General features: G+C 70.2%; 45 protein-coding genes and 1 pseudogene. 14 read left to right on the top strand and 32 right to left on the bottom strand.

From position 1 onward, the window contains the following. The 5 genes and pseudogenes from HV826_RS27805 to HV826_RS27785 all read right to left on the bottom strand — a co-directional run. Positions 1–400 (bottom strand): annotated as a pseudogene (locus tag HV826_RS27805) (potassium transporter TrkA); the annotation flags it as partial. Positions 401–413: 13 nt separating this feature from the next. Continuing rightward, positions 414–1,619 carry a twin-arginine translocase subunit TatC gene (locus HV826_RS27800; RefSeq protein ID WP_176419989.1) on the bottom strand — a complete coding sequence of 402 codons (1,206 nt, stop codon included), beginning with the start codon at positions 1,617–1,619 and terminating at the stop codon, positions 414–416. 48 nt (positions 1,620–1,667) lie between these two features. Beyond that, positions 1,668–2,204: a twin-arginine translocase TatA/TatE family subunit gene (locus tag HV826_RS27795; RefSeq protein ID WP_176419988.1), complete on the bottom strand. Its 537-nt coding sequence runs from the start codon at positions 2,202–2,204 to the stop codon at positions 1,668–1,670. A 132-nt stretch (positions 2,205–2,336) separates the two neighbouring features. Then, a complete protein-coding gene (locus HV826_RS27790) occupies positions 2,337–3,614 on the bottom strand; it encodes an MFS transporter (protein ID WP_176419987.1) in 1,278 nt (425 codons plus the stop codon). Between the two features lie 10 nt (positions 3,615–3,624). Continuing rightward, positions 3,625–5,673, bottom strand: coding sequence for a HAMP domain-containing methyl-accepting chemotaxis protein (locus HV826_RS27785; RefSeq protein ID WP_176419986.1), 2,049 nt, complete (start codon positions 5,671–5,673; stop codon positions 3,625–3,627). 111 nt (positions 5,674–5,784) lie between these two features. Between HV826_RS27785 and HV826_RS27780 the strand changes: the two genes are divergently transcribed. From HV826_RS27780 to pyrF, 3 genes are all read left to right on the top strand, one after another. Then, entirely contained in the window at positions 5,785–6,810 is a 1,026-nt protein-coding gene (locus HV826_RS27780) for a histone deacetylase (RefSeq protein WP_255208104.1), read from the top strand. Positions 6,811–6,899: 89 nt separating this feature from the next. Next, positions 6,900–7,661 (top strand): SDR family oxidoreductase, encoded by a 762-nt coding sequence (locus HV826_RS27775; RefSeq protein WP_176419984.1) that lies wholly within the window; start codon positions 6,900–6,902, stop codon positions 7,659–7,661. A gap of 26 nt (positions 7,662–7,687) precedes the next feature. Further along, on the top strand, positions 7,688–8,554 hold the full coding sequence (gene pyrF, locus HV826_RS27770; protein WP_176419983.1) for an orotidine-5'-phosphate decarboxylase: 867 nt from the start codon (positions 7,688–7,690) through the stop codon (positions 8,552–8,554). On the opposite strand, the gene HV826_RS27765 is transcribed toward pyrF, so the two are convergent. Further along, complete coding sequence (locus tag HV826_RS27765; RefSeq protein ID WP_176419982.1) at positions 8,535–11,108, bottom strand: penicillin-binding protein 1A; 2,574 nt, start codon at positions 11,106–11,108, stop codon at positions 8,535–8,537. The genes pyrF and HV826_RS27765 overlap by 20 nt on opposite strands. Positions 11,109–11,135: 27 nt before the next feature. Beyond that, positions 11,136–12,092: an RluA family pseudouridine synthase gene (locus tag HV826_RS27760; RefSeq protein ID WP_163785589.1), complete on the bottom strand. Its 957-nt coding sequence runs from the start codon at positions 12,090–12,092 to the stop codon at positions 11,136–11,138. Positions 12,093–12,136: 44 nt separating this feature from the next. On the opposite strand from HV826_RS27760, the gene HV826_RS27755 reads away from it, so the two are divergent. After that, entirely contained in the window at positions 12,137–13,603 is a 1,467-nt protein-coding gene (locus HV826_RS27755) for a pentapeptide repeat-containing protein (RefSeq protein ID WP_176419981.1), read from the top strand. Between the two features lie 98 nt (positions 13,604–13,701). On the opposite strand, the gene HV826_RS27750 is transcribed toward HV826_RS27755, so the two are convergent. From HV826_RS27750 to HV826_RS27735, 4 genes are all read right to left on the bottom strand, one after another. Beyond that, positions 13,702–14,295, bottom strand: a complete 594-nt coding sequence (locus tag HV826_RS27750) for an MOSC domain-containing protein (protein WP_176419980.1) — start codon at positions 14,293–14,295, stop codon at positions 13,702–13,704. 37 nt (positions 14,296–14,332) lie between these two features. After that, a complete protein-coding gene (locus HV826_RS27745; RefSeq protein ID WP_176419979.1) occupies positions 14,333–15,310 on the bottom strand; it encodes an MBL fold metallo-hydrolase in 978 nt (325 codons plus the stop codon). A gap of 119 nt (positions 15,311–15,429) precedes the next feature. Continuing rightward, the gene (locus HV826_RS27740) at positions 15,430–16,371 is read right to left on the bottom strand and encodes a DMT family transporter (protein ID WP_176419978.1); all 942 of its coding nucleotides are present in this window, start codon (positions 16,369–16,371) and stop codon (positions 15,430–15,432) included. Positions 16,372–16,487: 116 nt separating this feature from the next. Next, positions 16,488–17,462 (bottom strand): GNAT family N-acetyltransferase, encoded by a 975-nt coding sequence (locus tag HV826_RS27735; RefSeq protein ID WP_176419977.1) that lies wholly within the window; start codon positions 17,460–17,462, stop codon positions 16,488–16,490. A 127-nt stretch (positions 17,463–17,589) separates the two neighbouring features. On the opposite strand from HV826_RS27735, the gene HV826_RS27730 reads away from it, so the two are divergent. Next, positions 17,590–18,132 (top strand): cytochrome c oxidase assembly factor Coa1 family protein, encoded by a 543-nt coding sequence (locus HV826_RS27730; RefSeq protein ID WP_255217443.1) that lies wholly within the window; start codon positions 17,590–17,592, stop codon positions 18,130–18,132. Positions 18,133–18,216: 84 nt separating this feature from the next. Here HV826_RS27730 and HV826_RS27725 read toward each other — a convergent pair whose 3' ends face one another. The 4 genes from HV826_RS27725 to fsa form a co-directional block, all read right to left on the bottom strand. Further along, on the bottom strand, positions 18,217–19,182 hold the full coding sequence (locus HV826_RS27725; RefSeq protein ID WP_176419975.1) for an electron transfer flavoprotein subunit alpha/FixB family protein: 966 nt from the start codon (positions 19,180–19,182) through the stop codon (positions 18,217–18,219). 36 nt (positions 19,183–19,218) lie between these two features. After that, positions 19,219–20,016 (bottom strand): electron transfer flavoprotein subunit beta/FixA family protein, encoded by a 798-nt coding sequence (locus tag HV826_RS27720; RefSeq protein ID WP_176419974.1) that lies wholly within the window; start codon positions 20,014–20,016, stop codon positions 19,219–19,221. Positions 20,017–20,133: 117 nt separating this feature from the next. Next, positions 20,134–21,270, bottom strand: coding sequence for an acyl-CoA dehydrogenase family protein (locus tag HV826_RS27715; protein ID WP_176419973.1), 1,137 nt, complete (start codon positions 21,268–21,270; stop codon positions 20,134–20,136). A gap of 188 nt (positions 21,271–21,458) precedes the next feature. After that, complete coding sequence (fsa, locus tag HV826_RS27710; protein WP_176419972.1) at positions 21,459–22,130, bottom strand: fructose-6-phosphate aldolase; 672 nt, start codon at positions 22,128–22,130, stop codon at positions 21,459–21,461. Positions 22,131–22,262: 132 nt separating this feature from the next. Here fsa and HV826_RS27705 point away from each other — a divergent pair, with 132 nt between their 5' ends. After that, positions 22,263–23,321, top strand: a complete 1,059-nt coding sequence (locus HV826_RS27705; RefSeq protein WP_176419971.1) for an SIS domain-containing protein — start codon at positions 22,263–22,265, stop codon at positions 23,319–23,321. Positions 23,322–23,391: 70 nt separating this feature from the next. On the opposite strand, the gene HV826_RS27700 is transcribed toward HV826_RS27705, so the two are convergent. From HV826_RS27700 to mutM, 9 genes are all read right to left on the bottom strand, one after another. Then, complete coding sequence (locus HV826_RS27700) at positions 23,392–24,732, bottom strand: hypothetical protein (protein WP_176419970.1); 1,341 nt, start codon at positions 24,730–24,732, stop codon at positions 23,392–23,394. Then, positions 24,729–25,253, bottom strand: a complete 525-nt coding sequence (gene folK, locus HV826_RS27695) for a 2-amino-4-hydroxy-6-hydroxymethyldihydropteridine diphosphokinase (RefSeq protein WP_176419969.1) — start codon at positions 25,251–25,253, stop codon at positions 24,729–24,731. The genes HV826_RS27700 and folK overlap by 4 nt, the downstream gene beginning before the upstream one ends. Further along, positions 25,250–26,020, bottom strand: coding sequence for a fumarylacetoacetate hydrolase family protein (locus HV826_RS27690; RefSeq protein ID WP_176419968.1), 771 nt, complete (start codon positions 26,018–26,020; stop codon positions 25,250–25,252). Before HV826_RS27690 ends, folK begins: the two co-directional genes overlap by 4 nt. Then, on the bottom strand, positions 26,017–26,832 hold the full coding sequence (gene dapB, locus HV826_RS27685; protein WP_176419967.1) for a 4-hydroxy-tetrahydrodipicolinate reductase: 816 nt from the start codon (positions 26,830–26,832) through the stop codon (positions 26,017–26,019). Before dapB ends, HV826_RS27690 begins: the two co-directional genes overlap by 4 nt. A gap of 39 nt (positions 26,833–26,871) precedes the next feature. After that, positions 26,872–27,759 (bottom strand): 4-hydroxy-tetrahydrodipicolinate synthase, encoded by an 888-nt coding sequence (dapA, locus tag HV826_RS27680; RefSeq protein WP_176419966.1) that lies wholly within the window; start codon positions 27,757–27,759, stop codon positions 26,872–26,874. A gap of 16 nt (positions 27,760–27,775) precedes the next feature. Then, positions 27,776–29,017: a diaminopimelate decarboxylase gene (lysA, locus tag HV826_RS27675; RefSeq protein WP_176419965.1), complete on the bottom strand. Its 1,242-nt coding sequence runs from the start codon at positions 29,015–29,017 to the stop codon at positions 27,776–27,778. Next, complete coding sequence (gene lptM / locus HV826_RS27670; protein ID WP_176419964.1) at positions 29,014–29,262, bottom strand: LPS translocon maturation chaperone LptM; 249 nt, start codon at positions 29,260–29,262, stop codon at positions 29,014–29,016. The genes lysA and lptM overlap by 4 nt, the downstream gene beginning before the upstream one ends. 2 nt (positions 29,263–29,264) lie before the next feature. Next, positions 29,265–31,076, bottom strand: a complete 1,812-nt coding sequence (locus HV826_RS27665) for a TIGR04551 family protein (protein ID WP_176419963.1) — start codon at positions 31,074–31,076, stop codon at positions 29,265–29,267. 76 nt (positions 31,077–31,152) lie between these two features. Continuing rightward, positions 31,153–32,025: a bifunctional DNA-formamidopyrimidine glycosylase/DNA-(apurinic or apyrimidinic site) lyase gene (gene mutM / locus HV826_RS27660; RefSeq protein ID WP_176419962.1), complete on the bottom strand. Its 873-nt coding sequence runs from the start codon at positions 32,023–32,025 to the stop codon at positions 31,153–31,155. Positions 32,026–32,230: 205 nt separating this feature from the next. Here mutM and HV826_RS27655 point away from each other — a divergent pair, with 205 nt between their 5' ends. Beyond that, positions 32,231–33,055: a M48 family metallopeptidase gene (locus tag HV826_RS27655; RefSeq protein ID WP_176419961.1), complete on the top strand. Its 825-nt coding sequence runs from the start codon at positions 32,231–32,233 to the stop codon at positions 33,053–33,055. A gap of 10 nt (positions 33,056–33,065) precedes the next feature. Here HV826_RS27655 and HV826_RS27650 read toward each other — a convergent pair whose 3' ends face one another. Next, complete coding sequence (locus HV826_RS27650) at positions 33,066–34,112, bottom strand: YihY/virulence factor BrkB family protein (protein WP_176419960.1); 1,047 nt, start codon at positions 34,110–34,112, stop codon at positions 33,066–33,068. A 122-nt stretch (positions 34,113–34,234) separates the two neighbouring features. After that, positions 34,235–35,122 carry an MTAP family purine nucleoside phosphorylase gene (locus HV826_RS27645; protein WP_176419959.1) on the bottom strand — a complete coding sequence of 296 codons (888 nt, stop codon included), beginning with the start codon at positions 35,120–35,122 and terminating at the stop codon, positions 34,235–34,237. A 93-nt stretch (positions 35,123–35,215) separates the two neighbouring features. Between HV826_RS27645 and HV826_RS27640 the strand changes: the two genes are divergently transcribed. Then, on the top strand, positions 35,216–36,040 hold the full coding sequence (locus tag HV826_RS27640) for a hypothetical protein (RefSeq protein ID WP_176419958.1): 825 nt from the start codon (positions 35,216–35,218) through the stop codon (positions 36,038–36,040). Positions 36,041–36,046: 6 nt separating this feature from the next. Here HV826_RS27640 and HV826_RS27635 read toward each other — a convergent pair whose 3' ends face one another. The 6 genes from HV826_RS27635 to HV826_RS27610 all read right to left on the bottom strand — a co-directional run bounded on the left by HV826_RS27635 (position 36,047) and on the right by HV826_RS27610 (position 40,869). Continuing rightward, the gene (locus tag HV826_RS27635) at positions 36,047–36,895 is read right to left on the bottom strand and encodes an ATP-grasp domain-containing protein (protein WP_176419957.1); all 849 of its coding nucleotides are present in this window, start codon (positions 36,893–36,895) and stop codon (positions 36,047–36,049) included. Positions 36,896–36,904: 9 nt separating this feature from the next. Continuing rightward, complete coding sequence (alkB, locus tag HV826_RS27630; RefSeq protein ID WP_176419956.1) at positions 36,905–37,558, bottom strand: DNA oxidative demethylase AlkB; 654 nt, start codon at positions 37,556–37,558, stop codon at positions 36,905–36,907. A gap of 9 nt (positions 37,559–37,567) precedes the next feature. Further along, positions 37,568–38,257, bottom strand: coding sequence for a 2OG-Fe(II) oxygenase (locus tag HV826_RS27625; RefSeq protein WP_368671005.1), 690 nt, complete (start codon positions 38,255–38,257; stop codon positions 37,568–37,570). A 67-nt stretch (positions 38,258–38,324) separates the two neighbouring features. Next, complete coding sequence (locus HV826_RS27620; RefSeq protein ID WP_176419954.1) at positions 38,325–39,302, bottom strand: DMT family transporter; 978 nt, start codon at positions 39,300–39,302, stop codon at positions 38,325–38,327. Continuing rightward, entirely contained in the window at positions 39,275–40,294 is a 1,020-nt protein-coding gene (gene queG, locus HV826_RS27615) for a tRNA epoxyqueuosine(34) reductase QueG (protein ID WP_176419953.1), read from the bottom strand. Before queG ends, HV826_RS27620 begins: the two co-directional genes overlap by 28 nt. After that, complete coding sequence (locus HV826_RS27610) at positions 40,291–40,869, bottom strand: cob(I)yrinic acid a,c-diamide adenosyltransferase (protein ID WP_176419952.1); 579 nt, start codon at positions 40,867–40,869, stop codon at positions 40,291–40,293. Before HV826_RS27610 ends, queG begins: the two co-directional genes overlap by 4 nt. A 148-nt stretch (positions 40,870–41,017) precedes the next feature. Here HV826_RS27610 and HV826_RS27605 point away from each other — a divergent pair, with 148 nt between their 5' ends. The 6 genes from HV826_RS27605 (at position 41,018) to HV826_RS27580 (ending at position 45,779) form a co-directional block, all read left to right on the top strand. Continuing rightward, a complete protein-coding gene (locus HV826_RS27605; protein ID WP_176419951.1) occupies positions 41,018–41,812 on the top strand; it encodes a thymidylate synthase in 795 nt (264 codons plus the stop codon). Then, positions 41,809–42,288 (top strand): dihydrofolate reductase, encoded by a 480-nt coding sequence (locus HV826_RS27600; RefSeq protein ID WP_176419950.1) that lies wholly within the window; start codon positions 41,809–41,811, stop codon positions 42,286–42,288. The genes HV826_RS27605 and HV826_RS27600 overlap by 4 nt, the downstream gene beginning before the upstream one ends. A 75-nt stretch (positions 42,289–42,363) precedes the next feature. Further along, positions 42,364–42,597, top strand: coding sequence for a hypothetical protein (locus HV826_RS27595; protein WP_176419949.1), 234 nt, complete (start codon positions 42,364–42,366; stop codon positions 42,595–42,597). A 100-nt stretch (positions 42,598–42,697) separates the two neighbouring features. After that, positions 42,698–43,057, top strand: a complete 360-nt coding sequence (locus HV826_RS27590; RefSeq protein WP_163778816.1) for a hypothetical protein — start codon at positions 42,698–42,700, stop codon at positions 43,055–43,057. 67 nt (positions 43,058–43,124) lie between these two features. Next, positions 43,125–44,978 (top strand): FTR1 family protein, encoded by a 1,854-nt coding sequence (locus HV826_RS27585; protein WP_176419948.1) that lies wholly within the window; start codon positions 43,125–43,127, stop codon positions 44,976–44,978. Between the two features lie 36 nt (positions 44,979–45,014). Beyond that, on the top strand, positions 45,015–45,779 hold the full coding sequence (locus HV826_RS27580; protein ID WP_368671004.1) for a GlsB/YeaQ/YmgE family stress response membrane protein: 765 nt from the start codon (positions 45,015–45,017) through the stop codon (positions 45,777–45,779). The last annotated feature ends 122 nt before the right edge of the window (positions 45,780–45,901 follow it).

Here is a 45,901-nt window from a genome sequence, read left to right as displayed (position 1 = left end):
GCCCCGCCCCACACACCACGACGTGGCCCTTCATCGTCTCGGAGACCACTTCAATCCACTCCTTGTCGTTCTTGTGCCGGGCAAAGAAGAGGTAGGCGAAGCGCACCACGCCGTCCGCCACCAGGACGATGCCCGCGGGTGGAATCACCAGGTTGAGCAACTCCAACAACCAGTCGTCCACGTAGGGCAGCGACGGCTCGCCGTAGAGCAGGAAGTAGGTGTGGTGCAGCGCCTCGCCAAACTTGAGTTGCTCGCCGCCCGGCCCCCGGAACCGCCAGTGGAAGAGCAGCGGCCCGCCCAGGAACAGCACGGCGGACAGCAGCAGCGTGGTGCGAAAGCGCCGCACCAGCGCCCGCAGGTAGCGCAGATTGGCCCGGAAGTGCCGGCGGGACGGCTTCATGGAGGCTCCTCGACTACGACGCCGGGGTGATGCCCGTCTCCGCCGAGCTCCGCGCGCGACGCCGCTCCACCATCCACACCAACAGCACGCCCAGCTCGTAGCAGAGCAGCATGGGGCCCGCCATCAGCGACAGGTTCACCACGTCTCCCGTGGGAGTGATGATGGCCGCCGCGATGAGGCACACCACGAAGGCGTGGCGCTGGTACTTGAAGAGCCAGGACGACTTCACCACGCCCACCACGCCCAGCAAGGCCATGACGAGCGGCAGCTCGAAGATGATGCCAAAGGCCAGGATGAGCAGCAGCACCAGCGAGAGCTGCTCGTGCATGGACAACATGGGCCGCGTCCACCGCGCCGCCTCGTGCGCCGCGTGCGCCGTGGCCAGCTCCTTCTCCAGCCGCCACAGCCCCGCCAGCTCCTCGGTGCGCGCGGGGGCGATGTCCGCCAGCCGGCTCGCCGAGCCGTCCATGGCCACCGCCGCCGCCGCGAAGTCCTTCTTCCCGTAGGCCGTCACGGCCTCCATGCGCTTCTCCACCGCCTGCCGCAGCACGCCACGGGACTGCGCGCCGTAGCCCACCGACGCCGCGTCCAGGAGCCGCCCCAGGCCCTCCAGCCGCCCCGTCATCTCCACGCTGGCGGCGGGCGCGGCCTCCGGCGCGGGCGCCTGCCCCTCGCCCTCCGCGCGCAGCTGGGTGCTCGTCTCCTTCGCGATGCGTCCGGCCTCCTCCACTTCACCCAGGCGCAGGAAGCGCAAGGCGTCGTCCGCGCGCAGCCGGGCCGTGTCCAGGCGCTGCTCCAGCGCGAGCGTCTCCTCCTCGTTGAGGAGGAAGGTGAACATGGAGGGCAGCACCGCGAAGTAGCAGAAGGCGGCGCCGAGGAGGAAGGCGATGGAGCCGAACGCCACGAAGGGCGCGGCGAAGCGGCGCTCCTCCGGATACAGGCCGGGCGAGACGAAGCCCCAGATCTGCATCAGGATGACGGGCGTGGTGAGGAAGATGCCGCAGTACACGCCCACCTTCATCAAGACGTTCAGCTCTTCGATGCCGGACGTGTAGATGAGCGAGCGATTCTCGGGCGGCAGCGCGTCCAGCACCGGCTGCATCAGCAGGCCGAAAATGGGCTTGGCGAAGACGAGCGAAATCGCCCCCAGGACGAGCACCGCGAGGGTGCACCGCACGAGGCGCGAGCGGAGCTCCGTCAGGTGGTCCGACAGGCTCATGCGCAGCTCGGAGTCGGCGCCGGGGTTGATGGGCGGGGGGCTCAGGGCTCAGCTCCGTTTCGGGGCGTTGCGCGCCACCGTCCCCGGGATGGGCGACAGCGTGGGCGAGGTGGCGGAAGAAGCAGCGGGCTCGGGCGACGGCTCGGCGGCGGGCTCCGCGCCCGGCTCCCCCGCCTGCACGTCCGCGGAGGACACCTCGCGAGGCCCCTGCCCGTCCAGCTCCAGCACCTGCGTGGACGACGAGGGCGGAGGGGGCGCCGCATCGGCCGGGGGCGCCGCATCGGCCGGGGGCGCCGCGCCGTCCGTGGCGGGAGGCAGGCTGGCCTCGGGCCCACCCACGGCCTGCGGCGGCTGAGGCGCGAAGCGCGTCCCGGGCCTCACGGGCGCGGTGGGAGGCTCTCCGATTTCCTGGTCCATGGCGTAGAACTCACGCTCCACGACGTTGCGGACCTCATCCGTCTGGCGGCGGAACTCGCGCAGGAACTTGCCGATGCCGCGCGCGAGCTCGGGCAACCGCTGCGGCCCCAGAATGAGCAGCGCGGCCACCAGGATGAACACCATTTCGCCTGCGCCGATGTTGAACATTTTTCCTGACGCGCTCCCCGGAGCAGCCCGGTTTATCGCGCCCCGGGGAGGCAGGCGCAACCGTTCGTCGCGCCAAAGCATCCGCCCGCCACCCGGAATGGGCGGCAGGCAACCCGAAGGCGCCCTTTCATACTACGCGTGAGGATCCGCTCCGGGCGAGAGCGGAACCGCCATTCCTCGCGGGGGAGCGACCGCCAACGCCCGCGCCTGCTCCCGGCTCTGCACCCGCCGCTCCACCACCCACAGCAAGACGGGCAGCAACAGCGTCAAAACCATGGACACTCCAGCCATCTGCGGGATGCCGCCCAGGGTGCCGTCTGGCAGGTCTGTCAGCAGCCGAGCGCTGAGGAAGGCCCCCACGGCGGCGGCCATGTGCTGGACGGCGGACTGGAGGGACATGAACCGCGCGCGCACCGGGTTGTCCGGCACCCGCGACGTCAGCGTGTTGTACGCGACGTTGCGCGTCCCCATGGCGACCATGAAGAGCGTGAAGATGACGGGCACGGGCATCCACCGAGGCAGGTGGACGAAGCCCACGTAGGTGGACAACAGCACCAGCGTGGAGCCCACCGTGCCCACCACGAAGGCGCCGTACCGGTCCACCATGGGCCCCGCCACCCGCAGCGTCGCGAAGCTGGCGATGCCGCCAATGAAGTACGGCAGCCAGAGCAGCTCGCGCGGATAGCCCACGTTCTGCTGCAGATAGGCGGACAGGTTGGGGATGAGGACGAAGCCCGCCATCATCACCAACGCCGTCATCACGTACGACAGCTGGATGTCCCGGTTGCCCAGCAGCTCGAGCACGCCGGCCTGCTGGCGGGGCCCCGCGTCCAGGTGGCCGCGCACGGGGGGCAGGGAGAAGATGGCGCCCAGCACCACCAGCAGGCCCATGGCGGCCACCGCGAAGAAGGGCACGCGCCAGCCGCCGAACTCGGCCAGCTTCAGCGCCATGGGCACCCCCGCCACCGAGGCCACGGAGAAGGCCCCCATCACCGCGCCTAGCGCGCGTCCGCGCCGCTCCACGGGGACCAGGTCCGCGATGATGGACAGCGACAGCGACGTGGCCGGCCCGCCGAAGACGCCCGCCACCACGCGCGCCAGCAGCAGCGTGGACATCCCCGTGGCGAAGCCGCCCGCCGCCGTGGCCACCACCAGGCCCAGCATGGACACCGCCAGCGCCTTGCGCCGGTCGAAGCGGTCCAGGAAGTAACCACCGGCCAGCCCCGCCACGCTGGCGGCCGCCGTGTACGCGCCGCCAATGACGCCGATGTGCGACGACGCGATGCCCAGCCCCTTCGCGAAGTCCGGGCCCAGCGGCATCACCATCACGAAGTCCAGGATGTTGACGAACTGGACCGCGCCGATGAGGGCCACCACGGCGCGCTCGGAGACCTGTCGTTGTGTCGGCATGAAGAGGTGTCTACACCCGGAAGCGGCGAACCTCCGCACGGAGGATTTCCGCCTGCCGCTGGAGGTTGTCGATGGCCTCCTCCAGCTGCTTCACGGAGCGTGTCTGGTGCTCGGACACGCCCTTGATGGTCTCCACCGCCTTGAGCACCTGCTCGCTGCCCTTGGTCTGCTCCTTCTGGGCGCGGTTCAGGTGGGTGACCATCTCGTTGATGCTCTCGATGGAGCGGGTAATCTGCTTGCTCCCGTGCGCCTGCTCCTGGCTGCTGCGCTGCACGTGGGCGGTGAGCGCCTTCATCTTCTCCGCGCTCTTCATGATCTGCTCGCCGCCGCGGGCCTGCTCGTTGGAGGCCTTGGAGATCTGCTGCACCGTGTCGCTGATGCGGTGGATGGAGGCCGTCACCTGCTTGCTGCCGCGCGCCTGCTCCACGGTGGCCCGGGCAATGGCCTTCACCATCTGCGTGGACTTCTGGGTGCTGTCGTTGATTTTTCGCAGCGCCCCCTCCGCCTCCCGGCCCAACTGCACGCCCTCCTCCACGCTGCGCACGCCCTGGTTCATCACCACCACGGCGTTGCGGCTCTCCTCCTGGATGCTGCGAATGAGCTCGGCAATCTCTTTCGTGGACGCGCCGGTGCGCTCGGCCAGGTCCTTGATTTCCTCCGCCACCACCGCGAAGCCCTTGCCGTGCTCCCCCGCCTGCGCGGCGATGATGGCCGCGTTGAGGGCCAGCAGGTTCGTCTGCTCCGCCACGTCGTCGATGACGTTGAGGATGTTGCCAATCTCGGAGATGCGCCGGCCCAGGCTTTCAATGACGCTGGCGGCGCTGCGGCTCGTGTCCTTGATGCGGTCGATGCCGGTGAGCGTCTTGCGCAGCGCCTCCACGCCCGTCTGCGCCTCGTCGAAGACCTGCTCGGACAGGCGGGCCGTCTCCTTCGCGTTGGCCTCCACCTGGCCAATGGCGGCGTCCATCTCACTGATGGCCGAGGACGTCTCCTCCGTGGAGGCGGACAGCTCCTGGATGTTGGTGGCCACCTCCTTGATGGAGAACGTCATCTGTTCGATGGCGCTGGTCGTCTCCTCCACGCTGGCGGCCATGGCCTGGACGTTCTCCGCCACCTCGTCGTTGGTGGCGGCCATCTCCATGATGGAGGAGCTGCTCTCCTCGGCGCTCTGGTAGAGGACCTCCACGTTCTCCGCGATGCCGCGCAGCGAGGCCATCATCTCCACCATGGAGGAGGACGTCTCCTCCACGCGCGCCTGCACCGTGCCCGCGCCGGACGACACCGTGGTGCCGGTGCGGTGAATCTGCTCCACCACGCCCGCCACCACGTCCGACACGCCGCGCACCCGGCCCAGCGTGTCGCGCCAGCTCTGGGCGATGCGGTTGAGCGCCTCGGCGAGCTGGCCCAACTCGTCCCGCGTCCCCACGTCCACGCGGCCAGTGAGGTCCGCCTCCGCCAGTCGCCGTGCCATGCCCATCATCGCGTCCAGCGGCACCAGGATGAAGGCGCGGGAGATGAAGAAGGCCACCACCAGGAACAGCGCCAGGCCGATGCCGAACGCGAGCATCACGACGCGCTGGAGCTCGGTGACGACCGCGTCCAGCCCGGTGTTGTCGAGCACCAGCAGCACCTGTCCCACCACGCCGCCCGACAGCGTCACCGGGCGCGCCACGGAGCGGTCGCCGTTGGCGAAGCGGAAGCCATTCAGCGGTCGCCCCTGCCGGGCCTTCAGCTCCGCCTGGAACCACGCGGGCGGCTCGGCCGGGTGGGTGGCCAGCACCTGACCCTCGCTGGAGAGGACGGCCAGCACCTTGAAGTCGTCGTCGCCCGCGCGCAGCCGCTCCAGGCTGTCGGGCAGGGCCGCGGCGGGCTGGCTCGTGAGCATGCTGACGGCCTGGCTGGCACGGGCCTCGCCCCGCGTCTGCAGGCGCTGCTCCAGGTGGGCCTCCACGCGCGAGGGTACGACGAAGAAGAGCGTCCCCAGGATGAGGGCGAGGACGAACGCGAAGGAGCCCAGCAGCAGGCTGCGCAGGCCGGGTTTCTTGAACCGGAGAGCCAAGACGAGGCACTGTAGGAAGGGAAACACCGGCAGGGCAAGAACAGGGCGCCGGCGCGGCCTGTCCCCCAGGGGTGCTGACTTCCCGTCTGGCGGATGCGTAAGGTCTCCTTGATGTCCTCCACCCTGCTCCTGACGGATCCGCTCTTCTTCCAGCACGACCCCGGGCAGGGCCACCCGGAGTCGCCCTCCCGGCTGCGCCGCATCCTCGGGGTGCTGGCCAGCGCGCCGGTGAAGGGCACGGTGATGACCGCCCCGCGCTCCGCCACGGAGGCGGAGCTGGCGGCGGTCCACACGCCGGAGCTGCTGGCGTACCTCGCGAGCCTGAGCGGGCACGTCTCGCAGCTGGACCCGGACACCCACGTGTCGCCGGACAGCATCGACGCGGCCCGGCTGGCGGCGGGCGCCTCCGTGCAGGCGGTGGAGGCGGTGATGAAGGGCGAGGCCCGCAACGCCTTCGCGCTGGTGCGCCCGCCCGGGCACCACGCCGAGCCCGACAAGGCCATGGGCTTCTGTCTGTACAACAACGCGGCCATCGCCGCGGAGGCGGGCCGGAGGCTGGGCGCCGAGCGCGTGCTGGTGCTCGACTGGGACGTGCACCACGGCAACGGGACGCAGGCGGCGTTCTGGTCGCGCCGGGACGTCATGTACCAGTCGGTGCACCAGTTCCCCTACTACCCGGGCACTGGCGCGGCCCAGGAGACGGGCAAGGGCGAGGGCGAGGGCTACACCGTCAACGTGGGCCTGCCGGGCGGCAACTCGGACGCGGACTACGGGATGATTTTCGAGGAGCTGCTGCTGCCCGTGGCGGAGGCGTACCGGCCCCAGCTCATCCTCGTCTCCGCGGGCTTCGACTCGCACCAGCACGACCCGATTGGCGGCATGGACGTCAGCGAGCGCGGGTTCGCGGCCATGTGCTCGGCGATGAAGGCCCTGGCCGACAGCGTGTGCCAGGGCCGGCTGGTCCTGCTGCTGGAGGGCGGCTACTCGCTGGAGGGCCTGTCCCAGTCCGTGCATGCCTGCGTGGAGGTGCTCGCCGGGCGCAAGGACGGCTTCCCCACCGGGGACACCCACGCGGACGCGAAGCACGCGCTGCGGGTGAGCCGCGAGGCGCTGCGGCCGTACTGGCCTCGCGTGTAGAGCGTTGGCTGGATGGCGCGCCGCGTCTCGCGCCGCTGTTCTTCCCCTGGCAACCGTGCGAGAAGCCCGGCAGCACACGGGAGGACTGCATGGTGGAGCTGAACTACCGGACGGCGTTGGTGACGGGTGCATCCAGCGGCCTGGGACGCGGGCTGGCGCTGTGGCTCGCCAAGCGGGGCGTCCGCGTGTTCGCCGCCGGGCGCCGCCTGCCGCAGCTCCAGGCCCTGCGGGACGAGGCCCAGGCGGCCGGCGTCACCGTGGAGCCCGTGGCGCTGGACGTCACCCAGGCGGACGCCACGCTGGAGCGCATCCGCGCGCTGGACGCGGAGGCGGGCGGGCTGGACCTGGTGGTGGCCAACGCGGGCGTGGGCGGCACGACGAACGCGAAGCGCCTCCCATGGGAGCGCGTGCGCGGCATCATCGACACCAACGTCACCGGCGCCGCCGCCACGCTGAGCGCCGTGCTGCCCCAGATGGTGGAGCGCCAGCGCGGGCACCTGGTGGGCGTCTCCAGCCTCGCGGGCTTCCGCGGGCTGGCCGGCCACGCGGCCTACTCCGCGTCCAAGGCCTTCCTGTCCACCTTCATGGAGAGCCTGCGCGTGGACCTGCGCGGCACCGGCGTGCGCGTCACCTGCATCTATCCCGGCTTCGTGAAGAGCGAGCTGACGGCCAACAACAGCTTCCCCATGCCCTTCCTCATGGAGACGCATGACGCGGTGGAGCTGATGGGCAAGGGCATCGTCCGGGGCGACGCGGAGGTGTCCTTCCCCTGGCAGCTCGCGGTGCCCACGCGCCTGGCGAAGGTGCTGCCCAACCCCCTCTTCGACGCGGCCGCGCGGCGGCTGCGCTGACCTTCCCCTTCCCACGGAGACGCCCGGTGACGACGCCACAGCCCTTCGCCCACCGCTTCAGCCTGCTGGCCGAGCAGCGCTCGCCGTTCTGCCTTGGCATTGACCCGTCGAGAGACTTGCTGACGCGCTGGGGCCTGCCCGACAACGCCCAGGGCCTGCGCGACTTCTGCGAGCGCGTGGCCGACGCGGCGGGGAGCGCCGTCGCCGTGGTGAAGCCGCAGAGCGCCTTCTTCGAGCGCCACGGCCCCGCGGGCCTCCAGGTCCTCCAGGAGCTGCTGCGCCGCTTCAAGGCCGTGGGCACCCTCACGCTGCTGGACGTGAAGCGCGGCGACATCGGCTCCACCATGGAGGCCTACGCCGAGACAGTCTTCGGCGAGGGCAGCGCCTACGAAGCGGACGCGGCCACCTTCACCGCCTACCTGGGCCTGGGCGCGCTGCGGAAGACGCTGGAGCGGGCGCGCGCGTCCGGCGCCGCCGCCTTCGTGGTGGTGCGCTCCTCCAACCCGGAGGGCAGCTCACTCCAGACGTCGCGCGGCGAGGACGGCCGCACCGTGGCGGAGGCCCTGGCGGACGGCTTGCGCGCCTTCAACGAGCAGCCCGGCCAGGACGCGGCGCCGGTGGCGGGCGCCGTCATGGGCGCCACCCTCCCCGGCTCGGACCGCGGCGTCATCGAGCGGCTGGGCGGCGCGCTGCTGCTCACGCCCGGCATCGGCGCGCAGGGCGCGGGCTTCGACGACTTGAAGCGCCTGTTCGCCGGGCGCGAGGCGCAGGTCATCCCCACCGCCACGCGCTCGGTGCTGGAGGCGGGGCCGGACACCGCCGCCCTGCGCCAGGCGCTGGAGCGGCACCTGGCGCCAGCGCGCGCCTTCCGCGCTACTGCGCGCCCATCATGAACTGGTCGACGTCGACCGTGTTCTTGTCGGGCACCGCGTCCTTCGGCTCGGTGCCCTTCTTGAAGAACATCAGCTCCGAATCCCTGGCGCCCGCGGGGGCAATCTTCCCCGTCTTCCTGTCGATGTGGAGCCGCACCAGGTTCATGGACTGCCACGGGTAGAACTCGGACTGCGTCCGGTCCCCCAGCGCGCGCTTCATGTAGTTGAGCCAGATGGGGAGCGCGGCGCGGCCGCCCGTCTCGTAGCGGCCCAGCGGATGCGGGTTCAAGTCGTAGCCCACCCACGCCACCGTCACCAGGTCGCGGGTGTAGCCGGCGAACCAGGCGTCGAAGGAGTCGTTGGTGGTGCCCGTCTTCCCCGCCGCCGGCTTGCCCAGGCGCTGCGCCGGGCCACCGGTGCCCTGGAGCACCACGCCGCGCAGCAGGTGCGTGAGGATGAAGCCGGCCTCCGGGCTCATCACCTGCTCGCCCGGCTCGAAGAGGCGCGCGTAGCCAGCGGCCACGCGGTCCTGCAGGGGCGCCCACGCGTCGTCGAAGGCCGTGTGGTCCTCCAGCGTGCGGCCCCAGCGGTCCTCAATCTTGCGGATGAAGTACGTGGGCTTCTTGCGGCCGTAGCGGTTGAAGGTGGCGTAGGCGTTGGCCAGGTCCACCGGGTACACGCACGAGGAGCCGAGCGCCGCGGAGAAGTCCATGTTCATGGGCGTGGTGATGCCGAGCTTCGTGCTCCACGCGGCCATGTTCTTCACGCCCACCGCGCCGAACGTCTTCACCGCGGGCACGTTCAGCGAGTTGACCAGCGAGGTGCGCAGCAGCACCTCGCCCTCGAACTTGTCGCTGTAGTTGGCCGGCTTCCACGACACCTTGGTGTCCGGGTCGTGCTCGACGATGGGCGAGTCCACCAGCACGGTGGCCTCCGTCCAGTCCAGTTGCTCCAGCGCCGCCGAGTACACGAAGGGCTTGAAGGAGCTGCCCGGCTGGCGGCACGCCTGGAAGGCGCGGTTGAACTCGTTGTCGTCGAAGTCGTAGCCGCCCACCATCGCGGTGAGGTACTGGCGGTGGGGGTCGATGGAGACGAGCGCGCTCTGCGCCTCGGGCGTCTGCTCCAGGCGGAAGAGCTTCACGCCCTCGCTGGGGATTTCGTCCGCGAGCTTCTTGTCCCACTGCTCCTTGTCGTCCGTCAGGTCCTTCTTCGTGACGTGGCGCACCACGACGACGTCGCCCTCGGAGATGGCCCGCTTCACCGAGGAGATCATCATCGCCGGGTAGTAGCCCTCCGGGTTCACCTTGCGCGCCCAGCGCATGCCCAGCAGCGGCAGCCGGCCGGCGTGCCCGCCCACCTGCACGTCCGCGCCCTTGCCGTCCCCGTCAATGGACGTGACGACGGCGACGTAGAGCCGGTTCTCCACCAACTCCTGTGCGCCCATGAGCTTCTTCGAGCGGTCGATGAAGGCGCGGATGGCCTCCTTCGACGCGAGCTGCTCCACCGGGCCGCGCCAGCCCTGGCGCTTGTCCACCGACAGCAGGCCGTGGAGCACGGCGTCCTGCGCGGCGCGCTGGCGCTCGCTGTCCATGGTGGTGAAGACCTTGAGGCCGGCCTTGAGCAGCACGGGGTTGCCGTACCGGTCCACCACGTCCTTGCGCACCTGCTCCACGAAGTACGGCGCGAACTCGTGGAACACGTCCTCCACCGGGTACACCTTCACCTCTTCGGCGTTGGCGGTGTCGTGCTCCTCCTGCGAAATCATGCCCTCCACCAGCATGCGGCGCAGCACGTAGGAGCGGCGCTTGCGGGCCGCCTCCGGGCGCAGGAAGGGCGAGTACCGGCTGGGCGCCTGCGGGAGGCCCGCGATGAGCGTCATCTCGCCCAGGGTCAGGTCGCGCACGTCCTTGCGGTAGTAGTTCTCCGCCGCGCTCTGCACGCCGTAGCTGTGGTGCCCGAGGAAGACGTTGTTGAGGTAGAGGTAGAGAATCTCCTCCTTCGTCAGCGACTCCTCCAGGCGCCGGGCGAGGATGGCCTCGCGAATCTTGCGGGTAATCGTCTTCGCGGTGGCGGACTTGTAGCCCTCCGCGGAGATGAGCACCGCCTTCGCGGTCTGCTGCGTCAGCGTGGAGCCACCCTGGATGCCGCCCGAGCGCAGGCCCAGCTTCGAGCCCACCGTCTTGAAGCCGGCGCGCGCGGTGCCCAGCACGTCCACGCCGAAGTGGTCGAAGAAGCTGGAGTCCTCCGACGCGATGAAGGCCTGCACCAGGCGCTTCGGAATCCGCGCGTAGGGCACCACCTTGCGGCGCTCCTCGTAGAACTCGCCGGCGAGCACCGCGTCATCCGTGTAGACCTCGGTGACGATGGGCGGCCAGTACTCGTCCACCTTGGGGATGGCGGGCAGTCCCTCCGCGTACACGTAGTACACGGTCGTCACGGCAATCACGGCGGCCGTGGCCCCCGTCAGCGCCAGCCATCCCGCGGTCTTCAGGAGGAACTTCCACCAGCGCTTGGAGGGGACGCCGTCGAGCACCAGCTTCGAGCGGCTGCGGTCAGCGGATTTAGGGTCGGACATACGCGTTTCTTTTGTGCCTCGCGGGCGTCAGGGCACCAATGCGGCCCGCTTGAGCACATCTCGGAGCTCGACGGCGAGGGGGGCCTCGACGACCACCTTCGCGCCGCCTTCGGGATGCGGGAATTCGATGCGCTCGGCGTGCAGGAACAACCTTTTGAGCCCCCAGCGCGCCCGCACGTCGCGGTTGAAGGCGAAGTCACCGTACTTCCTGTCCCCAGCCACCGGATGTCCGATGGCGGCCAGATGCCTTCTTATCTGATGCGTGCGCCCGGTCTCGATGGCGCAGGACAGGAGCGCCGCCTCGCCCGACTGCTTCACGACCTTCCACCGGGTGACGGCCGCCTGCATGTTCACCCCCCGACGGGCCTTGGACTCGGCCGTCTGTTGGTGTTCCGACAAGGGCAGGTCGATGACCCCGGAGTCCCGTGGCATCTTCCCCTTCACCAGGGTGAGGTAGCGCTTGCGGGACAGGCCGTGGGTGAAGACCTCGGTGAAGTGCACCATGGCCGGGCGCCGCTTGGCCACCAGGATGACGCCGGAGGTCTCCCGGTCCAGCCGGTGTGCGGGCGAGGCCGCGAAGTCGTTGCGGACGGCCTTGGGCCCCAGGTACGCGCGCACGTAGTCCACCAGCGTCCCGCCGGTGATGCCGCTGCCGGTATGGACGGCCATTCCGCTGGGCTTGTCCACGGCCATGAGCCAGTCGTCCTCTCGAAGGATGACCAACCGGCTGGGGTCCACCGGTGGCGGAGGCGGGTCCACTTTCGGACGTTCCGCGCCCACGAGCTGCTGCTCGTCGCCGCGGATGGTGAGCACGTCTCCTTCGGACAGCAACTGCTCGGGTTGCGCACGCTTCCCGTTCACCCGCACCTTCTTGGTGCGAATCATCTTGAAGAGGTGGCTCACCGGAACATTGGGGAGCCGTTTGCGCAGGTGCTTGTCCAGCCGCATCCCGGCGGTGTCGGCTTCGATTCGGTACTCGATCATTTGTGCTGGCGCACGGACCAGACCATACGAATAATCCCGGGTCCATGGCGAAAGCCCCCAGTATCGAGAAGCTTCTCCAGAGTGGCTCGGCGGAATGGAACCGGATGCGCAAGTCCGGCCAGGTCGCCACCGACCATACCGGCGCCACCTTCACTCAACTGTTCTCCGCCAACACGGACCTGTCCGGGCTGGGCCTCATCGGCTCGGAATGGGACCGGTGCGACCTGTCCAAGGTCAACTTCCGGGACGCGGACCTTTCCAATGCCTACTTCCACGGCGGCCGGCTCCAGGACTGCGACTTCCGGGGTGCGAACCTGGAAGGCGCGACGTTCGAAAAGCTGAAGCTGCTGCGGTGCGACTTCACGGGCGCCAAGGGGCTCGACGACGTCGAGCTCGACGATGTGGACATGGACCGCGTCGTCGGTCTGGACGGCGAGGAGGCCCCGCCGCCTCCGCCGCCACCCGCCCAGGGCATCACCGCCTTCACCCGTGAGCAAAGGGAGAAGGCGCTGGGCGCACAGGCGGCCACCCTGCTCCAGGGCGAGCCCGCCGGCGACGAGCTCCCGCCGTTCCGGCCCCAGGACCCTCCCGGCTCGCTCTTCTTCCGGGCGCTGAAGCGGATGGGCGTGCCCCCGCTGTGGGTGCTGGACGTGCCCGGCCTGCGCCCGCTCCTGCCGCAGCGGCTGCCTCCGGGCAGCTCGCTGGAGACGCTCTACCGCGAGGCGGTGAAGACGCGGCTGGAGAACAAGAAGCCCGCGGCGGACCCGGCGGTGGTGGACCGCGCGCAGAAGGCGCTCCGCATGGGCGCCAAGGACGCCCCGGTGGCGGCCATGTACCTGCGCGAGGTGGGCGTGCTGCCCCTGTTCCGCTTCTCCGCGGCCCAGGTGCTGAAGGGTGCGCTGCGGGAAGAGGTGGAGGTGGATGACCTGACGGGCGCCATCGACCCGCGCACCACGGGCGCGCTGCTGGAGCTGCGCTTGACGCACGAAGTCGTGGAGCACCTGCAGGAGGCGCGGCGCCGGCTGGCGGCCACGCAGCTCTACACGTCGCTGCTGGAGGCGGGCTTCAACCCGGAGAACAACTGGGACGAGGCGCTGGAGTCGAGCGACGCGTCGCTGGAGCTGGCGCATCTGGCCACGGGTGAGGACCGCAATGCCCTGCTGGAGGGCTTCCAGGTCTTCGCGGCGCTGCCGGACGAGGCCCGGCTGCGGCGGCTGGCCTACCTGGCCGAGTCCGTCACCCACCTGGAGCTGGTGAGCCGGCTGCCGGAGGGCATGGAGCCGTCGTGGCTCACCGGCCCCGAGACGCGCGAGTGCCACGAGCGGGAGATGACGTACGTCCAGTCGCTGAAGGCGGAGGAGATTCCGTCCAAGGTGGCGGCGCTGGCGAAGGAGGAGCTGGGCGTTCCCGAGGGGGAGGTTCCCGAGGAGAGCGACGGCGACCTCTTCGTCCACCTGCGCTGTGACGTGTGCGGCAAGGAGAAGCTCATCGTCCAATCACCGGAGGAGTAGCCGTCCGGTGCAGGTCGAGGCCCGCGGGGCCGCGGGGTCCGGGAGATGCTCCTGGACCTGGCGGCCCCGTGGTGTTTCTGGCGCGAGGGCTCGCGGCGCTACGCGCCGGACGAAGGCAGCACGTACGTCACGGGCCTGGGCAGCACCGCCCTCACGGTGTCCCCCGCGCGGATGATGCCGGGGCGCTCCACCCAGGCCACCAGCCCCCGGCGCTGCCACGCCGCCTTCACGAAGCGGCTCGCCAGCTTCTGCACGTCCGGATGATGCGCCTCGATGACGCGCCCCGGGCCCGTGCAGGGCTCGTTCTCCCCCTCCACCACCAGCGTCGCGTCCTCGGGGAAGAACAGCCGCGTGCCCGGAGGCAGGTGCGTCAGCCGCGGCACGCCCGCCACTTCCAGGTTCGCGCCCAGCCAGGACGCCAGCACGCGCGGAATGCCCAACGTCTCCGCGACCTGCGCCAGCTCCTCGCTCGACACCAGGGAGAGCTGCCGCGTGTTGCGGATGGGCGTCCCCTTGGGGAACCACGGTGTGCGCACGTCCGCCGCGCGCGTCAGGCCCGCGTGGCGGTCGCCCTCCAGGCCCTCGAAGGACACCCGCGCCTCGGGCAGCTCCTTCGTGACGAAGCTCTTGCGCTCGGTACACACGAGGACGCGCTCGATGCGTCCTTCACACTGCGGCGTCTTGCGGGCCATCGCCGTCTTTCTATCGAACCCTGCCTCCCGCCGCCTCTCAGAACAACCCGAGCTGCTGCGGCTTCCCACCCAGCGGGCGCGCGTCCATCCCCGCGTCGCGCAGCGCCTGCGCCAGCTCCTCCGCGAAGCCATGGCACGTCAGCACCTCCCGCGCCCCCGTGGACTTCGCGTAGGACACCAGCCCGGGGAAGTCCGCGTGGTCCGACAGCGGGAAGGCCACGTCCGCGCCGTACCGCCGCACCGCGCCCCGGTCCACCGCCCACCCCGTCAGCACCGCCGTCGCCCGAGGCCACAGCGGCGCCAGCGCCCCACCCCGCGCATGGTGTGGCGGGAAGAAGAGCACCTCACCCGGCTCCACCTTCCCGTCGTAGCAGCGCAGATTTTCAATCGGCACGCCCAGCTCCGCGTAGAGCCGCGCCACCTCGTAGATGGAGGAGTGCGCCACCAGCGGGAAGCCGCGCCCCGCCAGGTGCTTCATCGCCTCCTGGCTCTTGCCCAGCGGATAGCCCAGCAGCACCGGCACCGCGCCGCGCTCCAGCTGCATCCGCAGCCACGCCTCCACCTGCCCCAGCACCTCCGGACGCGGCGGGAAGCGGTAGCGCGGATGCCCGAAGGTGGACTCGATGACGAGCGTGTCGCACTCCGCCACCTCCGTCGCCTCGGCGGTGAGCGACGGCGCCACGTTGAGGTCCCCGGTGTAGACGATGCGGCGCCCATCCGGCCGCGTCACGCGGAGCTGCGCGCTGCCCAGGATGTGCCCCGCCGGTAGCAGCTCCAGCAGCAGCGGCCCCAGCTCGAAGGGCTGCCGGAAGGGCACCTCGCGCGGCTCACGCACCGGCCCCAGGCGATGCGTCATGAAGCGCAGCGTCGCCGCCGTGGCGATGGTGCTCTCGTGCCGGGCGATGTGGTCCGAATGCCCATGACTCACGAAGCACAATGGCGACTTGCGCTTCGCATCCAGGGACAGGGAGGTGCCCGTCAGGTGCATCCCGTTTCGCCGCAGCTCCACACTCATGGGAAGGGCCCCGGGTATAGCGCGTCCACCCGCCGGAGGCCGCCTCCTCTTCACCGCCCTGCCCGCCCGGCTGGTGGACAGGCCGCGAATGGCCCCACGCAGGCCCTGCGGCGGGGCCGCTACCGCGCTGGCGCCCTCGCGCGCCACCACACCCAGGCCGCCGCGCCCACCTCCGACATCAACACGCCCGACAGGATGAGCGCGCCGCCCAGCCACTCGCGAGGCCCGAGCGTCTCGTAGCCCAGCAGCACCGAGTACAGCGCGGCGAACACCGACTCCAGCGAGTAGATGAGCGCCGCGCGCACCGCCGTGGTGCGCGCCTGTCCCCACGTCTGGACGCTGATGGCCAGCGCGCTGGCGAACACGCCGCAGATGAGCACCGCCCCCACGAAGGACGAGTGCCACGCCACGCGCCGCTCCACGAAGGGCAGGCACAGCGCGGACAGCAGCGCCACCGTCCAGAGCTGCACCGCCACCAGCCCCATGACGCCCTGCTTCGGCGCATGCCGCTCCGTCATGAGGATGTGGCACGCGTAGGCCACCGCGCACCCCAGCGACAGCACGTCTCCGGACGACAGGCCACCACTGCCCAGCCCCACGTCCGGCTGCGTGAAGAAGAAGAGCCCCACCGCCGCCATGCCCACGCCCAGGAGCGAGGTGAACTTCGGCGCCTTCCGGTAGAGCACCAGCGACAGCAGCGGCACCAGCAGCACGCACAGCCCGGTGATGAACGCCGAGCGCGAAGGCGTGGTGGTGGTGAGCCCCACCGTCTGCAGGGAGAAGCCCAGGAAGAGGAAGGTCCCCAGCATCGTGCCGCTGCGCAGGTTGCGCGCCGTCAGCACCTGTCGTCCCGCCAGGGCGCTCAGCACCACCGCGCCCACGAGGAAGCGCAGCGTGAGGAAGCTGAACGGGTCTGCGTGCCCGAGCGCGTCCTTCACCACCACGAAGGTGATGCCCCAGAACGAAGTGATGAGCGCCAGCGCCCCATCCGCGCGGAGCCGCTGCGACCGCGACGGAGGCTCCGTGGCGCCCCCCAGCATGTCGGACGTCGAGGTGCTCATGTCGCGAGGGTCCACCGGAGAGGATGACGCCAGGCTCGCCAGGTGACGTCACGGCGGCCACGGCCGCGGGCTTTCTGACGCAGCCTGGGCGGCCGCGCAACTCTCCGAGCGCGCGCCTACAGGGTGCGCTCGACGACGACCAGCCGCTTGGAGCGGCCCGTGGCATCCCAGGCCGCGTTGGCCTGCTGGGTCAACGTGGCGTCCGCTCGCCGGAACGCCAGCCGCTCGAAGGTGCGCAGCGACGCCGTGTTGTCCTCGTCCACGTCCGCGAAGACGTGCGACTGCCCCTGCCGCCGGGCCTCGTCCATCAGGCACTCCAGCAGCCCCGTGGCCACGCCCATGCGCCGCACGCGGGGCGCCACCACCAGGGAGCGCACCCAGACGCCCTCCAGCTGCAAGCCCTCCTGCCGGTAGGAGTCCAACCAGGCGAAGCCGTGCATCCGTCCCTGCGCGTCGAAGGCGCCCGCCGCGGCCCCCCGGCGCCCCGCGTCCGGCAGGCCCCAGCGCTCGCGGAGCTGACGGCGCAAGAAGCCCGGAGAGACCACCAGCCGCTCACTGGCATAGGCCAGGAGCGGGTCCAGGTCGCCGGCCGTCAGGAGCCGCACCTCCAGCGGCCCCACCAGGCGGTGACGAAGCGGCAGCGACCATCCGGAGAAGAGGAAGTCCCACACGCCCCGAGACACTAGCCGGGTCCGGGGCCAGGCCCACGCCGTGGACGCGGCCTGCTGCGCCAGCCGCAGCGCCGGGCGCAGCGGCCTGGGCAGTGGAACCACCCAGCGCCCCCTGCGGATGGCCACCACCCGGCCCAGCGTCACGCCGCCCGGAGCGTCCTGAGGCCCCAGCAGCGAGGCCGTCCGCCATGGCCGCGTGGACACCACCACGTGCGCCACCAGCTCGCGCCCCTGCCGCATCAGCGCGACGTCCCCGGCCGCCAGCGAGCCCGGGCCACAGCGCATCACCCGCACCGAGTCCCCGGCCCGCAGCAGCGGAAACAGGCTTCGCCCCGCGCCCCGCACCCACAGCCGGTGCCCCGGAGGCAATGCCTCCAGCACGTCCAACAACACCTCTGCGGAGGAGGCTCGCGAAGGCACACGCGAAATCTACCTGTTGCCCGGTACACACACCAACCGCTGGCGGTGCCGGACGGCCTCCGCGCGTTCCCCGGGAGCCCCGGGAGCGAATAAGAGGAGGCCGCGCGCGAAGCGAGAGGAGGTGGCCATGGACACGACACGGGAAGGTTCAATGGCGCCCCGGCCCGGCTGGTGGAGCCGCCACTGGCGCTGGGTCCTTCCGCTGGGGTGCCTGGGGCTGCTCGCCTCGTGCGTCGGCCTGGGCGTGCTGGCCACGTACCTGGGCTTCTCCTCCCTGGGCCAGTCCGACGCGCACCGGGAAGCGGTGGCCATCGCCAGCGGCGACGCGAAGGTGCAGCGCGCGCTGGGGACGCCCATTGAGAGTGGCCTGCCCCGGCGCAGCTCCGTGCAGAGCCGCAACGGTGTCTCTCGCGCGCAGTTCTCCCTCCCGCTCGAGGGGCCCGACGGCAAGGGCACGCTGCACGCGCAGGGCGAGAAACGCGGAGACGGGCCCTGGCAGTTCAACAACCTCATCGTCGCCCTGAGCGACGGCACGCTCATCGACCTGCTCCGCGCCGAACCGCTCAAGCGCCCCGAGCTGCCACTGCCCGCCGAACCGCCCTACGCGGACCAGGTCCCTGAGCCCGGAGAAGTGGCGCCGCGCGACGCGGGCCGCGACATCGAGCTGTGAGGTGGAAATGCGAAGGGGCGGCGCGGGGAAGCCCCCACGTCGCCCCTCGCTTCGTGTTTCAGGACACGTCCGTGCCCTTCGGCGCTACTTCAGCTTCGCCAGCTCCGCGCGCAGCTCGGGCAGCACCTTGAAGAGGTCCGCCACCATGCCGTAGTCCGCCACCTGGAAGATGGGGGCCTCGGGGTCCTTGTTGATGGCGACGATGGTCTTCGAGCTCTTCATGCCCGCCAGGTGCTGGATGGCGCCGCTGATGCCCGCCGCGATGTAGAGCGACGGCGCCACCACCTTGCCCGTCTGGCCGACCTGCAAGTCATTGGGAACCCAACCCGCGTCGCACACCGCGCGGGACGCGCCCACCGCGGCGCCCAGGTCGTCCGCCAGGCCCTCAATCTCCTTGAAGTCGCCCTTGGTGCCGCGGCCACCGGAGACGACGACGCGCGCCTCGGTCAGCTCGGGCCGCGCGCTCTTCACTTCCTTGAAGTCGACGAACTTCGTCTTGGAGGCCTCGACCTTCGGGCTGAAGGTCTTCACCTCGGCGGCGCCCTGACCGCCAGCGGCGGCGGGGAACTCGGTGGCGCGCAGGGTGAGCACCTTCACCGGCGTGGTGAGCTTCACGTCGGCGAAGACGTTGCCGGCCCACATGGGACGGGTGAAGGTGAGGTCCGCGCCGCTGCCGTTGATGGCCATGACGTCGGTGGCCATGGCGGCGCGCAGGCGGCCGGCCACGCGGGGCAGCAGGTCCTTGCCCTGCGCGGTGGACGCCATGCCGATGTAGTCCGCCTTCAGCTCCTGGGCCAGGGCGGCGATGGCGGGCGCGTAGGTCTCCGCGAGGTAGTGCTCCAGCTCGGCGGCGGCGCCCAGGTGCACGGCCTTCGCGCCGTAACCCTTGAGCTCGTCAGCGACCTTCGCGGGGTCCTTGCCCACCAGGGCGAGGTGCAGCTCACCACCGGCCTTCTCCGCGAGCTGCTTGCCGGCGGAGATGGCGTTGAGGGTGGCCTTGCGGAGGTTCCCGTCCGGCTGCTGCTCGGCGACAATGAGAACGATTGGCATTTGGATGACTCCGTAGAGAGTGTGCGGAAGGGCCGCTCAGACGACCTTCGCCTCGTTGTGCAGCTTCTCGACCAGGGCAGGGACGTCCGCGACCTTGATGCCGGCCTTGCGCGCCGGGGGCGCGGACATCTTCAGCACCTGGATGGCGGGGGTGACGTCCACGCTCAGCTTGGCAGGCGTCAGCTCTTCAATGGGCTTGCTCTTCGCCTTCATGATGCCCGGGAGGCTGGCGTAGCGCGGCTGGTTGAGGCGCAGGTCCGTGGTGACGACGGCGGGCAGCTGGCACTCCACCGTGGCGAGCCCGTTGTCGACCTCGCGAATCACCTGCACGCTCTTCTTGTCGGCGGAGACGACGATGGCGGGGACCTTGTTCTTCTCCTGCTCGCTCTCCATGGACTCCACCTTGGAGGCGAACGTGGCCTGGCCCCAGCCGAGGAACTCGGCGAGGTACTGGCCCACCTGGTTCTGGTCATCGTCGATGGACTGCTTGCCGAGGATGACGAGGTCCGGCTGCTCCTTCTCCACGACCTTCTGGAGCAGGGCCGCGATGCCGAGCTGGTCCACCGGGCCGGTGTGGTTCACCCACACGGCGCGGTGCGCGCCCATGGCCAGGGCGTGCCGGAGCTGCTCCTGCACCTCCTTGCCACCGACGGACACCACCACGACTTCGCCCTGGTGCTTCGCGACGAGCCGGAGTCCTTCTTCGACGCCGATTTCATCGAAGGGGTTGATCTTGTACTTCAGCCCCTCCTGAACGATGCCCGAGCCATCCGGCTTGACCTTGATCTTCGACTCGGGGTCTTCCACGCGCTTGGCGGTGACGAGGATCTTCACGGCGGTGCTTCTCCTTACGGGGAGGAGTTTGGAATCTGGAAAAAACGGTCTGGGTTAATAGGCATTGGCGCGTCGCGGCGGCAATGGGAAACGGCCGCCGGACGCGGTGCCGCGGCGCTACTTGAACAGTTCCCGCGCGATGACGAGCCGCTGGACCTGGCTGGTGCCCTCGTAGACCTGGATGAGCTTGGCGTCGCGCATCAGCTTCTCCACGGGGTACTCCTTGATGTAGCCGTAGCCGCCGTACACCTGCACGGCGTCGGTGGCGACCTTCATGGCCATGTCCGCGGCGAAGCACTTGGCGTAGCTGGACTGGAGGGAGTTGCGCTTGCCCTCGTCCAGCAGCCACGCGCTCTCATAGGTGAGCATGCGCGCCGCGTGGGTGTTCATGGCCATGTCGGCGATCATGAACTGGATGGCCTGGTGCTCGATGATGGGCTTGCCGAAGGTGCGGCGCTGGGTGGAGTACTCCATGGAGTGCTCCAGCGCGGCGCGGGCGATGCCCACGGAGAACATGGCCGTCAGGGGGCGGCTGTTGTCCAGCGTGGCCATGGCGATGGCGAAGCCCTGCCCCTCTTCACCAATGCGGTTGGCCACCGGGACGCGCACGTCCTCGAACGTCAGCGACACCGTCTCGCTGGCGCGCTGGCCCATCTTGTTCTCGTGCTTGCTGACAGACAGCCCCTCGGGGCGGCCCTCCACCACGAAGCAGGTGATGCCCTTGTGCTTCCTGCCCTTGTCCACCGAGGCGAACACCGTGTACTGGCTCGCCTGGCCGCCGTTGGTGATGAAGCACTTGGCGCCGTTGAGGACGTAGTGGTCTCCGTCCAGCCGCGCCGTGGTCTGCATGTTGGCCACGTCACTGCCGGCCTCGGGCTCCGTGAGGCAGAACGAGGAGAACTTCAGCTTCTCCGTGAAGGGCGTGAGCAGCCGCTTCTTCTGCTCATCCGTCGCGTGGAGGATGATGGGGAGGTTGGCCAGGTCATTGGCGATGATGGACGTCGCCACGCCCGCACAGCCCCAGCTCAGCTCCTCGGCGACCAGGGTCTGCTCCAGGTGCGACAGGCCCACGCCACCGTACTCGGTGGGGATCGCCATGTTGAGCAGCCCCAGCTCCCACGCGGTCGTCAGCAAATCGAGTGGGAAGGTGGCCGTCTCGTCGTAGTGGGCGGCCTTCGGACGCACGACTTCGCGGGCGAACTTGCGGGCCGCATCCTGCAGCGCGCGCTGGGCGTCGGTGAGCTGGAATTCCATGGGGACCTCGTGACAGGTTCGGCTCGTTGACTCGGGAGTCAACGAATACATGCCGCGGCGCGAAATCGCCAGTCCAACCCACCGGGAAGCGGAGGAGGACCGGGTCCATTTTCTCAAAAAAACAGGCCCCAACCCCGCACGGGGATTGGAGCCCAGGAAGCTGCTTAAAGTCCGTATTTCCCGAGGAACTACTGGGCTGCGGGCGGCTTGGTGGCCTTGGGGACCTTCTCCCAGTCGGCCAGGAACTTCTTGATGCCGGCGTCGGTGAGCGGGTGGTTCGCCAGCTGGGTGATGACGTTGTAGGGCAGCGTGGCCACGTCCGCGCCCAGGCGCGCGGCCTGGAGCACGTGCACGGGGTTGCGCACGCTGGCCACCAGCACCTGCGTGTTGAAGTACTCGTAGTTCCGGAAGATCTCCAGGATGTGGGAGATGAGCTCCATGCCGTCCTGGGAGATGTCATCCAGCCGGCCCACGAAGGGCGACACGTAGGTGGCGCCGGCCTTGGCACACAGCAGGGCCTGGTTGGCGGAGAAGCACAGCGTGACGTTGGTGCGGATGCCCTCGGCGGTCAGCGCCTTGGTGGCCTTCATGCCCTCCACGCCCATGGGAATCTTCACCACGACGTTGTCGTGGATCTTCGCCAGGGAGCGGCCCTCCTTGATGAGTTCGTCCGCTTCCATGGACACACATTCGGCGCTGATGGGACCGTCCACGATGGAGCAGATTTCGCGGATGGTCTCCTCCAGGCCCCGGCCCACCTTGGCGAGCAGGGACGGGTTGGTCGTCACCCCGTCCACGCAGCCCATGGCGTGGGCCTTGCGAATCTCCTCCACGTCGGCGCTGTCGATGAAGAACTTCATCTCGTCCCTCTCTTGAAGGTGGAATGTGCCCCGGCCGAAGGAGGCCGGGCGAGCAGGCGCGTAACCGATGCCCCCCCATGCGTCAAGGGTGGCCACCGCGGGGGGGCGGAGGTAGAAGGCCGGACACTGAACATGGCCCGCCCTTCCCGCTCCGCCGCCAAGAAGCCCCGCCTGCGCGCCCTCCCCGGCCGTCCCGCCCAGGCGCCTGCCGTCCTCCCTGACGCGGAGGCCACGCTCGCCTACGCGCGGAGCGTGCTGGAGGCCGAGGCCCGCGCCATCCTCGGCGTGACGGAGCGTCTGGGAGCCGACTTCCTGCGCGCCGTGCAGCTGGTGCGCGACTGCGCGGGCCAGGTCATCGTCACGGGCATGGGCAAGGCGGGCCACATTGGCCAGAAGCTGTCCGCCACCCTGGCCTCCACTGGCATCCGCTCCGTGTACCTCCACCCCGCGGAGGCCGTGCACGGGGATTTGGGCCGCGTGGGCCGGGGCGACGTCATCCTCGCGCTGTCCAACAGCGGCTCCACGGAGGAGCTGATTCGCCTGCTCCCCTCCTTCAAGCGGATGGAGACGCCCGTCATCGCCCTCACCGGCGACGCGAAGAGCCCGCTGGGCCGCGGCGCGGACGTGGTGTTGGACATCGGCGCCATCGCGGAGGCGTGCCCCATGGGCCTCGTGCCCACGGCCTCCACCGCCGCGCTGCACGCGATGGGCGACGCGCTGGCGATGACCGTGCTGCGCTCGCGGCCCTTCGGCACGGAGGACTACGCGCTGCTGCACCCGGGCGGGAAGCTGGGGCGCTCGGTGCAGCGCGTCTTCGAGCTGATGCGGACCGGAAACGCCAATCCGCTGGTGCGCGACACCTCGCCCCTGTCCGCGGTGGTGGCGGTGATGACGAAGACGCCGGGCCGGCCGGGCGCCGCGTGCGTGGTGGACAAGGCCGGGAAGCTGGTGGGCATCTTCACCGACGGCGACCTGCGCCGCCGCGTGGAGGCGGGCCTCACCGACTTCACCGTGCCCGTGCGCGAGCTGATGGGGAAGAACCCGCGCTGCGTGACGCCGGAGACGCTGGTGCTGGCCGCGACCACGCAGATGCGCGAGCTGCGCGTGGACCAACTCCCGGTGGTGGACGTGGAGGGCCGCGCCGTGGGCCTGCTGGACGTGCAGGACCTGCTGGCCGCGAAGTTCGTCTGAGGCGTGGGCCGCGCGGTCCTGCTGAACGTGCAGGGCCCGCTGGCCGCGAAGTGCTTCTAGCGCTCGAGCGCTACTTGCCCAGCTTCGCCTGCAGGCTGGCCTTGTTGGGGTAGTCCGGCGCGTCGGTGGCGAGCTTCTCCCAGAGCGCCTTGGCGCCCTTGTCGTCGCCCTTGGCCTTGAGCGTGTCGCCCAGCTTCTCCACGGAGAGCGGGTCGCTCTGCACGGCCACGCCCCACACGCGCGCCGCCATGGGGCGCTCTAGTCCCACCAGGGCCCACGCCATGCCCGCCTTCGCGCGCCCATTCTCCGGCTGGAAGGGCACCACGCGGGTGTAGTTGGCGAGCGCCTCCTGGTAGCGGCCCTTCGCCAGGTGCTCCTCGCCCTCGTCCACCAGTTTCGCCAGGCCCTGCTCCAGCTCCGGCGTGCGCTCGGTGTTCTTCACCGCGTCCACCATCTCCTGCGACAGCGGCCGGGGCGCATCCGGCGCGGCGGCCGCGGGCGCCTGTGACAGGCGGATGCGGCGGTCCTCCGCGCGCGAGGCGAGCAGTTGCTTGCGGCCCCCCGCCTTCACCGTCTCCTCCACCAGCGCCACCATCCGCTTCGCCATGGGCGCGCGGAACGAGTCAGGGTACGTGGTGGCGACCGCCTCGAAGCCTTCACCCGCCTGCTTCAGCGCCGCCACGTCGTCGCCCTTCGCCTCGAAGAGCAGCGCCGCGCGCGCGTAGAGGGCGTCCTCGTGCCGGGGCTCCACCTCCAGCACGGCCTCATAGGCCACCAGCGCCTTGCCGCTGTCGTTGGACAGGTAGAGCGCGTTGGCCTGCATCACCGCCACGTCCAGCACCGGCGCCAGCGCCGCGCGCGCGCAGGCCGCCGCGCCCGCGGTGTCACCCTTCTTGGCGCGCGCCTGCGCGGCCGCGCCCATGTCCTCCACCGGCATGTTCGGGGTGAAGCCGCAGCCCGCCGCCTCCGCGGTGGGCACCGCGGCCTTGCCCAGCTTCTTGCGCTGCGCCAGGAACAGCTCCCGCGTGGGCTGCGCGCGCGCCAGGGCCTGCTGGAGGTACGTGCTGGCCTCCGCGTTGCGGCCGTTCACGTAGTACAGGCGGCCCAGCGACGCGGCGATTTCGAAGGTCTTCTCCCGGTCCGCCAGCCCCTCCGTGGAGTCGAGCTGGCGCAGCAGCTCCTCCGCGGACGGCGGCGCCCGGCCCGTGCCCGACATGGGCGGGTGGCCCGGGGGCAGCTGCTCCGGGTTGATGCTGGGGGCCACGCCCTCCGTCGGCGGGTGGCCCTCCGGCATGCCGGAGGTGGCGGGCGAGGCCGTGGTCCCCGGGGGGATGGCCGGATGATTGGGAGGCAGCGTCGAAGGCTCGGCGGTCAACAGCGCCGCGGTGGCCAGGGCAAGGGACAGATTCATGTGTCGTTGCTCGAGTAGCTCGCTTCGGGCCACCAGGTGGCCTCGCTCCTGCGGACATCCTGCGGGGCGAGTTTCCCGAGGAGCTCCTTCACCGGCATCCCCAGTACCGGATGACGCAGGTGGGGCGCCAGTTCCACGAGCGGCTCCAGGGCGAAGCGGCGCTTGTGCAGCTCCAGGTGGGGCACCTGGAGCGTGGGGTCGGCCACCACCTGTCCCTCCCAGAAGAGGATGTCCAGGTCGATGGTGCGCGGGCCCCAGCGCACGTCCCGGCGGCGGCCCAGGTCCTTCTCAATCTGCTGAAGGATGCAGAGCAGCCGCTGCGGCGGCAGGCCACACTCCAGGGCCACCACCGCGTTGAGGAAGCGCGGCTGCGGCGGCCCCACGGGGGCGCTGTCGAAGAGCGAGGAGCAGTGGAGCACCGCCACCGCGTCGATGCGGGACAGCGCGGCCAGGGCGGCGACGAGGTGATTCTCGCGCTCTCCCTCATTGGAACCCAACCCGACGTAGACGGTGTCGCTCACGGCTCCAGCTCAACAGGGTTCACCAGGGTCCCGATTCCCTCCAGCTCCACCTCCACCGTGTCCCCGGCCGACAGCTTCCCCACGCCCGACGGCGTCCCGGTGCTGATGATGTCCCCGGGCAGCAGCGTCATGATGTGGGAGATGAACGACACCAGGCGCGCGGGGCTGAAAATCATGTCGGACGTGCGGCTGTCCTGGCGCACCTGCCCGTTCACCCGGCACACAATCTGGAGGTCGTCGGGGGACAGGCCCGTCACCGCCCACGGCCCCGCGCACGCGAAGGTGTCGTAGCCCTTGGCGCGGGTGTGCTGAACCTCGCGGCGCTGGACGTCACGCGCCGTCACGTCGTTGAAGCAGGTGAGGCCCCAGATGGCGCGCGCGGCGGTGGACGCGTCGGCGTTCTTCAGCTTCTCACCGATGACGAGCGCCAGCTCCGCCTCGTAGTGGACCTCCTGGCTCGCCTTGGGGATGCGGATGGGCGAGCCCGTGCCGTTGAGCGCCGTGGAGGGCTTGGTGAAGATGAGCGGCTCGGGTGGCACCGGCTTGCCCATCTCCTCCGCGTGCTTGCGGTAGTTCTGGCCGATGCAGACCACCTTGGACGCGTCCGAGGGCACCAGCAGCGTCAGCGAGGACAGCGAGCGGTGGATGCCCGTCTCCTTCGCGCCGGCCCAGGGCGCGGCGGTGAGGACCACCACCTCGGAGCCCTCCACCCGGCCGTGGTGCGCACGGCCTTCGTGCAGGAAGCGGCAGTAGCGCGCGGTCGTCATGAAGTCCTCTGGAAGCCGAGCACGTCGGCCATGTCATGGAGACCCGGCGCGCGCCCCGCCACCCAGCGCGCGGCCCTCAGCGCGCCCGCGGCGAACTGGTCTCGGTTGGTGGCACGGTGCGTGAGCTCGATGCGCTCACCCTCGCCAAGGAAGTACACGGTGTGCTCGCCCACCACGTCGCCGCCGCGGAGCGTCTGCACCCCAATCTCGCGCGCCGGCCGCGCGCCCAGCTGCCCATGCCGCGCGAAGGTGAGGTCCTCCTGGGTGCGCCCCAGGGCCTCCGCCAGCACGTCCGCCAGTCGCAGCGCGGTGCCGCTGGGCGCGTCCTTCTTCATGCGGTGGTGCGCCTCCAGCACCTCCACGTCGAAGCCCGGCCCCAGCACCCGCGCCAGCTCCGCGGCCATGCGGATGACCAGGTTGACGCCCACCGACATGTTCGGCGCGGCGACGATGGGCACCTTCTTCGCGCTCTGGGCCAGCGCCGCGGACGCCTCCGGCGTGAAGCCGGTGGAGCCCACCACCAGGGCCACGCCGCGCGCGGCGCACACCTGCGCGTGCGCCACGCTCAGCTCCGCGCTGGTGAAGTCAATGACGACGTCCGCCCGCGCGGCGTCCAGCGCCCGCTCCAGGCTGTCCACCACCGTCACGTCCACCGGGCCCAGCCGCGTGGCCACCCCGGCGTCCTGGCCCACCGACGCGCTGCCCGGCCGCGCCGTGCCTCCCACCACCCGCAGGTCTCCCGAGTCGCGCGCCAGGCGGAGCAACGTGCTGCCCATGCGGCCGGTGATGCCGGTGATGACGGTGCGAATCATGTCTGCCGCGCTCCAGGTAACGGCGGGGTGCGAGAAAGCTCAGCCCGTGAGCAGGCCCAGGTGGCGCAAGGTGTCGCGAAGCTTCGCGGCGTTGGGCTCGGTCATCTGCACCAGGGGCAACCGCACTTCGGGCCCGAACAATCCCATCACGTGCAATCCCCACTTCACGGGCGCGGGGCTGGACTCGATGAAGAGCAGGCGGTGCAGCTCATTCATCCGCACCTGGAGGTCGCGCGCCACCGCGATATTCCCCGCGCGCGCCGCCGCCACCAGGTCCGCCATCATCCGCGGCGCCACGTTGGAGGACACGGAGATGACGCCCTTGCCACCGCACGCGATGAAGGGCAGCACGGTGAAGTCGTCACCGGACAGCAGCGTCATCCGGTCGCCGCACTTCTCCAGGATGTCGATGGCCCGCGGCATGCTGCCGGTGGCTTCCTTGAGCGCCACCACCTCGGGGATGTCACACAGCCGCAGCACGGTGTCGGGCAGCAGGTCCACGCCCGTCCGGCCCGGCACGTTGTAGGCGATGATGGGGAAGCCCGGGTGCGCCTTGGCCACCGCGCGGTAGTGCTCCAGCAAGCCCGCCTGCGTGGGCTTGTTGTAGTAGGGCGTGACGATGAGCGTGCCGTCCGCGCCCGCGTCGCGCACGCGGCGCACACCTTCAATGGTCTCCGCGGTGCTGTTGGAGCCGGCGCCGCCCACCACCGTCACGCGGCCCTTCGCCTCCTCCACCACCACCTTCACCGCGCGAGCCCGCTCGTCGGCCGTCATCGTCACGGCCTCGCCCGTGGTGCCCATGGGGACCAGCACGCAGGTGCCCCCTTCAATCTGCTGGCGGACCAGCGCCCGGTAGGCGGGCTCATCGAGCGCTCCGTCGCGGAACGGAGTGGCCAGCGCCGTCATGGAGCCTTCGAAGGTCTTCATGCCGGCGCTTATACGTTCAGGCCCGCTCGCCGCGCCAGAGATCCTCGACGCGCTCGCGCTCCCGGACCACGCGCCACGCCTCACCGTCCACCAGCACCTCGGCCGGGCGGGGCCGGGAATTATAGGTGGACGACATACTCATGCCGTATGCGCCCGCGCTCATGAAGGCGAACAACTCGCCTGCCCGCGGGAGCACCAGGGGCCGCGCCTTCGCCAGCACGTCGGTGGATTCACACACCGGCCCCACCACGTCTACCTCCACCGCCTTGCCCCGCCGCTTCACCAGGGGCTGAACGCCGTGGTGCGCCTCGTAGAGCGCGGGGCGCAGCAAGTCGTTCATCCCCGCGTCCACCACCACGAAGTGCCGCGCTGGCGTCTTCTTCCGGTACAGCACGCGCGTGAGCAGCACGCCCGCGTTGCCCACCAGCGCCCGGCCCGGCTCCAGGATGAGCGTGGCCCCGGTGGCTCCCGCCGCGGCAATCACGGTGCGGGCGTACGCGTCCGGAGACGGCGGCGTCTCATCCGAATAGGTGATGCCCAGCCCGCCGCCCACGTCCAGGTACGCCAGCGGGTGGCCCTGCGCCTTGAGCGCGGAGTACAGGCCCGCCACCTTGGACAGGGCCGCGCGCATGGGCGCCGTCTGGGTGAGCTGCGAGCCGATGTGACAATCCAGCCCAGCGGCCAAGAGGCCCTTCAGCTTCTTCGCGCGCGCGTAGAGGGCCACCGCCTCCTCGAACGGCACGCCGAACTTCGACGTCTTCAACCCGGTGGAGATGTAACGGTGCGTGCGCGCATCCACGTCCGGATTCACGCGCAGGGCGAAGGGCGCGCGGCGGCCCAGGCGGCGGCCCACGGCGTCCAGCGCCTCCAGCTCCTCGGCGCTCTCCACGTTGAAGAGGAGGATGCCCGCGGCCAGCGCCGCCTCCATCTCCTCCTGCGTCTTGCCCACGCCAGCGAACACCGTCTTCGCGGCATCCCCGCCCGCGTGCCGCACCCGGGCCAGCTCGCCGCCAGAGACGATGTCGAACCCGCCGCCGCGCTCGGCGATGAGCCGGAGGATGGCCAAGTTCGAGTTGGCCTTCACCGAGTAGCAGATGAGGTGCGGCCGGTCTCCGAAGGCCTCCGTCACCACCCGGACGTGCCGGCTGAGCGTGGCGGTGGAGTACACGTAGGTGGGCGTGCCCACGGAGTCGGCGATGGCCGCCAGCGGCACCTCCTCCGCGTGGAGCACGCCCTTGCGATAGGTGAAGTGATTCACGGGGCTCCCGCGTCCTCGGACGCCGGCGGTGACAGCGGCGTCTCCACCCCGGTCTCCGGCGTGGGAGACAGGGTGGGCCCTGATGGCGCCAGGGGCCCTCGCTCCGACTCGGGGGGCGGCGGCCGCGTCTGCGTCGCGGGCGCTGGCGGCGGCCCGGGTGGCCGAGGCGGCCCCTTGATGCCACACGCCGCCAGCGTCAATGACACGCTGGCGGCCACGCACAGCGCCGCGAGGACCTGACGCATGGCTAGAACTGCATCCCCAGCCACGCGCGGATGGTCTGCGGCGTGTCCAGGTCGTTGCGCAGCGTCTCGTTGAACTCCTGCAGGCCGCTCATCGGGAACAGGATGCCGTAGGCGAGGCCAGCGATGAACCCGTCCTCCGTCTTGTAGTCCGCGCCCACGTTGACCTCCAGGCCCAGCGCCTTGCTCGTGGTGGACGGCGTGGACTGCGCGTACATGGCCTGCGAGTAGATGACGCGGCCGTAGAGGTCGAAGCCCTCGGTGATGGTGTACTTCGCCGACGGGCGGACATAGAACGCGTCCGTCACCCCGACCAGCAGCTCGCGCCACAGGATGAGGTCGATGCGGTAGTCGCGGTTGAAGCGGAAGTTGCGGATGGCGTTGTCCGTGCAGCCGCCCGTGCCGCAGGCGTACTGCGGGCCCTCGAAGTCCCCCTCCGCCGTCTGGCCGTTGGTGCCCGAGCCCGGGCGGCCCGGCTGGTTGCCGAAGCCATACGCCTTGTCGCCGGAGGCGAAGCCCAGCTCCATGTTCAACGACAGCTTCTGGTTCAAGAGCCGCAGCTCGCCCTGCGCCACGCCGCCGAACTGGGCCACGGTGAGGCTCTGGTTGAGCGTGGGGTCGTTGATGCCGCCCACGTCCAGCGCGCGGTTACCGATGCGGCCCAGCTGGGCGGCGGCCTCGAACTCCAGCCGCCAGTTCTTCTCCTCGTACTTCAGCCACAGGTCCGGCACGAACAGCGACGCGTCGCGCGGGATGAAGCCGGTGTTCTGGCCGTTCGTCGTGGAGCCGTCGTACTCCCACTTCTGGGTGCGGTAGGTGAAGTGCAGGCCGTACTGGAGCACGCCCTGGTTGTTGTCCAGCTTGGAGCGGATGACCTGGTCGGTGTCCCGGCGCGCGATGGCAATCACCCAGCTGTGCGCGTCATCGGACTGGGTCAGGTCGATGGGCTCACCCACGGTTCCGCGCGTGTCGGTGACGCCCTCCGAGTTGAAGTCCAGCATCGGCGTGACGTACCAGCCCTCGAAGGGGTTGGTGACGAACTGGACGCGGTCCACGGTGTCGCCGAAGTCGCAGTCGAAGCAGGTGCCGTCGTTGCGCAGCATGCCCAGGCCCCACTGGCTGCCCATGCGGCCGAAGCGCAGGATGCCCACCGGCGTCTTCACCTCGCCGTAGGCGCGGCGCAGCTTGATGGAGTCCTGGAGCGCGTCCGCCAACGGGTCCTGGCTCTCCGAGAAGATGCCGAAGAGGTTGCGCGTGTTGCCGGGCAGCAGCGTGTCCGGCATGGCGCCCATGATGAAGTTGTCCAGGCCGAGGACCTCCATCTTCAACGCCACCTGCTCGGAGATGTTGAAGGTGGGCTCCAGGCGCACGCGCATGGTGGCGAAGGACTGGGTGTTCTCCTGCGCGCTGCGAGGCGAGCGCGGGAAGAGCTCCCGGCCCGGCATCTTGCCCAGGTCGAACTTGTAGAAGAGCGTGGGGCGGACGCGGAAGTAGCCGTCGAGCGTGAAGACCTCGAGCTTGCGCTTCTCCTCCGGGAACTCCTCGGCCCACTCGTCCGTGGCGCCAATGGACTGCTTGGCGGCCTCGGCGCGAATCTCCTCGCGCAGCTCCTCCTTCAGCGCTTCCAGGTCGTCACGGCTGACGCCCTCGCGAGTGGAGGGCACAGGCGCGGGCTCCGCGAGAACAGGCTCCGCGGGTGCGGCGGGAGCAGCGGGTGCGGCTTCCGCGGGCGCGGGCGGGCTACCCTCGGGCACCGGCGTCTGAGCGGTGGCCGTGGACGAAGCGACGAGTAGCGCCGCCAGCAGGGCGTGAGACATGGGCAACGATCTCCAGGGCCACCTGGGGCGGCCGGGTCTGAAAGGCGGGCGATTCAAGCGACGGGACCAAGGGGTGTCAACGCTTACCAGGGCGGGCCTTCACGCCGTCAACGGCCGGCGCCCCCGCCTCACGACGGCGTCCATCCCCAGGCTGGCACCGGGGGCAGAAGTGGGTGGTACGGCCTCCCTGGGTGAAGGACTCGACCCGGGTGTCACACTGAGAGCATGGGCCCCCCGCGCGTCCGTATACCAGGAACGGATTCTCCGAACGCCCTTCCTCCAGGTACACCGGCTCCTCTCCCTCCTGCTCCTTGAGGCCGAAGTCGATGGAGGCGCGGATGGCCTGGACCAGGCGTTTCCACTCGTCCGGCGTCAGGGAGCCGGGCTGGCGCGCTGGGTGAAGTCCCGCGCGGAAGAGCGCCTCGGCGGCGTGGATGTTGCCCAGGCCAGCGATGCGCTCCTGGTCCATCAGCGCCACCTTCAGCTCCCTCCGGGAGGAGCCCACGGCCTGCTGGAGCTGCCCCGCGGTGAGGCCATCCGCCAGCGGATCCCTCCCCAGGATCCGCACCGCGTCCAGCTCCCGCAGGCGCGCGGCGGGCGCAGGCTCCAGGCGGCCGAACATCCGTGGATCGGAGAAGTGGATGACCTGGCCGTCGTCCAGGTGGAACCGGGCGCGGCTGTAGGGCTCCACTCGCGCCTCGGCGCGGCGGACGAACTTGCCCGTCATCCCCAGGTGCCCCATCAGCCCCCTGCCGCCTTCGAAGGCGAAGAGCAGGTACTTGCCCCGACGGACCAGCGACTCCAACCGGCCGGCCAGCGCGTCGAACTGCTGGCGCTCGGCGCCTCGGAAGATGCGGGTGTTCTCCGACTCGGCACGCACGAGGCGCCGGTCGCTGAACCAGCGCACCAGGTTGCGCCGCGCGATTTCGACTTCGGGGAGCTCAGGCATCCTGCCGGGGCACATACACCGGCGAGCGGCCTCACGCACCGCCTACCTGCCGGGCAGCGAACACTGGCGCGGTGGCGGCGCGAAGGCCGGATGCCCGCGGGCTTGCACCACGCGGCCCTTGAAGGCAGGTGCCGATGTGGGCCACCGTCCCGCCTCCCGCGGAGCGACGCGGCGTAGACCTCTGGAAAGAAAGGCAGCACTCGGCATGCAGCGCATCCTCGTGGCGGTACTGGGAGTCACCCTGGCATTGGGCCTGTCGACGGGCTGCGCCAAGCAGCGCATCACCGCCGAGAAGGCCGTGGCCCGCACCCTCATCTCCGACGAGCAGGAAGAGCAGCTCGGCAAGCAGGTCAAGGCGGAGCTGGAGACGAAGGAGAAGATCAAATACGTGGAGGACGCGGCCGTCGTCGACTACGTGCGCGGCATCTCCGCCAGCATCCTGAACCAGGCCTCCAAGGACCGGCCCGGGGTGAAGTGGAAGATCCACGTCATCGACGACCCGAAGATGGTCAACGCCTTCGCCACGCCCGGTGGCTATCTGTACGTCTACACGGGCCTCATCCTGGCGGCGGACACCGAGGCGGAGCTGGCCGGCGTCATGGCGCACGAGGCGGGCCACGTCGTGGGCCGTCACTCCGCGCGCGCCATGGTCAACCAGATGGGCCTGCAGGCCATCACCCAGGCGGCGCTGGGGCAGAACCCAGGCACCGTGGCGCAGATCGCCGCGCAGTTGGTGAGCGGCGGCACGATGCTGGCGCACGGCCGCAGCGAGGAGATTGAAGCCGACGAGTACGGCGCTCGCTACGCCTCCGGCGCGGGCTATGACCCGCGGGGACTCATCACCTTCTTCGAGAAGCTCCAGAAGGAGCAGGGTGACACGCCCGCGCTGATGAAGTGGCTGAGCACGCACCCCACCAACCGGGACCGCATCACGAACATCCAGAAGATCATCTCGCAGAAGAACCTGCGGGGCAGCAACAACGCTCCGGGGGGGCTCCCCGCCATCAAGCAGTCCCTGGGCGGCAAGTAGTCCGGACGGCTCAGTGCATCGTGGAGGAGCGGGCGTCCTGCTCCTCCACGGTGGGCTCGGGCTCCTGGCCCCGGGCCACGCGGCGCCGCCACCGGAAGCGCGCCAGCTTCGAGCGCATGGCGCTGCTGGCGCTCTTGGCCGCGCCGGGCGTCTTCAGGGGCGGCTCCAGCGGCGCGGGCTCCCCGAAGCCGCGGGCGCCCTTCGACTTCCCCTCCACCGAGGCGTGCTCGAGGATGGCGTTGATTTCGCCTCCGACGATGAAGATGAGCCCGGAGAGGTAGAGCCACAGCAGCAGCACCATCACCCCGCCGATGGAGCCGTAGGTGACGTTGTACTTGCCGAAGTGCTCCACGTACTGCGTGAAGCCCCAGGTGCTCGTCAGCCACAGGCCCGTGCCCAGAACGGAGCCGGGGGTGATGTACTTGAAGCGCTGCTTCACGTCGGGCAGCAGGTAGTAGCAGCTCGCCAGCACCAGCATCACCAGTGACGCGGTGAAGGGCCAGCGCAGCCAGGACCACACGAGGTGGAAGGCGTCCACGAGTTGCAGCTTCCCCGCCAGCCACAGCCCCAGCCGCCCGCCGAGCAGGAACACGGCGAAGGACAGCGGGATGAGCAGCGAGCCCATCAGCGTCACCAGCATCGCAAGGCCCTGCGTCTTCCAGAGGGGCCGGGTCTCGGAGACGTCGTAGGCCAGGTTGAGCGCGGTGCGCAGCGCGTTCACGCCGCGCGAGGCGGACCAAAGCGTGATGACCAGACCGGCCGTCAGCAGCTTGGGCTGAGGCTGGTTGACCAGGGACTGCAGGTGCCCGGTGATGAGCCCCAGCGCGTCCCCCGGCACCAAGGGGCGGATGCGGTCCATCATCGCGTCCACCGCTCCCGGGGCGATGGGCAGGTACGCCACCAGCGTGACGAGGAAGAAGAGGAAGGGGAACAGCGAGAACAGCAGGTAGTACGACAACTGCGCCGCGATGTCGGTGACGCTGTCCTCCTGGAACTCCTTCACGAAGCGGCGGCTGAACTCGCGCCAGGACAGGTGCTTGAGTCTGGGCCGCCGCATGCTCGCCTCCTCGCTCCGAGTCGTACCGGGGCCCAGAAGGTGAAAACGGAAGCGCGCTTTGGCAGCGGGCGGTCAGGCGAGCGCACGGCGTGTGGCTCGGCCGAATGCTGGGTGAAGTGTCGTCAGGCGACGTTGGGCGGGAGGTATCTGCCCAGCAGTGGACGGAGGCGTCCGCGCACCTCGTCGGGGATGCGGGTGCGCTCGGTGCCGATGGCCAGGGCCAGCGCGGTGTCGCAGCGGCAGGTGGCGCGGGCCTCGCCGATGCGAGGCAGCGCGCGGCGGATGAGCGCGGCGCCGCTGGCGGTGACGGCCTTCCGGTTGTGGGAGATCTGCGCCAGCAGGTCGTCATGCGCCTGCCCCGGCGCGCGCTGCTGCCACGAGTCGTAGTCCGTGGGCAGGGCCACCAGGGCGTAGTGGAGCTCCGCCTCGCGGGCGAGCCGGGCCTCGGGCATGCCCGTCATGCCCACCAGGTCCCCTCCCCACGTGCGGTAGAGCATGCTCTCCGCGCGGGTGCTGAGGGACGGCCCTTCGATGCAGACGTAGGTGGCCTCGGGGTGCACGGTGGGCCCCAGCGGGTCCCTGGCGTGCTCGAGCACCTGGCGCAGGGTGCCGCAGAAGGGGTTGCCCAGGTCCACGTGGACGGCGACGTCGTCGTAGAAGGTGCAGGGGCGGCGGTAGGTGCGGTCGATGACCTGGTCCGGCAGGGCGAGCTGGAGCGGCTGGATGTGCTCGCGCAGGCTGCCCACCGTGCCGGTGGCGAGGACGTGGGTGACGCCCAGGACCTTCAGCGCGTACATGTTGGCGCGGTAGGGCGCGCGGGTGGCGTTGTAGACGTGGCCGGCGCCGTGGCGGGCGACGAAGGCGACAAAGACGCCGTTGAGCTCGGTGGTGACGATGGGGCCCGCGTGAGGACCGAAGGGTGTCTCCAAGATGTGGGAGTCGCCCTTGCCGGGGATGCCCAGCGCCTGGGCCAGCCCGGGGCTCCCGATGATGCCCACCCTGACAGCCATGTGCCTCCTCGTGGCGCGACCATCGCGCCAGGGGACCATAACGCGCCCCCCTGGCGCCGGAACCCCAGAAGACTGGTAGTTTTCGTAATCGCCATGCGAGCCCTCCTGATTCTTGGCCTGACCCTCGCCGCCGGCCCCGCCGCGGCCGCCGTCCCTTCTGGCTGCCAGGAGGACTACGCGACCTGCAAGGAGGACTGCTCCATCGAGTACGGCGGCAGCGGGCGCACCATCAAGCAGCTCACCCACTGTCTGGCCGAATGTCAGGAGAACGTGGGCCTGTGTGCGGACCGGCACTCGTCGCTGAAGGGCATGCCCGCTGGAGTGGTGGCGGATCCGCCGAAGCGGCGGAGGGGGAAGAAGCTGACTCGCGAGGAGGACCCGTTTGGTGACGGGGATGCGCAGCCCACACGCAAGCGCAGGAGCCGCGAGGACGATCCGTTCGGGGATGAGCAGTCCTCGGGCCGGCGGGACGGTTACCGCGCGTCGGAGTCCTCCGTGGCGGCGGAGCCTTCGCGCCGCGCGCCGGAGCCTGTTCCTCCGCCGCCTCCGTCCTCCGGTGTCGCCGTGGAGGCCACGCGGACGGGCGTGTACCGGGCGACGGAGTCGGATCCACCTCCGTCCCCGACGCCCGCCTCGGCCCCCGCGGACCCGACGTCACTGGGCGACCTGGACTCGCCGGATGACGAGCCCACGGTGATGGCGCCGCCAGAGCCTGCGCCGGCCGCGCCCGAGCCGGTGAAACCCACCCCGCCCGCCGTCTCCGCGAGTCCGGCGAAGAAGGATCCACTGCTCGATGAAGACGTGTCCGACGCCCGACCTCCGGCCGTGAAGAAGCCCGCGCCTAGCAAGTCCAGCCGACCGGCGCTGCCCCCTGAGCCCGAGTACGACATCTCCGACTGGGACCCGAACGGGGATTGAGGCGCGCTACGACGCTCCGAGTCCACGCTCGACGTCGAGGATGGCCCGCCAGAGCGCGAACGGGGAGATCCCCGCGTAGCCGCTCTCCTGGCCGTCGTTGCACTCAATGACAATCCACCGGCCCGATATCTCCTGGGCCACGTCCACCACGAGGAAGGGCACGTCCAGCCGACGCGCCACCTCACGCCCGAGCCCGAGCGCCTCGTGCTGCTCTTCCGGCGTGAGGGTGTACGACGTGCCCTGCCACCAATAGGGCCCCCACCCCACCAGTTGGCCCTTCCACCAGAAGGTGCGGAACTCGAAGGAGCTGGGGATGCGGTCCGGCGCGCCCTCTTCGACTCGGCGCAAGGGCCTCAACTCCCGGCACACCACTCGCTGCCAGTGCAGGATGGGGTCCTCTGCGTAGGCCTGCATCGCCTGGCGGAACTGCTCGGGCCCTTCAATGATGGAGAGTGACTTGCGGTGCCGGCTGGTCTGCCGCTCACCCTTCACGAACACGGGCCATCCCAGCAGGTGCTCCACGGTCTCCGCGTCCGGCCGCTCATCGAACCAGACGCTGCGCGGCGTCAGGTCCGTGAGCTTCGGGTACCAATGAGGCAGCTCCGTGGCGAGCAGATGCTGCTCGGGCGTGTGCACCAGGTGGATGCCCGCGTCCGCCAGCTCGCGGAAGCGCTCGGCGTAGTCGCTCCAGACGCCGACCCGGGCCACCACGTCCATGGGCTCAGGCAGTACATACGGACGGCGGCACGCGAAGAAGCGGTCGAAGGCGAAGTCGTAGATGCCTTGCCCGGTCTGCGCGGTCAAAAGCCACAGCCGCTCTTCCACCTGGAGCAGGTCTTCACCCGGACGAAGCATGGGCACATTCTACTGCGCCTTGCGGAACGTCAGGTTGATGCGATGCCCACCCACCCGCGGATGGTGGCCCGGCTTGAGCGGCATGACGCCGTGGTAGCGCAGGCGGGCTGGCCCGCCCCATACGACCACGTCGCCGTGGCTCAGGCGCACCCGCGCCGACGAGTCCGCTCGCTCCGCTCCACCGAAGAGGAAGACCGCCGGGAGCCCCAGTGAGACGGAGACGATGGGCGCGGTGAAATCACGCTCGTCCTTGTCCTGGTGCAGCGACATCTTCGCGCCGGGCTCGTAACGATTCACCAGGCACGCATCGGGCGTGAACCCATCAAAACCGGCCTTCGCGGCGGCCATCCGCGCGAGTCGCAGGAAGACCGCCGGCATCTCCGGCCAGGGCCGCCCCTGCACCGGGTCCACGTCGGCATAGCGATACCCCGTCCGGTCCGTGACCCAGCCCCACGCACCACAGTTCGTCATCGCCACCGACATGCGGAACCCGCCCGGCGTCTCCATGTGGCGGAACGGCGAAGCGAGCGAGACGTCGTGGACCGCGCTCAGCAGCTCCGCGTCCTGGGTCAGCGCGAAGCCCCGAAGCACCCTGGCACCAGCGCCCAGCGATTCCTCGCGAGGACCGGTGCCACCCAGGCCGTCGAACAGGTCCATCGTCATGCTCGCACCTCAAGCCGCATCATGGAAGATGACGCCCACCGTATGACGCTGTCCCGAGCGGATGCGGCTGACGCCGTGCCGGAGGTTGACGCGGTACACACCTCGCGTGCCCTGCACCGGGCGGTGATGGACGGCGAACACCACGGCGTCTCCCTGGCGCAGCGGGACGACCTCCGCGCGTGACTGCATGCGCGGACGCTGCTCGGTGAGGACGAACTCGCCTCCCGTGAAGTCCCGTCCGGGCTCCGACAGCAGAATCGCCACCTGGAGCGGAAAGACGTGCTCCCCATAGAGGTCCTGGTGCAGGCAGTTGTAGTCGTCCGCCGCGTACCGCAACAGCAGCGGCGTGGGCCGCAACTGCCCCGCCGCGTGGCAGCGTTCAAGGTATGCCGCATGGGACTCCGGATATCGCACCTCGATGCCCATGGCCGTGTTCCAGCGGTTCGCAATCGGCGCGAGCCGGGGGTACAGCGCCTCGCGCAGCCCGGCGACCACGTTCGGCAGCGGGTACTGGAAGTACTTGTACTCCCCTCTTCCGAAGCCGTGCCGCGCCATCACCACGCGGCTGCGGAACACGGCGTCTTCCGGGTACAGCGCCGCCAGGGCGTCACACTCCGCCGGCGTGACGAGCCGCTCCAACGTCGCGCAGCCTCGCGCGTCCAGTTCCTCCGAAATCCGTGCCCAATCGACGTCGGCCACCCGCTCCGGGACATGCATGACTGGAAACTAAAGGGCGGAGACGGGCCTGGCACTCCGAGTCTTGCGGCTATCCGACGCTCGATGAGGCGGGAGGCTGCGCTGGCGCGGCCGGCGCCACAGCGGGCGGCCGGACATGCGCCGCCTGCGTAAGCCGCACCCCCAGGAGCACGAGCACACCGCCCACCGCGACCTCCCAGTGCAGCGCCTCATCCAGGATGGCCCACGCGGCCAGCGCGGTCGCCGCGGGCTGGAGGTTGGAGAACACGGCCACCTTCGACGCGGGCACCCTCGACAGCGCGAAGTACCAGAGCAGATACGCCACCACCGACGTCAGCAGGCCCAGGTAGACGATGGAGTACCGGGCCGCGGGGCTCGCCGCGAGCACCGCGTCCGGCTTCGCGAAGAACGGCGCCATCAGCAGCATCATCAACGTGGAGGCCACCATGCTCCACGCCGTCGCGCGAATCGGTCCGTGGATGGCGACGAACGGCTTGCCCTCCGTCGTGTACACCACCCACGACATCACCGCGCCCAGGATGAGCAGGTCGCCCGTCAACGAGCCACTCGCATCCGCCAGCCCGCGCCCCAGCAGCAACACCACCACGCCCGCGAACGCCGTGACGATGCCACCCATCGCCCGGAGCGAGGCCCGCTCATGCCCTCGTCCCAGGCTGAGCAGGTACACGCCCAGCGGCGTCAGCGCATAGAGCAGCGCCGCGTGCGCCGCCGTCGACTGGGCCAGGCCATGGAAGAAGAACACCTGGTTCACCGGCCCCGCCAGCAGGCCCAACAGCAGCACCCGCCCCCACTCGGCGCGCGGCGGCAGCCTGGGCCCGGGCAGGAACCACAAGAGCAGCACGAACACCGAGCCGCTCAACACGAAGCGCCACAGCACCACCGTGAGCGGCGCCAGCTCCGACATCGCGCGTTTGCCCGCCAGGTATGTCCCCGCGCTGATGAGGACCTGGAGGATGAGCCCGGCGTAGACCGGGCCCAGGGACTGCGGAGAGGTGGACGTCAGGGGTCGAGCTGAAGGAGCGCCCATTGCGCGGCGGTACGTACCAATTCGCTCGAATCGCCGCAGAGCTTTTCCAGCAACGGTTTCGCATCCGCCTGCTTCGCCACCCCCAACGCATACACGGCGTTGCGGCGCAGCCCGTCGTAGCGTGCGCGCGCCAGCGCGGTGCCAGGTATTAGGTGCTCATACTGTTCCAGTGTGAGTCCCGCGAGTTCGCGCACACCCAACTCCGCCACCGCGCGAGGCGCGAAGCGCGGGTGCTCGGCGAACACCGGTCGGCGGTTCAGCGGACACACCTGCTGGCAGATGTCGCAGCCGAAAATCAGGTTGTCGAACTTGAGCCGGAACGCCTCCGGCACCTGCTGCTCGCGGTTCTCGATGGTCTGGTAGGACAGGCACGCGCGCGCGTCCACGCGGCCATTGCCCACCAGCGCGCCCGTGGGGCAGGACATGAGGCAGCGGCGGCACGCGCCACACCGGTCCGCCGCCGGGCCGTTGCCATAGTCGTCGACCTCGGCATCCACCACGAGCGTGGCCAGCAGCACCCACGAGCCATAGGGCTCGGTGATGAAGCAGCCGTTCTTCCCCACGTAGCCGAGCCCCGCGCGCGCCGCCCACACCTTCTCCATCAACGGCCCACTGTCCACGCCGCCGTAGGTGCCCAGCCCCGGGTACATCACATTGAGCGCCTTGCGGAACGCCTTCATCCGGTCGCGCAGCGTGGAGTGGTAGTCACGTCCCCGGGCGTACCGCGCGATGGGCGAGCCCACCGTCTCCGCGTCGTCGCGCCAGTAGTTGTTCGCGAAGGAGATGACCGTCTTCGCGCCCGGCAGCAGGACCGAGACGTCCAGCCGCTCGGCGGCCCGCTCGCCCATCCAGTCCATGTCCGCCGCGTAGCCCGCCGCCACCCACGACAGCAGGAATTCAGGCGGAATGGGCTCGGCGCGCGCGAACCCCACCAGGTCGAAGCCCCCCGAACTGGCGAGGTCCCGCAGATGGGAGGTGGGCAGCATGCTCACAGGGGCGCGTCCGACGACTTGGAGGGCTTCGCCGGAATCCACTTCACGTCTTCCACGCTCGCGCGGTGGTTGACCACGCGCGCCAGGACGAAGAGCAGGTCGGAGAGCCTGTTGAGATAGACGACCACCGCCCGCGGAATCTTCCCTTCGCGCAGCAGCGGCACCGTGCGGCGCTCGGCGCGGCGGCAGACGGTGCGCGCCAGGTGCAGCGCGCTCGCGGCCTGCGTGCCTCCGGGCAGGATGAAGTGGGTCATCGGAGCCAGCTCCGCTTCGAAGCCGTCGATGGCGCGCTCCATGTCCTCGGCCCACTCGGCCCTCAGCTCGGGGATGTGCGCCGAGGCCTTCGTGCCCTCGGGCGTGGCCAGCACCGCGCCCACCGTGAAGAGCTGGTCCTGGAGCCGGTGGAGCAGCGCGTCCACGTCCGTGGGCCCCTCGAAGCTCCGCACCAGGCCGAGGGTCGCGTTCAGCTCGTCCACTTCCCCATACGCGTCCACACGCACGTCGTCCTTCGCGACGCGTCCGCCACCGAACAGACCGGTCTCTCCGGCATCACCGCTCTTCGTGTAGATTTTCATGTCCCGGCTTCTAACGGTGCGTCGCGACTGGCGTCCATGAGAAGCCGCAGGCTTGCGACACACGTGTGGGGGGCTCTACGCATTTCACTCCGAGCGGCGCGCCTGCTTAGGGCTTTGAGTCGGCCACCGGCTCAGTTACATGGGCCCCATGCAGCCCTATCTGTCCCTGCTCGACCACGTCCTGCACCACGGGGTGAAGAAGGGCGACCGTACCGGCACCGGGACGCTCAGCGTCTTCGGGCCCCAGCTCCGGTTCGACCTCACGCAAGGCTTCCCGCTCCTCACCACGAAGAAGCTGCACACGAAGTCCATCCTCCACGAGCTGCTGTGGATGCTCGCGGGGGACACCAACGTGCGCACGCTCCAGGCCCAGGGCGTCACCATCTGGGACGAGTGGGCCAACGCCGACGGCAGCCTGGGCCCCGTGTACGGGCACCAGTGGCGCTCGTGGACGGCGCCCGGCGGCGGGCACATCGACCAGATGAAGGCGCTGGTGGAGGGGCTGAAGAAGAACCCCGACTCGCGCCGCCACATCATCAGCGCGTGGAACGTGGCGGACCTGCCGTCCATGAAGCTGCCGCCCTGCCACGTCCTCTTCCAGTTCTACGTGGCCAACGGACGGCTGTCCTGCCAGCTCTACCAGCGCAGCGCGGACCTCTTCCTGGGGCTGCCCTTCAACATCGCCTCGTACTCGCTGCTGACGATGATGGTGGCGCAGGTGACGGGCCTGCAGGCGCACGAGTTCATCCACACCGTGGGCGACGCGCACCTCTACCTGAACCACGTCGAGCAGGCGAAGGCGCAGTTGGCGCGCGAGCCGCGTCCCCTGCCTCGCATGCGCCTCAACCCCGAGGTGACGGACCTCTTCGCCTTCAAGTACGAGGACTTCACGCTCGAAGGCTACGAGCCGCACCCCGCCATCAAGGCGCCCGTGGCCGTATGAAGCTGTCCGCCATCGTCGCCATGGCGGCGAACCGCGTCATCGGCGCGGGCAACCAGCTCCCGTGGCGGCTGCCCGCGGACCTCGCGCGCTTCAAGCGCATCACCATGGGCCACACCCTGGTGATGGGGCGCAAGACATACGAGTCCATTGGCCGCCCGCTGCCGGGCCGCACCTTCATCGTCGTCACCCGTCAGCGCGACTTCGCGCCCCCAGGCGTCCAGGTGGCGCACTCCGTGGACGAAGCGCTCTCCCGGGCGGAAGCCAGCGGCGACCCGGAGGTCTTCATCGCCGGAGGCGCGGACCTCTACGCCCAGACGATGGACCGCGTGCGGCGCCTCTATCTCACGCGCATCGCCCAGGACTTCCCCGGTGACACCCGGTTCCCTGACGTGGACCTGTCGGGTTGGACCTGCGTCGAAGAGGAAGCACACCCCGACGCCGAGCCGCCCCACACCTTCCTCACCTACGAGCGCTGACGCGCGCCTACATTCCTTCCCTCAAACGTTAAGCGCACAATCCGGACTTCACCCGTCAGTCCCAAGGAGCTCCGGATGCGCAAGACGTGGATGCAAGGACTTGGATTGGTTGCGGCGGTGGTGATGATGGCCTGTGGCGGCCCCGTGGAAGAGGCCCCCGTGGAGGAAATGGGCAGCGCCGAGCAGGAGCTGCGCATGTGTGACCTGCAGGGCCGGTGTGCCGCCAACGAGGTCTGCGTGGGCGGCCCCGGCGGCACCTGTTACCCGTGCAACCGCTTCCCGCAGTACTGCGACATCGTCATCGAATAGCGCGCAGGTGCAGCACTTTGAGGCGCCCGGCCATCCATCCGGCCGGGGGCCTCCCGTCCCGTCGCGTGGCACCTCCCGACGCCATGCACACCTCCACGGGATGCAGACCACCCTTTTGTCTCGTCCCATCGAAGTGCCCTGGCGGACCGCGGCCCTCTCCAGCGCCGCCGTGCTCACGGCTTCCAACGTGGCCGCGCTCGTGGCCAGCCTCCGGCTCGCTCCCTTGCTGCGCCACCGGCTGAGGCCGCGGCCTCGTGCCCTCCCCGCCCTGGCCGTCGGGGCCACCGCGCTGGGTGCGCTCGCCATCGGCGCGCTCAGCATCGGCACCCTGGCCATCCGCGCCCTGACCATTGGCAAGCTGCGGGGTGACGACTGGCAGGTGGACTCACTCCGCGTGGGCTCGCTCCAGGTCGTGGAGACGATTGGACCCTCGGGCTACTCCGACGTGAGCGCGACCTGACTCCGGCTGATTTTGAAGTTGCTTCGCAAGATTGAAAGGCCACCACCCCACTGGTAGAGGGGGTGGCATGACTCGCGCCGCCTCGCTGCTGGTGTTCCTCCTGCTTGCCCTGCCTGTGGCGTCCCGCGCGGACAACGGCGCCTCCGAGGAACGTACGTGGCACCGGCTCATCGGCATCCTCCAGTACCTGGAAGCGGACTATCCGCTCGCCATCGAGTCGCAGTCCGCGTTCGAGATGGAGGAGCAGAAGAGCTTCGCGGCGGAGGCGGTGGACGCGGCGCGCGGCCTGGGCCCCGCCGCGGCGGCCTTCCTGCCGCGCGTGGAGGCCATCCAGGCCCGCGTGGACAAGGGCGAGGACCCCCAGGGCGTCAGCCGCGACTGCGGTGAGCTGGTGGAGAACCTCGTCACGGCTGGAGGGCTGGCCCGCAGTCCGCGCCGCCCGCCGGACCTGGCGCTGGGCCAGTCGCTCTTCGCCACCAACTGCGCCGCGTGCCACGGCGCCGACGGCAGCGCGAACGTGGCCATCGCCGCCAACATGGAGCCGGCGCCCGCCAACTTCCAGGACGCGGAGCTGATGGAAGGCCTCACGCCGTACAAGGCCTTCAACACCACCAGCTTCGGCGTGCCGGGCACCGCGATGCCGGCCTACCCCACCCTGTCCGAGGAGGAGCGCTGGTCGCTGGCCTTCTACGTCTTCACCATGCGCCTGCCCGAGTGCGAGGGCACGCCGCCGCGCATCTCCCTGGAGCGGCTGGCCAACGCCACCGACGCGGACCTGGTGAAGGAGTTCGGCCAGGAAAACCTGGCCTGTCTGCGCCGGAAGATGCTGGACGCGGACGAGGAGCGCTCGCTGCTCGCCGCCCGGGAGAACGTGCAGCAGGCCATGCGCCTGGGCGCCGCGGGAGACTTCGCGGGCGCGAAGGGGGCGCTGCTGGACGGCTACCTCAACGGCGTGGAGCCGGTGGAGCCCAAGCTCAGCGCGCGCGACTCAGCGCTGACGCTGAAAATCGAGCAGGGCTTCCTCAAGGCCCGCATGGCGGCGGAGCGCGGCAGCCCGCACCTCCAGGACGAGGGCCGGGAGCTGCTGGCGCTGCTGGACCAGGCGCGGCGTGACTCAGGCACCACCGCGAGCCTGCTGTCCACGATGTGGCTGACGCTGCTCATCCTGCTGCGCGAGGGCTTCGAAGCGACCATCATCGTCGCGGCGCTGCTGGCCGCGCTGCGGAAGATGAAGGCCACCGAGCACGCCCGCGTGGTGCACTTCGGCTGGATTTCCGCGCTCATCGTCGGCGCGCTGTCCTACGTGCTCGGCCGCCACCTGCTGGCCGGTGCCCAGCGCGAGTGGCTGGAAGGCATCGCCGCGCTCGTGGCGGTGGCCATGCTGCTGTACGCGGCGCTGTGGCTCAACGCCCGCTCCAACATCAGCCAGTTCATGGGCGAGCTGCGCGAGAAGCTGCAGGGCGCGCTGGGCCGCGGCAGCATGCCAGGCCTGTTCCTCATCGCCTTCACCGCCGTGCTGCGCGAGAGCTTCGAGACGGCCATCTTCCTCCAGGGGCTCGCGCTGGACTCGCCGGAGGGCGTGGCCTGGGGCGCGCTCGCCGGCGCGGTGGCCCTGGTGGCCCTGGTCCTCTTCATCAACCGGCTGGGGTACCGCCTGCCGATGAAGACGCTCTTCAACGCGTCCACCGTCATCCTGGTCCTCACCTCGGTGATGCTGCTGGGCAAGGGCCTGCACTCGCTGCAGGAAGTCGGCGCGCTGCCGCTGGCGCCCGTGCCCTTCGTCACCGTGGACCTCCTGGGCATCTATCCGGACGCGCTCTCGCTCGTTCCCCAGCTCCTGCTGGGCGGCGTCCCGCTGGTGCTCGTCCTGCTGCGCCGCAAGGGCCGTGCCCAGCCTGTCTCCGAGGCCTCCGCGGGCTAGGCGACGCGCGCCCGTCGTTGCGGTAGCGTGCCCCAGGTGAAGGTTTCGCGAGCGCACTCCATCGGGTTGGCCATGCTGGTCCTCTCCTCGGGGCAGAGCGCCGCCTGGGCGCAGGAGCCCCCCGCGAGTGAGCCCGCCCGGGCGCCCGCCTCCGAGCTGACGCCGCCGCCCCTGGTTCCAGCCCCGGGCGACTGGGACGTGCCCACACGCAGCGACGTCGACGCGGAGGGAGCCTCTCGTTCAGGACAGGAGCCGGAGGGCACGACCTCCGTCAACGAACAGGCCCTTCCTGGCAAGGCCCGCGCCCGCCCCGAGGACCCCGTGCCACGGGTGGCGGTGGAGTTCGTGGCCGGCGCCGGTGGCGGCCTCATCGCGGGCACCGTGGGCATGCTCACCGGCTTCATCGTGGGTGCGTCCACGGTGGGCTGCGACGAGTGCGGCATCGTCGCGGGTGTCGGTGGCTTCACCGGCGTGGTGGTGGGAATCCCCGCCGGGACGTGGCTGGGCGGCAGGCTCATGGGCGGCCGGGGCACCCTCCTCGCCACCGCGGGTGGCAGCCTCGTGGGCTGGGGGGGGGCGCTGATTGGCTCCGCGCTGCTGGGCATCGGAGACAACGAACCCGGCGGCGCGGTGTTCCTGCTGCTGCTCCCCGTGGTGGGCGCCGTCGCGGGGTATGAGCTCTCATCGCCGGAAGAGGAGCGCCCCGCGCTCACCCGCAAGGCCCCGAGCACGTTCCAGGTGGTCCCCGTCGCGGGGATGGGTGAACGCGGGCCGCGCCTGGGCCTCGCCGGCAGCTTCTGAGGCAACGCCCCCGGGGCAGCCGCGCGCCGTCCGTTCAGCGCGAAACCCGCCACGGAGGCGATGGCATCCGTGCCCGAGCCGTGCTCTCACTCCGGGCATCAGCGCCATGCCCTCCCATCCGC

Source organism: Myxococcus sp. AM010, assembly GCF_013372585.1.
Lineage (GTDB): Bacteria > Myxococcota > Myxococcia > Myxococcales > Myxococcaceae > Myxococcus > Myxococcus vastator.
Note: the sequence above shows the minus strand (reverse complement) of the source record. Positions and strands in the feature narration are given on the sequence as shown.

What these genes read in the sequence shown, in the direction of transcription:
- HV826_RS27595 (WP_176419949.1), top strand. Translation starts at nt 42,364, where the DNA reads ATGCGCAAGACGTGGATGCAAGGACTTGGATTGGTTGCGGCGGTGGTG.
- HV826_RS27800 (WP_176419989.1), bottom strand. Translation starts at nt 1,619, where the DNA reads ATGAGCCTGTCGGACCACCTGACGGAGCTCCGCTCGCGCCTCGTGCGG.
- alkB (WP_176419956.1), bottom strand. Translation starts at nt 37,558, where the DNA reads ATGACGATGGACCTGTTCGACGGCCTGGGTGGCACCGGTCCTCGCGAG.
- fsa (WP_176419972.1), bottom strand. Translation starts at nt 22,130, where the DNA reads ATGAAGTTCTTCATCGACAGCGCCGACGTGGAGGAGATTCGCAAGGCC.
- lptM (WP_176419964.1), bottom strand. Translation starts at nt 29,262, where the DNA reads ATGCGTCAGGTCCTCGCGGCGCTGTGCGTGGCCGCCAGCGTGTCATTG.
- HV826_RS27705 (WP_176419971.1), top strand. Translation starts at nt 22,263, where the DNA reads ATGGCCCGCCCTTCCCGCTCCGCCGCCAAGAAGCCCCGCCTGCGCGCC.
- HV826_RS27635 (WP_176419957.1), bottom strand. Translation starts at nt 36,895, where the DNA reads ATGCTTCGTCCGGGTGAAGACCTGCTCCAGGTGGAAGAGCGGCTGTGG.
- HV826_RS27775 (WP_176419984.1), top strand. Translation starts at nt 6,900, where the DNA reads ATGGTGGAGCTGAACTACCGGACGGCGTTGGTGACGGGTGCATCCAGC.
- HV826_RS27650 (WP_176419960.1), bottom strand. Translation starts at nt 34,112, where the DNA reads ATGCGGCGGCCCAGACTCAAGCACCTGTCCTGGCGCGAGTTCAGCCGC.
- HV826_RS27590 (WP_163778816.1), top strand. Translation starts at nt 42,698, where the DNA reads ATGCAGACCACCCTTTTGTCTCGTCCCATCGAAGTGCCCTGGCGGACC.
- HV826_RS27645 (WP_176419959.1), bottom strand. Translation starts at nt 35,122, where the DNA reads ATGGCTGTCAGGGTGGGCATCATCGGGAGCCCCGGGCTGGCCCAGGCG.
- HV826_RS27655 (WP_176419961.1), top strand. Translation starts at nt 32,231, where the DNA reads ATGCAGCGCATCCTCGTGGCGGTACTGGGAGTCACCCTGGCATTGGGC.
- HV826_RS27690 (WP_176419968.1), bottom strand. Translation starts at nt 26,020, where the DNA reads ATGACGACCGCGCGCTACTGCCGCTTCCTGCACGAAGGCCGTGCGCAC.
- HV826_RS27755 (WP_176419981.1), top strand. Translation starts at nt 12,137, where the DNA reads ATGGCGAAAGCCCCCAGTATCGAGAAGCTTCTCCAGAGTGGCTCGGCG.
- HV826_RS27665 (WP_176419963.1), bottom strand. Translation starts at nt 31,076, where the DNA reads ATGTCTCACGCCCTGCTGGCGGCGCTACTCGTCGCTTCGTCCACGGCC.
- HV826_RS27585 (WP_176419948.1), top strand. Translation starts at nt 43,125, where the DNA reads ATGACTCGCGCCGCCTCGCTGCTGGTGTTCCTCCTGCTTGCCCTGCCT.
- mutM (WP_176419962.1), bottom strand. Translation starts at nt 32,025, where the DNA reads ATGCCTGAGCTCCCCGAAGTCGAAATCGCGCGGCGCAACCTGGTGCGC.
- HV826_RS27795 (WP_176419988.1), bottom strand. Translation starts at nt 2,204, where the DNA reads ATGTTCAACATCGGCGCAGGCGAAATGGTGTTCATCCTGGTGGCCGCG.
- HV826_RS27620 (WP_176419954.1), bottom strand. Translation starts at nt 39,302, where the DNA reads ATGGGCGCTCCTTCAGCTCGACCCCTGACGTCCACCTCTCCGCAGTCC.
- HV826_RS27730 (WP_255217443.1), top strand. Translation starts at nt 17,590, where the DNA reads ATGGACACGACACGGGAAGGTTCAATGGCGCCCCGGCCCGGCTGGTGG.
- HV826_RS27780 (WP_255208104.1), top strand. Translation starts at nt 5,785, where the DNA reads ATGTCCTCCACCCTGCTCCTGACGGATCCGCTCTTCTTCCAGCACGAC.
- HV826_RS27740 (WP_176419978.1), bottom strand. Translation starts at nt 16,371, where the DNA reads ATGAGCACCTCGACGTCCGACATGCTGGGGGGCGCCACGGAGCCTCCG.
- HV826_RS27765 (WP_176419982.1), bottom strand. Translation starts at nt 11,108, where the DNA reads ATGTCCGACCCTAAATCCGCTGACCGCAGCCGCTCGAAGCTGGTGCTC.
- HV826_RS27750 (WP_176419980.1), bottom strand. Translation starts at nt 14,295, where the DNA reads ATGGCCCGCAAGACGCCGCAGTGTGAAGGACGCATCGAGCGCGTCCTC.
- HV826_RS27600 (WP_176419950.1), top strand. Translation starts at nt 41,809, where the DNA reads ATGAAGCTGTCCGCCATCGTCGCCATGGCGGCGAACCGCGTCATCGGC.
- HV826_RS27715 (WP_176419973.1), bottom strand. Translation starts at nt 21,270, where the DNA reads ATGGAATTCCAGCTCACCGACGCCCAGCGCGCGCTGCAGGATGCGGCC.
- HV826_RS27605 (WP_176419951.1), top strand. Translation starts at nt 41,018, where the DNA reads ATGCAGCCCTATCTGTCCCTGCTCGACCACGTCCTGCACCACGGGGTG.
- HV826_RS27760 (WP_163785589.1), bottom strand. Translation starts at nt 12,092, where the DNA reads ATGATCGAGTACCGAATCGAAGCCGACACCGCCGGGATGCGGCTGGAC.
- HV826_RS27640 (WP_176419958.1), top strand. Translation starts at nt 35,216, where the DNA reads ATGCGAGCCCTCCTGATTCTTGGCCTGACCCTCGCCGCCGGCCCCGCC.
- HV826_RS27725 (WP_176419975.1), bottom strand. Translation starts at nt 19,182, where the DNA reads ATGCCAATCGTTCTCATTGTCGCCGAGCAGCAGCCGGACGGGAACCTC.
- HV826_RS27700 (WP_176419970.1), bottom strand. Translation starts at nt 24,732, where the DNA reads ATGAATCTGTCCCTTGCCCTGGCCACCGCGGCGCTGTTGACCGCCGAG.
- HV826_RS27745 (WP_176419979.1), bottom strand. Translation starts at nt 15,310, where the DNA reads ATGAGTGTGGAGCTGCGGCGAAACGGGATGCACCTGACGGGCACCTCC.
- HV826_RS27790 (WP_176419987.1), bottom strand. Translation starts at nt 3,614, where the DNA reads ATGCCGACACAACGACAGGTCTCCGAGCGCGCCGTGGTGGCCCTCATC.
- HV826_RS27610 (WP_176419952.1), bottom strand. Translation starts at nt 40,869, where the DNA reads ATGAAAATCTACACGAAGAGCGGTGATGCCGGAGAGACCGGTCTGTTC.
- dapA (WP_176419966.1), bottom strand. Translation starts at nt 27,759, where the DNA reads ATGAAGACCTTCGAAGGCTCCATGACGGCGCTGGCCACTCCGTTCCGC.
- dapB (WP_176419967.1), bottom strand. Translation starts at nt 26,832, where the DNA reads ATGATTCGCACCGTCATCACCGGCATCACCGGCCGCATGGGCAGCACG.